This window comes from Mesorhizobium sp. GbtcB19 (genome assembly GCF_019091085.1).
Classification (GTDB): Bacteria; Pseudomonadota; Alphaproteobacteria; order Rhizobiales; family Rhizobiaceae; genus Mesorhizobium.
The window spans coordinates 1-49,860 of record NZ_JAGXJY010000017.1 but is presented as its reverse complement, the minus strand read 5'-3'; the positions used below and the strand labels follow the sequence as shown (position 1 = coordinate 49,860).

At 64.4% G+C, this 49,860-nt stretch carries 73 protein-coding genes (1 of these 73 only partly in view); 32 read left to right on the top strand and 41 right to left on the bottom strand.

Translation table 11 applies throughout. The features are described from left to right. Positions 1-232, bottom strand: partial view of a hypothetical protein gene (locus tag KVT37_RS24510; RefSeq protein ID WP_217577589.1) — the start only. The gene continues 2,129 nt to the left of window position 1, outside the view; only the first 232 of its 2,361 coding nucleotides appear in the window; the start codon lies at positions 230-232; the stop codon falls past the left edge of the window. Continuing rightward, positions 190-543 carry a terminase family protein gene (locus tag KVT37_RS24505; protein WP_254634229.1) on the bottom strand — a complete coding sequence of 118 codons (354 nt, stop codon included), beginning with the start codon at positions 541-543 and terminating at the stop codon, positions 190-192. Before KVT37_RS24505 ends, KVT37_RS24510 begins: the two co-directional genes overlap by 43 nt. Positions 544-635: 92 nt before the next feature. Here KVT37_RS24505 and KVT37_RS24500 point away from each other — a divergent pair, with 92 nt between their 5' ends. Continuing rightward, complete coding sequence (locus tag KVT37_RS24500) at positions 636-908, top strand: hypothetical protein (protein ID WP_217577588.1); 273 nt, start codon at positions 636-638, stop codon at positions 906-908. 65 nt (positions 909-973) lie between these two features. Here KVT37_RS24500 and KVT37_RS24495 read toward each other — a convergent pair whose 3' ends face one another. The 4 genes from KVT37_RS24495 to KVT37_RS24480 all read right to left on the bottom strand — a co-directional run bounded on the left by KVT37_RS24495 (position 974) and on the right by KVT37_RS24480 (position 2,959). Further along, positions 974-1,321: a hypothetical protein gene (locus KVT37_RS24495; protein ID WP_217577587.1), complete on the bottom strand. Its 348-nt coding sequence runs from the start codon at positions 1,319-1,321 to the stop codon at positions 974-976. A gap of 247 nt (positions 1,322-1,568) precedes the next feature. Continuing rightward, positions 1,569-2,123, bottom strand: coding sequence for a terminase family protein (locus KVT37_RS24490; protein WP_254634228.1), 555 nt, complete (start codon positions 2,121-2,123; stop codon positions 1,569-1,571). Positions 2,124-2,202: 79 nt separating this feature from the next. Further along, a complete protein-coding gene (locus KVT37_RS24485) occupies positions 2,203-2,604 on the bottom strand; it encodes a hypothetical protein (protein ID WP_217577585.1) in 402 nt (133 codons plus the stop codon). Next, complete coding sequence (locus KVT37_RS24480; protein WP_217577584.1) at positions 2,597-2,959, bottom strand: hypothetical protein; 363 nt, start codon at positions 2,957-2,959, stop codon at positions 2,597-2,599. The genes KVT37_RS24485 and KVT37_RS24480 overlap by 8 nt, the downstream gene beginning before the upstream one ends. 530 nt (positions 2,960-3,489) lie before the next feature. Between KVT37_RS24480 and KVT37_RS24475 the strand changes: the two genes are divergently transcribed. From KVT37_RS24475 to KVT37_RS24450, 6 genes are all read left to right on the top strand, one after another. Then, positions 3,490-3,813 carry a hypothetical protein gene (locus tag KVT37_RS24475; RefSeq protein ID WP_217577583.1) on the top strand — a complete coding sequence of 108 codons (324 nt, stop codon included), beginning with the start codon at positions 3,490-3,492 and terminating at the stop codon, positions 3,811-3,813. A 143-nt stretch (positions 3,814-3,956) separates the two neighbouring features. Next, on the top strand, positions 3,957-4,412 hold the full coding sequence (locus KVT37_RS24470; RefSeq protein WP_217577582.1) for a hypothetical protein: 456 nt from the start codon (positions 3,957-3,959) through the stop codon (positions 4,410-4,412). 198 nt (positions 4,413-4,610) lie between these two features. After that, positions 4,611-4,880: a hypothetical protein gene (locus KVT37_RS24465; protein WP_217577581.1), complete on the top strand. Its 270-nt coding sequence runs from the start codon at positions 4,611-4,613 to the stop codon at positions 4,878-4,880. 227 nt (positions 4,881-5,107) lie between these two features. After that, positions 5,108-5,464, top strand: coding sequence for a hypothetical protein (locus tag KVT37_RS24460; RefSeq protein WP_217577580.1), 357 nt, complete (start codon positions 5,108-5,110; stop codon positions 5,462-5,464). Positions 5,465-5,494: 30 nt separating this feature from the next. Then, positions 5,495-6,232, top strand: coding sequence for a hypothetical protein (locus KVT37_RS24455; RefSeq protein WP_217577579.1), 738 nt, complete (start codon positions 5,495-5,497; stop codon positions 6,230-6,232). Positions 6,233-6,315: 83 nt separating this feature from the next. Then, positions 6,316-6,621, top strand: coding sequence for a hypothetical protein (locus KVT37_RS24450; RefSeq protein ID WP_112097807.1), 306 nt, complete (start codon positions 6,316-6,318; stop codon positions 6,619-6,621). Between the two features lie 84 nt (positions 6,622-6,705). On the opposite strand, the gene KVT37_RS24445 is transcribed toward KVT37_RS24450, so the two are convergent. Continuing rightward, positions 6,706-7,128, bottom strand: coding sequence for a DoxX family protein (locus tag KVT37_RS24445; RefSeq protein WP_217577578.1), 423 nt, complete (start codon positions 7,126-7,128; stop codon positions 6,706-6,708). Positions 7,129-7,421: 293 nt separating this feature from the next. Then, positions 7,422-8,177 (bottom strand): tryptophan 2,3-dioxygenase family protein, encoded by a 756-nt coding sequence (locus KVT37_RS24440; protein ID WP_217577577.1) that lies wholly within the window; start codon positions 8,175-8,177, stop codon positions 7,422-7,424. A 142-nt stretch (positions 8,178-8,319) separates the two neighbouring features. On the opposite strand from KVT37_RS24440, the gene KVT37_RS24435 reads away from it, so the two are divergent. Together KVT37_RS24435 and KVT37_RS24430 are read left to right on the top strand one after the other, a co-directional pair. Further along, complete coding sequence (locus tag KVT37_RS24435; RefSeq protein WP_217577576.1) at positions 8,320-8,802, top strand: Lrp/AsnC family transcriptional regulator; 483 nt, start codon at positions 8,320-8,322, stop codon at positions 8,800-8,802. A gap of 117 nt (positions 8,803-8,919) precedes the next feature. Continuing rightward, entirely contained in the window at positions 8,920-9,948 is a 1,029-nt protein-coding gene (locus tag KVT37_RS24430; RefSeq protein ID WP_217577575.1) for a hypothetical protein, read from the top strand. A 90-nt stretch (positions 9,949-10,038) separates the two neighbouring features. On the opposite strand, the gene KVT37_RS24425 is transcribed toward KVT37_RS24430, so the two are convergent. From KVT37_RS24425 to KVT37_RS24415, 3 genes are read right to left on the bottom strand one after another with little or no spacing between them, the layout of a single operon-like run. After that, positions 10,039-11,205 carry an SdrD B-like domain-containing protein gene (locus KVT37_RS24425; protein ID WP_217577574.1) on the bottom strand — a complete coding sequence of 389 codons (1,167 nt, stop codon included), beginning with the start codon at positions 11,203-11,205 and terminating at the stop codon, positions 10,039-10,041. Beyond that, complete coding sequence (locus tag KVT37_RS24420; protein WP_217577573.1) at positions 11,202-12,098, bottom strand: HTTM domain-containing protein; 897 nt, start codon at positions 12,096-12,098, stop codon at positions 11,202-11,204. Before KVT37_RS24420 ends, KVT37_RS24425 begins: the two co-directional genes overlap by 4 nt. After that, positions 12,082-12,459 carry a hypothetical protein gene (locus KVT37_RS24415; protein ID WP_217577572.1) on the bottom strand — a complete coding sequence of 126 codons (378 nt, stop codon included), beginning with the start codon at positions 12,457-12,459 and terminating at the stop codon, positions 12,082-12,084. The genes KVT37_RS24420 and KVT37_RS24415 overlap by 17 nt, the downstream gene beginning before the upstream one ends. A gap of 259 nt (positions 12,460-12,718) precedes the next feature. Between KVT37_RS24415 and KVT37_RS24410 the strand changes: the two genes are divergently transcribed. Together KVT37_RS24410 and KVT37_RS24405 are read left to right on the top strand one after the other, a co-directional pair. Next, on the top strand, positions 12,719-13,018 hold the full coding sequence (locus KVT37_RS24410) for a DUF982 domain-containing protein (protein ID WP_217577571.1): 300 nt from the start codon (positions 12,719-12,721) through the stop codon (positions 13,016-13,018). A 22-nt stretch (positions 13,019-13,040) separates the two neighbouring features. Beyond that, on the top strand, positions 13,041-13,325 hold the full coding sequence (locus tag KVT37_RS24405; RefSeq protein ID WP_217577570.1) for a DUF982 domain-containing protein: 285 nt from the start codon (positions 13,041-13,043) through the stop codon (positions 13,323-13,325). Positions 13,326-13,588: 263 nt separating this feature from the next. On the opposite strand, the gene KVT37_RS24400 is transcribed toward KVT37_RS24405, so the two are convergent. Together KVT37_RS24400 and KVT37_RS24395 are read right to left on the bottom strand one after the other, a co-directional pair. Further along, positions 13,589-13,747: a hypothetical protein gene (locus KVT37_RS24400; RefSeq protein WP_217577569.1), complete on the bottom strand. Its 159-nt coding sequence runs from the start codon at positions 13,745-13,747 to the stop codon at positions 13,589-13,591. 149 nt (positions 13,748-13,896) lie between these two features. After that, positions 13,897-14,250 (bottom strand): SPW repeat protein, encoded by a 354-nt coding sequence (locus KVT37_RS24395; RefSeq protein ID WP_217577568.1) that lies wholly within the window; start codon positions 14,248-14,250, stop codon positions 13,897-13,899. 153 nt (positions 14,251-14,403) lie between these two features. Between KVT37_RS24395 and KVT37_RS24390 the strand changes: the two genes are divergently transcribed. Next, entirely contained in the window at positions 14,404-14,691 is a 288-nt protein-coding gene (locus KVT37_RS24390) for a hypothetical protein (RefSeq protein WP_217577567.1), read from the top strand. On the opposite strand, the gene KVT37_RS24385 is transcribed toward KVT37_RS24390, so the two are convergent. After that, positions 14,681-15,754, bottom strand: a complete 1,074-nt coding sequence (locus tag KVT37_RS24385) for a sensor histidine kinase (protein WP_217577566.1) — start codon at positions 15,752-15,754, stop codon at positions 14,681-14,683. The two genes, KVT37_RS24390 and KVT37_RS24385, sit on opposite strands and share 11 nt — an antisense overlap. Positions 15,755-15,811: 57 nt before the next feature. After that, positions 15,812-16,057, bottom strand: a complete 246-nt coding sequence (locus KVT37_RS24380; protein WP_217577565.1) for a hypothetical protein — start codon at positions 16,055-16,057, stop codon at positions 15,812-15,814. A 273-nt stretch (positions 16,058-16,330) separates the two neighbouring features. Here KVT37_RS24380 and KVT37_RS24375 point away from each other — a divergent pair, with 273 nt between their 5' ends. Then, a complete protein-coding gene (locus KVT37_RS24375) occupies positions 16,331-16,669 on the top strand; it encodes a hypothetical protein (protein WP_217577564.1) in 339 nt (112 codons plus the stop codon). A 42-nt stretch (positions 16,670-16,711) separates the two neighbouring features. On the opposite strand, the gene KVT37_RS24370 is transcribed toward KVT37_RS24375, so the two are convergent. Together KVT37_RS24370 and KVT37_RS24365 are read right to left on the bottom strand one after the other, a co-directional pair. Continuing rightward, a complete protein-coding gene (locus KVT37_RS24370) occupies positions 16,712-16,933 on the bottom strand; it encodes a hypothetical protein (RefSeq protein ID WP_217577563.1) in 222 nt (73 codons plus the stop codon). 158 nt (positions 16,934-17,091) lie between these two features. Then, complete coding sequence (locus tag KVT37_RS24365) at positions 17,092-17,301, bottom strand: cold-shock protein (protein ID WP_217577562.1); 210 nt, start codon at positions 17,299-17,301, stop codon at positions 17,092-17,094. A 462-nt stretch (positions 17,302-17,763) separates the two neighbouring features. Here KVT37_RS24365 and KVT37_RS24360 point away from each other — a divergent pair, with 462 nt between their 5' ends. Continuing rightward, positions 17,764-17,964 (top strand): hypothetical protein, encoded by a 201-nt coding sequence (locus tag KVT37_RS24360; protein ID WP_217577561.1) that lies wholly within the window; start codon positions 17,764-17,766, stop codon positions 17,962-17,964. A gap of 78 nt (positions 17,965-18,042) precedes the next feature. Here the strand turns inward: KVT37_RS24360 and KVT37_RS24355 are convergent, their stop codons facing one another. From KVT37_RS24355 to KVT37_RS24345, 3 genes are all read right to left on the bottom strand, one after another. After that, positions 18,043-18,249, bottom strand: coding sequence for a hypothetical protein (locus tag KVT37_RS24355; RefSeq protein WP_217577560.1), 207 nt, complete (start codon positions 18,247-18,249; stop codon positions 18,043-18,045). 118 nt (positions 18,250-18,367) lie between these two features. After that, positions 18,368-18,562, bottom strand: coding sequence for a hypothetical protein (locus tag KVT37_RS24350; protein ID WP_217577559.1), 195 nt, complete (start codon positions 18,560-18,562; stop codon positions 18,368-18,370). A gap of 106 nt (positions 18,563-18,668) precedes the next feature. After that, positions 18,669-18,878, bottom strand: coding sequence for a cold-shock protein (locus KVT37_RS24345; protein ID WP_112097787.1), 210 nt, complete (start codon positions 18,876-18,878; stop codon positions 18,669-18,671). Between the two features lie 341 nt (positions 18,879-19,219). Here KVT37_RS24345 and KVT37_RS24340 point away from each other — a divergent pair, with 341 nt between their 5' ends. After that, the gene (locus KVT37_RS24340) at positions 19,220-19,810 is read left to right on the top strand and encodes an NAD(P)H-dependent oxidoreductase (protein ID WP_217577558.1); all 591 of its coding nucleotides are present in this window, start codon (positions 19,220-19,222) and stop codon (positions 19,808-19,810) included. 134 nt (positions 19,811-19,944) lie between these two features. Then, the gene (locus KVT37_RS24335; RefSeq protein WP_217577557.1) at positions 19,945-20,127 is read left to right on the top strand and encodes a hypothetical protein; all 183 of its coding nucleotides are present in this window, start codon (positions 19,945-19,947) and stop codon (positions 20,125-20,127) included. 27 nt (positions 20,128-20,154) lie between these two features. Here KVT37_RS24335 and KVT37_RS24330 read toward each other — a convergent pair whose 3' ends face one another. Continuing rightward, positions 20,155-20,460, bottom strand: coding sequence for a hypothetical protein (locus tag KVT37_RS24330; protein WP_217577556.1), 306 nt, complete (start codon positions 20,458-20,460; stop codon positions 20,155-20,157). Between the two features lie 193 nt (positions 20,461-20,653). On the opposite strand from KVT37_RS24330, the gene KVT37_RS24325 reads away from it, so the two are divergent. The 3 genes from KVT37_RS24325 (at position 20,654) to KVT37_RS24315 (ending at position 22,326) form a co-directional block, all read left to right on the top strand. Beyond that, positions 20,654-20,830 carry a hypothetical protein gene (locus KVT37_RS24325; RefSeq protein ID WP_217577555.1) on the top strand — a complete coding sequence of 59 codons (177 nt, stop codon included), beginning with the start codon at positions 20,654-20,656 and terminating at the stop codon, positions 20,828-20,830. A 206-nt stretch (positions 20,831-21,036) separates the two neighbouring features. Continuing rightward, positions 21,037-21,333, top strand: coding sequence for a DUF982 domain-containing protein (locus KVT37_RS24320; RefSeq protein WP_217577554.1), 297 nt, complete (start codon positions 21,037-21,039; stop codon positions 21,331-21,333). A 99-nt stretch (positions 21,334-21,432) separates the two neighbouring features. Beyond that, complete coding sequence (locus tag KVT37_RS24315; protein WP_217577553.1) at positions 21,433-22,326, top strand: alpha/beta fold hydrolase; 894 nt, start codon at positions 21,433-21,435, stop codon at positions 22,324-22,326. Positions 22,327-22,481: 155 nt separating this feature from the next. On the opposite strand, the gene KVT37_RS24310 is transcribed toward KVT37_RS24315, so the two are convergent. After that, positions 22,482-22,706 (bottom strand): hypothetical protein, encoded by a 225-nt coding sequence (locus tag KVT37_RS24310; protein ID WP_217577552.1) that lies wholly within the window; start codon positions 22,704-22,706, stop codon positions 22,482-22,484. A gap of 377 nt (positions 22,707-23,083) precedes the next feature. Here KVT37_RS24310 and KVT37_RS24305 point away from each other — a divergent pair, with 377 nt between their 5' ends. The 4 genes from KVT37_RS24305 (at position 23,084) to KVT37_RS24290 (ending at position 24,551) form a co-directional block, all read left to right on the top strand. Next, a complete protein-coding gene (locus KVT37_RS24305) occupies positions 23,084-23,572 on the top strand; it encodes a hypothetical protein (protein ID WP_217577551.1) in 489 nt (162 codons plus the stop codon). Between the two features lie 18 nt (positions 23,573-23,590). After that, entirely contained in the window at positions 23,591-23,809 is a 219-nt protein-coding gene (locus KVT37_RS24300; protein WP_217577671.1) for a hypothetical protein, read from the top strand. Between the two features lie 25 nt (positions 23,810-23,834). Continuing rightward, the gene (locus KVT37_RS24295; RefSeq protein WP_217577550.1) at positions 23,835-24,152 is read left to right on the top strand and encodes a plasmid stabilization protein; all 318 of its coding nucleotides are present in this window, start codon (positions 23,835-23,837) and stop codon (positions 24,150-24,152) included. A gap of 120 nt (positions 24,153-24,272) precedes the next feature. Beyond that, on the top strand, positions 24,273-24,551 hold the full coding sequence (locus KVT37_RS24290; protein ID WP_217577549.1) for a hypothetical protein: 279 nt from the start codon (positions 24,273-24,275) through the stop codon (positions 24,549-24,551). A gap of 52 nt (positions 24,552-24,603) precedes the next feature. Here the strand turns inward: KVT37_RS24290 and KVT37_RS24285 are convergent, their stop codons facing one another. Further along, on the bottom strand, positions 24,604-25,062 hold the full coding sequence (locus KVT37_RS24285; protein ID WP_217577548.1) for an Lrp/AsnC family transcriptional regulator: 459 nt from the start codon (positions 25,060-25,062) through the stop codon (positions 24,604-24,606). 169 nt (positions 25,063-25,231) lie between these two features. Between KVT37_RS24285 and KVT37_RS24280 the strand changes: the two genes are divergently transcribed. Both KVT37_RS24280 and KVT37_RS24275 read left to right on the top strand, forming a co-directional pair. Then, positions 25,232-25,975 carry an AzlC family ABC transporter permease gene (locus KVT37_RS24280; protein WP_217577547.1) on the top strand — a complete coding sequence of 248 codons (744 nt, stop codon included), beginning with the start codon at positions 25,232-25,234 and terminating at the stop codon, positions 25,973-25,975. Continuing rightward, the gene (locus KVT37_RS24275) at positions 25,972-26,271 is read left to right on the top strand and encodes an AzlD family protein (protein WP_217577546.1); all 300 of its coding nucleotides are present in this window, start codon (positions 25,972-25,974) and stop codon (positions 26,269-26,271) included. Before KVT37_RS24280 ends, KVT37_RS24275 begins: the two co-directional genes overlap by 4 nt. A 6-nt stretch (positions 26,272-26,277) precedes the next feature. Here the strand turns inward: KVT37_RS24275 and KVT37_RS24270 are convergent, their stop codons facing one another. From KVT37_RS24270 to KVT37_RS24240, 7 genes are all read right to left on the bottom strand, one after another. Then, positions 26,278-26,763, bottom strand: coding sequence for a hypothetical protein (locus tag KVT37_RS24270; RefSeq protein ID WP_217577545.1), 486 nt, complete (start codon positions 26,761-26,763; stop codon positions 26,278-26,280). Between the two features lie 314 nt (positions 26,764-27,077). Further along, complete coding sequence (locus tag KVT37_RS24265; RefSeq protein ID WP_217577544.1) at positions 27,078-27,479, bottom strand: hypothetical protein; 402 nt, start codon at positions 27,477-27,479, stop codon at positions 27,078-27,080. A 90-nt stretch (positions 27,480-27,569) separates the two neighbouring features. Next, a complete protein-coding gene (locus KVT37_RS24260) occupies positions 27,570-29,690 on the bottom strand; it encodes an EAL domain-containing protein (RefSeq protein WP_217577543.1) in 2,121 nt (706 codons plus the stop codon). 277 nt (positions 29,691-29,967) lie between these two features. Further along, positions 29,968-31,125 (bottom strand): M20 aminoacylase family protein, encoded by a 1,158-nt coding sequence (locus KVT37_RS24255; protein ID WP_217577542.1) that lies wholly within the window; start codon positions 31,123-31,125, stop codon positions 29,968-29,970. 126 nt (positions 31,126-31,251) lie between these two features. Further along, positions 31,252-32,448: a diaminopropionate ammonia-lyase gene (locus KVT37_RS24250; protein ID WP_217577541.1), complete on the bottom strand. Its 1,197-nt coding sequence runs from the start codon at positions 32,446-32,448 to the stop codon at positions 31,252-31,254. A gap of 210 nt (positions 32,449-32,658) precedes the next feature. Next, positions 32,659-33,894, bottom strand: coding sequence for a Zn-dependent hydrolase (locus KVT37_RS24245; RefSeq protein WP_217577540.1), 1,236 nt, complete (start codon positions 33,892-33,894; stop codon positions 32,659-32,661). Then, complete coding sequence (locus KVT37_RS24240) at positions 33,891-35,093, bottom strand: diaminopropionate ammonia-lyase (protein ID WP_217577539.1); 1,203 nt, start codon at positions 35,091-35,093, stop codon at positions 33,891-33,893. The genes KVT37_RS24245 and KVT37_RS24240 overlap by 4 nt, the downstream gene beginning before the upstream one ends. 107 nt (positions 35,094-35,200) lie before the next feature. Here KVT37_RS24240 and KVT37_RS24235 point away from each other — a divergent pair, with 107 nt between their 5' ends. Further along, positions 35,201-35,674: an Lrp/AsnC family transcriptional regulator gene (locus KVT37_RS24235; protein ID WP_217577538.1), complete on the top strand. Its 474-nt coding sequence runs from the start codon at positions 35,201-35,203 to the stop codon at positions 35,672-35,674. A gap of 232 nt (positions 35,675-35,906) precedes the next feature. On the opposite strand, the gene KVT37_RS24230 is transcribed toward KVT37_RS24235, so the two are convergent. Genes KVT37_RS24230 through KVT37_RS24210 form a run of 5 tightly spaced genes read right to left on the bottom strand, consistent with a single transcriptional unit; the run spans position 35,907 to position 40,490 of the window. Further along, positions 35,907-36,875, bottom strand: coding sequence for a branched-chain amino acid ABC transporter permease (locus tag KVT37_RS24230; RefSeq protein ID WP_217577537.1), 969 nt, complete (start codon positions 36,873-36,875; stop codon positions 35,907-35,909). A gap of 1 nt (position 36,876) precedes the next feature. After that, complete coding sequence (locus KVT37_RS24225) at positions 36,877-37,764, bottom strand: branched-chain amino acid ABC transporter permease (protein ID WP_217577536.1); 888 nt, start codon at positions 37,762-37,764, stop codon at positions 36,877-36,879. A 7-nt stretch (positions 37,765-37,771) separates the two neighbouring features. Then, a complete protein-coding gene (locus KVT37_RS24220) occupies positions 37,772-38,476 on the bottom strand; it encodes an ABC transporter ATP-binding protein (protein ID WP_217577535.1) in 705 nt (234 codons plus the stop codon). Beyond that, on the bottom strand, positions 38,473-39,285 hold the full coding sequence (locus tag KVT37_RS24215; protein WP_217577534.1) for an ABC transporter ATP-binding protein: 813 nt from the start codon (positions 39,283-39,285) through the stop codon (positions 38,473-38,475). The genes KVT37_RS24220 and KVT37_RS24215 overlap by 4 nt, the downstream gene beginning before the upstream one ends. Beyond that, positions 39,282-40,490 carry an ABC transporter substrate-binding protein gene (locus KVT37_RS24210; protein WP_217577533.1) on the bottom strand — a complete coding sequence of 403 codons (1,209 nt, stop codon included), beginning with the start codon at positions 40,488-40,490 and terminating at the stop codon, positions 39,282-39,284. Before KVT37_RS24210 ends, KVT37_RS24215 begins: the two co-directional genes overlap by 4 nt. 320 nt (positions 40,491-40,810) lie before the next feature. Here KVT37_RS24210 and KVT37_RS24205 point away from each other — a divergent pair, with 320 nt between their 5' ends. Next, complete coding sequence (locus tag KVT37_RS24205) at positions 40,811-41,482, top strand: GntR family transcriptional regulator (RefSeq protein WP_217577532.1); 672 nt, start codon at positions 40,811-40,813, stop codon at positions 41,480-41,482. 21 nt (positions 41,483-41,503) lie between these two features. Here KVT37_RS24205 and KVT37_RS24200 read toward each other — a convergent pair whose 3' ends face one another. Next, the gene (locus KVT37_RS24200) at positions 41,504-42,133 is read right to left on the bottom strand and encodes an NADPH-dependent F420 reductase (protein WP_217577531.1); all 630 of its coding nucleotides are present in this window, start codon (positions 42,131-42,133) and stop codon (positions 41,504-41,506) included. 32 nt (positions 42,134-42,165) lie between these two features. Then, positions 42,166-42,873, bottom strand: a complete 708-nt coding sequence (locus KVT37_RS24195; RefSeq protein ID WP_217577530.1) for an SDR family NAD(P)-dependent oxidoreductase — start codon at positions 42,871-42,873, stop codon at positions 42,166-42,168. A gap of 295 nt (positions 42,874-43,168) precedes the next feature. Between KVT37_RS24195 and KVT37_RS24190 the strand changes: the two genes are divergently transcribed. Continuing rightward, positions 43,169-43,498, top strand: a complete 330-nt coding sequence (locus KVT37_RS24190) for a hypothetical protein (RefSeq protein ID WP_217577529.1) — start codon at positions 43,169-43,171, stop codon at positions 43,496-43,498. A 141-nt stretch (positions 43,499-43,639) separates the two neighbouring features. Here the strand turns inward: KVT37_RS24190 and KVT37_RS24185 are convergent, their stop codons facing one another. Next, a complete protein-coding gene (locus KVT37_RS24185) occupies positions 43,640-44,239 on the bottom strand; it encodes a YdeI family protein (RefSeq protein WP_217577665.1) in 600 nt (199 codons plus the stop codon). Positions 44,240-44,463: 224 nt separating this feature from the next. On the opposite strand from KVT37_RS24185, the gene KVT37_RS24180 reads away from it, so the two are divergent. The 3 genes from KVT37_RS24180 (at position 44,464) to KVT37_RS24170 (ending at position 45,939) form a co-directional block, all read left to right on the top strand. Beyond that, positions 44,464-44,652 carry a type II toxin-antitoxin system HicA family toxin gene (locus KVT37_RS24180; RefSeq protein ID WP_042642833.1) on the top strand — a complete coding sequence of 63 codons (189 nt, stop codon included), beginning with the start codon at positions 44,464-44,466 and terminating at the stop codon, positions 44,650-44,652. Positions 44,653-44,664: 12 nt separating this feature from the next. Next, on the top strand, positions 44,665-45,099 hold the full coding sequence (locus tag KVT37_RS24175; RefSeq protein ID WP_217577528.1) for a type II toxin-antitoxin system HicB family antitoxin: 435 nt from the start codon (positions 44,665-44,667) through the stop codon (positions 45,097-45,099). A gap of 102 nt (positions 45,100-45,201) precedes the next feature. Further along, positions 45,202-45,939 carry an SDR family oxidoreductase gene (locus KVT37_RS24170; RefSeq protein WP_217577527.1) on the top strand — a complete coding sequence of 246 codons (738 nt, stop codon included), beginning with the start codon at positions 45,202-45,204 and terminating at the stop codon, positions 45,937-45,939. On the opposite strand, the gene KVT37_RS24165 is transcribed toward KVT37_RS24170, so the two are convergent. Next, the gene (locus tag KVT37_RS24165) at positions 45,890-46,846 is read right to left on the bottom strand and encodes a LysR family transcriptional regulator (protein WP_217577526.1); all 957 of its coding nucleotides are present in this window, start codon (positions 46,844-46,846) and stop codon (positions 45,890-45,892) included. The genes KVT37_RS24170 and KVT37_RS24165 overlap by 50 nt on opposite strands. 13 nt (positions 46,847-46,859) lie before the next feature. Next, a complete protein-coding gene (locus KVT37_RS24160) occupies positions 46,860-47,762 on the bottom strand; it encodes a S1C family serine protease (protein WP_217577525.1) in 903 nt (300 codons plus the stop codon). A 203-nt stretch (positions 47,763-47,965) separates the two neighbouring features. On the opposite strand from KVT37_RS24160, the gene yghU reads away from it, so the two are divergent. Next, positions 47,966-48,835, top strand: coding sequence for a glutathione-dependent disulfide-bond oxidoreductase (gene yghU / locus KVT37_RS24155; RefSeq protein ID WP_217577524.1), 870 nt, complete (start codon positions 47,966-47,968; stop codon positions 48,833-48,835). A 108-nt stretch (positions 48,836-48,943) separates the two neighbouring features. Here yghU and KVT37_RS24150 read toward each other — a convergent pair whose 3' ends face one another. Next, the gene (locus KVT37_RS24150; RefSeq protein WP_217577523.1) at positions 48,944-49,489 is read right to left on the bottom strand and encodes a YbhB/YbcL family Raf kinase inhibitor-like protein; all 546 of its coding nucleotides are present in this window, start codon (positions 49,487-49,489) and stop codon (positions 48,944-48,946) included. Positions 49,490-49,860 lie beyond the last annotated feature (371 nt).

Below are 49,860 nucleotides of genomic sequence, written 5' to 3'. Positions count from 1 at the left end.
AGACCCTGCCGGCATTGATCGTGCCGGCCTGGATATGGACCGTCGTCCCCTTCTGCATGGTGCGCGAGGTGCGCGCGTCGGCTGCGCGGAACCACTGACCCTCGCTTGCGGTGTAGATGCCATTCTGGCGCGCATCGGCCTGGGCCCTTACCAGGACGCGGTCGCCAACCTCGAGTTGCACGGTGTCGATCACTTGCAAGCCGTAAAGGACCTTGTCGTAAGAGGTCGCCACGCGGCAGGGTTCGCGTTGCTCACGTAGACGACATCGGCCTCGGTATCCCAGGCGAGTTCGACGGCTGCCGAAGGATGGTCCCAGCCGAAGTCAAGCGCGCCTAGCCTGGGCCACCAGCGCGGCAGCTTGAACGGCTCGCAGGCGATCGTCTCTTCCGGCACCGGGAAGATGCGGCCGGAGCCCAGCACCGGAGTGCCCTTCGCGCGGGCTTCGCGCTCATGCTCGGGATAGGCGGCGACGATCGCAGCACGCTGCTCGGGCGAATAGTGCCCGGCATCGTCTATGGTCATGAAGGTGACGTGTCGGGACATAGTAGCGTGCCGCAATTATCTGCCGTGATTAACTATTGCCATTGATAATACTGCCTATCAATGCGAAGTTGCTGAGGAATCGGGGGAGATACATGATCCGCATTGCAATCGTCGTGGCCATTGCCGCGAGCGCCTCAGCCTGCCAGTCGAACGTGCCCTATGACACGAGCAAGCAGACCTGCAAGATGTATGAGTACAATGGGCGCCAACATAAAGTTTGCGCCCCGGACACACCGAACAAGGTGTGCAATGTCTGGGCCAGTCAGATTAGAGACGACGAAAGGATTTGGTGCCAACCGCTCACCCGTAAGGCGACCGATCCAAAAGCCCGCGCCAGACAGCTTGCGGGCCTGCATTACCCCTGATACGGCCCCCCTCCGGCCGTTGCGCGGCCACCTCTCCCGGCTTCGCGCGGGGCGAGGAAAAGGACTCAGCCCTTGTAGCCTTCTTTGACGCAGTCGTTCTGCCACGCCCAGTCGAAATCGGCCTGCGACATCGTCTGCCCGAGGCCGGGCTCGACGAAGGGTCCGGCGGTGTTGTCGATATAGACGATGAAGCGCGCTTCCTTGGTGTAGATACCCATCTTGGCAATGATGACGCCGCAGGTCTGGCCGGTGGCGCTGTCGCCGGTGAGATCGACATGCGAGAAGGTCGCCGCCGGATCGTTGATCAGGCCGCGCATCTTGGCTTCGGCCGAGGCGATCGCATCGGCGCGCCAATCGCCGCTGCAGGCAGAGAGCCGCGCGCCAAGAAGAAGCAAGTTCGGTAGACGTCGCATGTCGGCTCCGGATCTCGGCCGGACGCTACTCGACCTTCAGTTGCGGCCAAAGCGGCATCGCAAATCATGGTTTCAGCGCGGTTTCCCCTTCTCCCCTTGTGGGAGAAGGTGGATCGACGCGCAGCGCCGAGACGGTTGAGGGGTGTTCCAGGAAACGCCGGCGTCTCACTCCGCTGGAGCACCCCTCATCCGACCGAGCTTCGCTCGGCCCCCTTCTCCCACAAGGGGAGAAGGGGGAGTCAGGATTTCACCCCTTGCCAATCCTCTCCATTGCCTCCGCGCTCAAAAACCTGAGCACCACATCTGACATCCCGAGCAGCGGCGTGAAGGTGACGATGGTTATGCCGTCGGTGGCGTTGGTGCGGGTCAGCCCCTCGGAATAGATGTCGAGCGGCGGTTCCTCGTCGAACCAGACGCCGTGCAGCGTCTCGCCCTGCCATTTCTCGCGGCCTTTTTCGTAGCTCTTGAAGGAGAGCACGCTCTCGCCGGCCTGGACGCCGCCGCCGCCGCCCCAGCGCACGATGACGCTGTCCAGCGCTCCCGGCGCGCCGCGGCCCATCACCGTGCCGGCAATCGCGTCGGCGGGGATCATGCCGGTGCCCCACGCGCTTTGCTGCTGCGGCGGCCCGACCAGCACGCGCTGCGGATTGTCGCGCGTGCCTTCGCCGGTGACACCGGCGGCCCAGAGTCTGACAGGGGTGTCGAAGACCTTGCCCGCCCACCAGTCGGGATAGCGGCCGGTAAGGTGCATGGCCCATTCCGCGCCCCCTGCCCTGGTCTTGCCGAGCTGGTTGCCGGCCATGAACAGGCGCTCGCGGTGGAGCGCTCCCGCCGCGTGAAAGGCAGCCTGCCGTTCGTACGGCCTATAGGTCGCCAGGAGGTTATGACGGCGTCTCCGTTCCATCTCCTCTAGCAGAGCCAGATAGGTTCGCATCATGGAGGAAAGGCCGGAGGCTGGCTTCGAGGTCGCGAATGCGGCTGCGGATCTCCTCATCGCTCAACTGCTCGGGACTGTTTTGATTGGCATCGAGATTTTCTGAAAAATCCTTGGGCAGCAGCGTCAGCACGACCTTGAGATACTGGTCAGGCTTTTCGGCCCTGACCGCGGCGATGACGCCGGCGCCATGAGCGCGGAAATCGGCGCGAAGCGCTGCCGCGAAGTCGTCGACCAGCGTTTTTCGCGCACGCTTCGGGCGGGCGGACCTGGCAGCCGTTTCGGAGCTTGGCCCTGCTCGCTTCGCGCCGGCGGGCTTGCGGCGCGTGGGCCTGCTTGCCTCAGCCATGGGTAATTGCATCGGCTGGCTTTGCCGCCTTCGCCTTGCGAACCTTGCGCGGCGGCTTTTTTCGTGGCTTGGCGCGGACTGGCTTCGCAGGCTCGCCATCGACCGCTGGCGCGGGCATCGCCTTTAACCTCACCGTCGCGGCACGGACCGCCGACCGGTCGAGGCCCTGGCGCGGGAAGCCAAACCCGGCGACCGCATCGACGGGTCCGCCGCGCATCATCCCGATGCGCACGCCCGGCGCAACCTGCTCGACGCGGCCATGGCGGCGCGGCGGTTCCGCACCCTCGAATTCGCCGATGGCGCTGACGATCTCGGCGCCGTCATCGGCGGTGATGATGGTGGCGTAGCGTGGCATGGAGCCTCGGGCAAAATGTTGGAAACGTTGCGTTCCTTCGCGCCCCTCTCTGCCCTGCCGGGCATCTCCCCCCTCGAGGGGGGAGATTGGCAGTTCCAACGCCTTGCTCTTCCTTGCAACATTGGCGATTGGCGAAAGCCGAGGCGATATCTGATCTCCCCCCTCGTGGGGGAGATGTCCGGCAGGACAGAGGGGGCGCTGTCCCGCCAGCCTTTCAGGAATTGTGTTCACCGACGAAAAACCCGCCTTGCGGCGGGTCGTTGGCGCAAATCAGCACCATGGACAAAATAGTAGCATAGCTGCCCTCACTGGGCAACAGGTTGCAGGCATATTTTCCTATCGGCATGGAACACGCCTTTCCAGGGCATGCTGGCGAAAAATCCCGCGCGTCACAGCCATAGATTGAACCGCCAGCCAGAAGCCGCGCGAAATTTTGTCGGAACCAACCGTGGTCCGACGGGTTCCACCCTCAGTCGCGACGCGACAGACCCTGCAAGAGACGCACTGTCTCGCAACAGAGGAGAAGAATCATGCTTACGAGGATTTTAGCGGCTTCGGCCCTGACCATCGGCCTCGCCACGGCGGCGATGGCGCAGACAGCCGGCACCACCGGAAACGACGGCGCGGGCGGCAGTGGCCAGAGCATCACCGTCGATCCGAGAACGCCGGCCAACCCGCCACCCGACCAGATGACGCCGGATATGGGCACGACCGGCAGCATCAGCGGCGGCGACCTGAACTCGAACGCCGACCGGAACTGCCCGGACGTGCCGCAGGGCGCACAGGGCGATGCCAACAGCACCACGGCCGGCACGATGCAGCCGAACGTCAACGACAAGCATTGCGGCAAGTAAAGGGCATCGGCTTGAAGCATGGGCCGTGGAGAGCTCGCTCCCCACGGCCATGCTGTCTGGCACGGTCCTGATTTTGCCCGGTGCGCGCTTGCGGGAACCAAGCGCCGCGCCCGCCGTTCCAGGAGGCAAAAAGGAGAAAAACGATGGCAGACAATGACACCGGCACCGCCAATTCAGCCAATGGCAACGCGAAGACCACCGCGGCGCGCAGCAGCGCCCAGTCGCGCGGCGGCGCGCGCGCATCGAGGGCGTCCGAAGACGCGATGAAAAAGCAGATCGCGGAGTTGAAGCGCGAGGTGAGCCGGCTGAACCGCGCGCTTGCCGACCAGGCCGAGGAAGCCGCCGAGGCCGCGCAAGGCTGGTACCAGAGCGCGGCCGGCCGCGCCTCGAACCTCTACAGCGGCGCTTCCGATCGCGCGTCGCGCGCGGCAAACCAGTTGCGCAGCCAGGCGCATAGCGTTTCGGAGACCGTGCAGCAGAATCCCGGCACCTTCTCGACGGCGATGCTGATCGGCGGCCTGGTCGGATTGCTGGCCGGCATGGCGATCAGCCGCAGCTCGGAGCCCGATCCCGACTGGTTCCGGCGCTGGCACCGATAAGGGCGATCCGAGGTTCGCTGGAATGCCGCCGCCGGATGGCGGCCAGGGCAAAAGGCAAAGGCAGGGCGATCGCCCGGCCTTCCTGTCGGGCGGCTTTTTTTGGGTCGGTCGCCGCGGGGCGGAGTTCCGCATGGGGCTCGGGCTGGTCATTAGCCGGAGCTTATGGGATCATTCCCCTAGGGAATCGCGGAGAGCGGCATGGACAGACCTGCCATGGCATCCGTCTTTCGGATGCGGCATGTGCCTGCAAGCATTTCGGGCGTTCGCAGCCTTGGCCGGGGCCAGGCCGATCCGATTTTCAATTCGAGGCCGCTCGGCGAAGCGATCCGATTCATCGCCCAGGCCGAGGGCCAGTACGACCTCAGCGCCGTCGCCATCTTCTATGGCGACAGCCAGACGCCGCCGCTCGGCCAGCGCGAGATCCGGCAGCTCTGGAGCGAGTATGGCGAACAGCTGATGGAGGCGTAGGCCGCCCCCTCCCGCCGAAGCGACGTTTCGAAGATCTTGTCCTGCGCCTTGTCTCGCCGCGTTGTCGCCTCAGTGCCGTTCCCTACCCGCGTCGGAGAAGTCAGCAGTGGCCTCGATACGAAAATCGACAATGGACCAATGCCTTTTACTTGAAACTGTTCTCACCCGTCTTGTCCGCGTCACGAAATTTTGCTTGGTTCGGGCGCGATTTGATTTCAGGGGAACGAATGCGTTTCAACATGCGTTTTGGCGCGGTGCTGCTTGGCGCCGCGATGCTGGCGGGCTGCACCAGTGTCAACGAGGGCCAATGGAAGACCACGCAGGCCGTCATGCAGGGCAGTCCCGCAGTCAAGCGGCAGCTGGTCGCGGGCTGCATCAAGCGACTGGGGTCGATGGCGCCGACGGACCGGCAGGCCGTGGCGACACTGATGAATGTGAGCGCGGCCCGCGTCCCGAGCGCGTTCTGCAGCCGCTACCTGAATGCCTGGGCAAGCGGCCGTTTCACCTACAGGGACTTCCAGGGCTTGGGCTCCTCAACGGCCGACAAAAGCCGGTTCGTGCGCGTGTTGCAAGGCAGGGAGTGAGGAAGGCGGCAAGCCTTCCTTGTCGACAGAGTGACGTCCGAGCTCAGCCAGCGGATCGCGGATTGCTACGCGGCGTTCGCGTCCTATCCGCCGCCGCGCGGGTTGCATGCTTCGCCGCTGCGCGGTGCAGCCGCGATCCTGGCAACGCTGACCGCAGCGCCGTTGCGCGGCCTGACGGCCAAACAGCTCGGCCCTTATGGCGGCTGGGCGATGACGACGGTCGGCGACGTCGACAACTACAAGCATTTTCTGCCACGGATTCTGGAGCTGGCCGTCAATGCCGAGCCATGGCACGGGCTTGATCCGCCTGTCGTCGCCGGCAAGCTCAACTATGGCGGATGGCAGAGATGGCCGGCGGAAGAGCGCGCGCCCGTGAACGCGCTTTTCTCCGCCGCTTGGACGCATGGTTTCACGCAGCCCCCGGACACGCTCGACCCGAGCGGCTGGCTTTGCGGCATCGCGATCATCGACGGCGAGCTCGATGCGGCGCTGGCAGCGTGGCTTTCCTCGCCTTCGCCCAATGCCACGCTGCAGCTGGCGGAATTCTTTGCGGGAGATGCCGAGCGGCTTTTCGATGACAAGGCCAACCGCAATTTCTGGCAGGGAGCGGGAGACGAGGCGATCGAGACCATGCGGCGCTGGCTGCTCAGCGAGCCGGTAGTGGACCGGCTGCTGTCGGCGAGCGGAACGGTCGCGCCCGAGGATGAATGGCGCATCGACCATGCGCTGCTGGTGCTCAACGCTCTGAGCCCGGCCAGACCGTGCTAGCTCCCTTGCCGGCTCCATCGTTGACGCGGGATCGGAAACGCCCCTCATGCGTTCTTGAGGCGAGGTCAATGGGAGGAAGCACCATGAACGTCGCCAATCTTCAGCTCGAGGGCCTGCTGATGGCCGTCGCCGCAATCAACCATGTGTTGGTCAAGAAGGGCGTACTCAGCGTCGAGGAGATCGATATCGCGCTGCGCAAGGCCGAGGCCAGCGAAACCAATGAGGAGCGCTCGGAAGGCATGTCGGCGTCGAGCCGCGACGCCGTCAACTTCCCGATCCGGCTCTTGGAACTCGCCAACCAGTGCCAGCCCGAGGCGGACATCCCGTCCTTCTCCAAGCTGGCGCGCATGGTCGGGCAGATGAAGGAGCCTTATAACGACCAGATGTGAGGGGGTCGGTGTGGCGCTCATTTCATGGCCGGCGCCGCCCCTTCGGGGTTCCTTCTCCCCGTAAACGGGGAGAAGGAAAAAGGGTTATGCCCGGCCCGGCCAGCCCTGCTTGAGCGCGAGCACACTGCCCGGCCCGTGGACCGCGGCGTAAAGCAGGCCGGCGGCGAAGGGGAAGTGCGACATGAAGGCGCCGAACTCAGCCTGCTCGGCGGCCCAGTGCGATGGGCCGTGGAAGGCGAAGCCAAGGAAGATGACATAGACCGCGCCGATCAGCGCCAGCGGCGTGAGCAACGCGCCGGTGAGGAAGGCGATGACCAGCAGCGCTTCGAGGATCGCCGCGCACCAGGCCAGGAACAGCGGGAACGGGAAGCCGGCGGCGGCGATGTAGCCGGCGGTGGCGCCCATATCCATGAACTTGAAGACGACGGCCATGGCGAACATGGCGGCGAAGATCAGGCGGGCGATGAGAATGGCGACGGTCTGCCAGGTCGATTGGGTGTTTTCCACGATTATCCCTCCGGATTGTTGAAGCGGTTGGTGCTCCAAGGACGGACGAAGGGCGATGGTTCCGACAGGGGGTGGAGAAAATTGTTCTGCGCGGCGCGGTTTCCTCGCCCCCGCCACAGGCGGGGGAGAGGTGGCGCGGCGAAGCCGCGACGGAGAGGGGGCAGCGCCGGCGATGGCAGGATGAACGCCACGCGACGAGCCCTTCCGGCCCGGCTCGGCACTCTACGAAAGCCCCTCTCCGGCCGCTTCGCGGCCACCTCTTCCCCCGCTTCGCGCGGGGCGAGGAAGAAGGCTCAGCCCGCCTTCGCCTGCGGCGGATGGCTTATCGATTCCCGCACGGTGCCGTATTCGGCGCCCCAGCGGTCGGTCATGTCGCAGCGTATGTCCCAGAGCTCGGGGAAGAAGCGGTGGCGGGCGCCGCCTTCGAGGATCTCCACCGGCCTGCCCTTCAGCGACTTCGAGCCCAGCCCGATCGAGCGGTGGATGAGATAAAGGTGGTTGGCGCGGAATTTCTGGAACAGCTCGTCGAACTCGATCAGCGCCTCGGCCACGACATAGGAATCGCCGTGGTCGTAGTGGGCGTCATAGATGTCCTCGACGGAGAGCCCGCGGCCGTCGAGATAGGCATGCTTGAAGGCCCGCCAAAGATCCGGCGGCAGGCGCAAAAGGAACTTGAAGCCCGGCGACTCCTGGCCGCTGCCATTGCCGAGCTGCAGGCGGATCTGCTGGTACTCCTTGGGCGACATGGTCTCCAGCAGATCGAGCTGCGCCGTCATCATGCGCATCAGCCGGTGGACGCGGCCCATCAGCGTGACGATGCGGTGCGTGTCCTGTTTTTCAAGATAGTCGAGCACGTCGACCAGCGTATAGGCGATGAGCTTCATCCAGAGCTCCTCGACCTGGTGCACGATCTGGAACTGCAGCTCATCGGCGTTGACCATCTCAGCCAGCGGCTTCTGGCAGGTCAGCAGCTTGTCGCATTGGAGGTAGACACCATAGTCGCGCATCTCCGGCGTCTCGATGCGGGCGTGGTAATCCGTTTTGTCCATGGCTCTTCTCCTCGCGCGGCATGGTTTGCGACCTTGCGACAAGGATAGCGCTTTGCGCTTGAACATTGTTCCTTTCTGTTATCCAAATGGCATGGAATGAAGGACGAATCTTGGATTTTCATGCCATGTTGGAGAACGAATAATGCTGGATGCTCTCGACCGCAGAATAGTCGCCGCGCTCGAGCGCGACGCGCGCATCTCCTTCGGCGAGCTGGCCGAGGAGGTCGGCTTGAGCAAGACGCCGTGCTGGAAACGGGTCAAGGCGCTGGAAGAGGCTGGAATCATCCGTGGCTATTCCACCCGCATCGACCCGGCCAGGATCGGCTTCGGCATCGAGGCCTTCATCCAGGTGTCGATCGACTTCGAGGTGTCGGACGCCTTCGAGGCGGCGGTGCAAAAACATCCGCTGATCCGCCGCTGCTACGCCACCACCGGCGAGGCCGACTATCTGCTCCAGATCGTCACCGTCGACATGATGGCGCTCGACCGGATGCTGCGCGAGGAGCTCAGCCGCCTGCCCGGCGTGCGCCGGACCGTGACGTCGATGGCGATGCGCGAGATCAAGGGCGACATCTCGTTCGCCGAAGCGGCGGCGCGCGCGGTGAGAGGCGCGCGCGACAAATGAACCGTGGACGCGGGCCGAGCGGGCCCGGCGTCGAGCAGCTGACTATTTCTGGGATGGTCGAGAACAGAGGTTCAACCCGTCTATAATCCCGCCCGGGGTTAGCGGGTGACTGATATCATGTCGATCAAAACAGGTTCGGAGCCTGCCGGGCGAATGTCGGCGGGACGCTTCGGTTTCGCCTTTACGGCCAATGCCGGCATCGCGCGCCGATCCTTCCCCATTCTGGCGGCGGCGCTACTGGCATCGACCATGCTGCTGCCGACGACGACGACGCGCGCGGCGTCGATCCTGTCCGAGCCGCGAGACGGGCTCCACCAGTCCATAGATCGGAAAGTCCTGCTGCAGGAGGCCAAGCGCGTTCTGCTGGCGCGAGCCGCAGGCGGCAACGGTGGCAATGGCGGTTCCGCGGGCGGAAACGGCGGTAATGGTGGTAACGGCGGTTCCGCGGGCGGCAATGGCGGAAATGGCGGCAACGGTGGTTCCGCGGGCGGAAACGGCGGCAATGGCGGCAACGGTGGTTCCGCGGGCGGCAACGGCGGAAATGGTGGCTCCGCAGGCGGCAACGGTGGCAATGGCGGTTCCGCTGGTGGCAATGGCGGAGACGCTGGCGGCAACGGTGGGAATGGCGGCTCCGCTGGTGGGAATGGTGGCAACGGTGGCTCCGCAGGCGGCAATGGCGGCTCCTCCGGAAATGGCGGCAACGGCGGCGCCGGAAATGGCGGCGGCAACGGTGGTTCAGGCGGCAATGGCGGCTCCGCTGGGAACGGTGGCTCCGGCGGGAACGGTGGCTCCGGTGGCAATGGCGGCTCCGGCGGCAACGGTGGCTCCGGTGGAAACGGTGGCTCCGGTGGAAACGGTGGTTCCGGCAGCAACGGCGGCTCGGGCGGCAATGGCAGTTCCGGTGGCAACGGCAGTTCCGGCGGGAACGGTGGTTCCGGCGGCAACGGCAGTTCCGGCGGGAACGGTGGTTCCGGCGGCAATGGCAGTTCCGGTGGCAACGGCAGTTCCGGCGGCAATGGCAGTTCCGGCGGCAATGGCAGCTCGGGCGGCAATGGCGGCCATGGCGGCGGCCATCACGACACCACCGGCGGCCGTTCGGACGGCGGCTCCCGTTCCTGCGGAGCCTCCCCGAGATCGTCTTGCTGACGCGGCTTTGACTTAAGGCGCGTCCCACTTAAACGGGTTCAGGCGACGCGCTTCCAGCTCCTGCCTTGATGCATGTCGCTGTCCCAAACCCTACGGGCCGGTGCGGTAGGCGAAATCGTCGATCGCGGCCTGCCAGTAATGCTGCGTCCGGATTTCGAGCCGCGTGATGCGGCTGTAATCGGCCGCGAAATAGACCAGACCGTTGGCGGACAGCGCCAGCTGATCCTCATAGGCAGGCTCATCGCCCCGCCAGGCCTTGAGGATGAGCGTCTCGCCCTCGGCGTCGTCCCAGCCGACGCCGAAATAGGCGCCGGTGAAATCGAACGGCTTGTCGCTGAACACCTGCGCCGGGTGGCCAGAGCTGTTATAGGCGATGAACTCGCCCGACATGGTGGTGTTGATGTAGCCCGGGCCGGCGGTGAAGCTCTGGTGCATGGCGACGAGATTGTACCAGTCGAGCCCGCCATAGCCCGACGGAATTTCGAACACGCCGGGCGACGTCATCAGGTCGTCGAAGCCGACAACATGCTCCGTGGGCAGCGGCGCCTCGGCAGGTCCGCCCTTGCCCGAAAACGTGGACAGCACCACCGGCGCCGCGCCGACGACGACATGCCGACGCTCTGTCGCCCCGCCGGCCGAAAAATCGACCAGCCATTCGCCGGGTGTCACTGGTGTGCTGAAGCGCCCGTCCGGGCCGACCTTGGCGGCGGACGAGACGCCGTCCGGCCCTGTGAGCGAAACGCGCGAGCCGGCAGCGACCGCGCCGCTGATCGTCAGATCCGCCGCGAGGCCGACCGGGTGCGTGGTGCGCGTGGCGATCATGTCGCCCGGCGATCCGGGCGAAACGACATAATCGCTTTCCTGCGCGGCGTTGCCGGTGGTGACGGAAAACCCTGGCGGCGGCACGACGCGGAACGCGTAGTGGCCGGGGTCGACCACTTCGAAATCGCGCTGGCTGACCGACATGCGGAAATTCGCGAAGCCGTCGACATTGGTCAGCCGCATGATGGTGCTGCCGTTCGGCTTGTCGAGCTCCACCGCCACGCGCGACATCGGCCGGTCGCCGAGATCGTAGACGCCGTTCCGGTTGAGGTCGCGGAACACGAGCAGCGAGGTGTTCATCTGGCCACCTTCGAAGGAACCCCATACGCGCTTGGGATAATAGTCGCTCGCATCGCCGGCACGCGCCGCGCCGCTGACCATGGTCAGGCCAATGGCCGCCGCGGCGACGCCCGAAAACAACAAACCACGCTTCACGAAATTTCCTCTCTGGCAGTCTCTGCCGGGCCGATCCCCTGGAGCCGCGCGATGACCCTGTCCACCGCATCGGCGTCGAAATAGGCGAGATAGAGCAGCACCATGGTGGCGCTGAAGGTGTAGACCGGCAGCGTCACATAGATGATGGCGTGGAAGGCCAGGCCGGGCAGCAGCAGATAGCGCCTTGCGCGGGGAAACGGCAGGCCGAAGGCGAGGCTGTATTCCAGCGCGACGACGGCGACGGACACGATCGTGGCGAACCAGGCAAGGCCGGCCGGATAGTCCGAACCCGCATAATACCAGAGGAATATCGCCTCGATCCGCGCGCCGCTCAGAAAGGCGTAGCTCGACTTGTCGTAGGCGGCGAAGAAATAGAGCACCGAGAGCTGCAGCACGATCAGCCGCAGTCCCCACAGATTGCCGCGCTCCGCCGGCAGCGGCAGGCCCGTGCGCTCGGCGCGCATCACCGCCAAATAGCGGTCCAGCGAATAGGAGCGGTCGCAGGGGGTGAGCGCGATCATGAGCGCCGCGACGGCAAGCAGATAGGTATGATGGTGGGTCCACGGCTCGCGCCCGAGCTGGAAGCCGAAATAATAGTACATCGCCAGGCCGACCGCGCCCGTCCAGACCGCGGCGGCGCGGCTGTGATAGCCGACGAAGAGCAGCGTCGTGGCGACGAAGAAGTTGGCCGCCAGAAACAGGCCGGCCGGCGACTGGTCCATATAGAGCAGCAGCTCGCCCGCCCAGCGCGACCAGAACAGCATCGCCAGGCCGATGCGGATCAACGCCGACGAACGCGACGAGCCCTCGGTGCCGACCGCCCAGCGGACGAAGCGCGCGGCAACAGCCTGCATCGAACGCCAGTCAGCGGCGGCGTCAGACGGCACAGGCATTTTCGGCATCGGTATGGATGATCTGCCAGCCGCCGCGCGTGGCCAGCCGCGCGCGGACACGAATGTCGGCGCCCTGCCCGGCGGCCGAGCAGAGCCGCTTGATGACGGAAGCCAGCTGCTCGCGGTTCTGGATCCACTTCAGCTTGCCGTTGCGCGGAGCGCCGAGCATCGCGAAGCGGTCGAGCGAGACAAGCGTGCCGTCAGGCTGACGGATTTCGAAGGAAGCGTCGATGACGCCGAGCCCAATCGCGCTGAACATGGTCCAGGAGCGCAGCCATGCCGATTGCACCCCGAAAACCTGTTCCGCGACCGGGCCGGCGATCATGAAGCCGGCGATCGCCATGAATGCGACAAGCCGCAAGCGTCCCGCCGACAGCCGCCGGACAGGCTCCGCGCCTGTTTCAATCGAGATGATGTCCGCCACCCGCGCACCCCCGCCGCGACTATAGACCGGATCAAGGCTCGTTCTGCGACCATCCCAGAAAAAGTCAGGGCTGGGCGCCTTCACGAACCCTCTTGACGACAAAAATCCTCAAACCCATATCGCCGTTGAGCCAGGGACACTGCTGCAGGTCCCGGCTCTCCTGACACTCAATTGTTCGTTCGATTTGGAGGATCTTATGAACGACCGGATGTTCGACAGCCCTGTTTTCGTCAAGAGCGGAAGCAGCCTCATCCAGGAAATCGCATGCATCGAGGACGCCTTGGAATTTCTCTACGAATGGCCGAAAAATAGGCGCGGCCCGATTTACGACACGGCGCTGCGAGCCTGCCAGAGGGCATTCGACAGCGACTACCCGCGAAGCGCCGCGAGGGACGCCTTCCGCGGTTTCGCAAAATCAGCCAACATTCTGGAAGAACTGAGCGCACCGCCGCCATGGATGGCCAGCGTCGGCGGCCGCGGCGGGCTGGCCGCCTGAAGTCTCGCGACGGAGGTTCGCGATGCTTTCAAAACCGTTCGAAAAACCGATCCGAGTTTGGGTCGGCATGGGGTTTCCTCGTCAGCTCAACACCGTGGTTGACGCATACCAGTTTGCCACTGATTGGTGCGGCAACAGTCCCGAACAGAAGGCCGCTATCCGCGCATGCAAGGCGGCACTGGTCGGAGACATCGACGCGGAGACGGCCAGAGGAATCTTTGCTGCCTTTGCCCGGAAGAAGGACATCCTCATCGAGGATGGAGACATGCCGCCGCCTTATTGGAAGGCGCGGCCGTCGCACGTCTAGAACTGGTGAGGCGGCGCCCACGCCGCCTCTGCCACGCCCCAAGTCATTCGATCCAAGTCGAGCAGTTTCCATGGCAAATGAACTTGCGATTAAATCCCCGTCCCTTGAGGCAAACGCGGCTCGCTACGATAGCGACTGCCAAGATGCGTTGGCTGCTCCAATAGACAATTTGTTAGATCAAGCCGAGGCCGCAGGATGGGATAGGACACGTGCCGCTTCCGCGTTAATGTATCTTGCCGCTAAAAGACTAAATAGCGCGGCGCCTAATTCGACGAAAATCCTTCGCTCGCCGGGTTGAGGCCCTTGCGCGCCGTCTCCTGCTCTTTCTCGGCATCGGCCTTGCGCTTCGGGCATTCCTCGAAATCATGGTCGCGGCCGCCGCAATAGGAGCAGCATTTGGCGGGTGTGTCGGGGTTGAACATCGAGGCCATTCCCAAGAATGCACGAAAACGTTTCGGGTTGCAGCAAATGCGTGAAGACGCCTGCAGCCGTTCAGCCCGATGCCCCGATATGCCTCTGCGCAATACCAGGAGCTCGCCGCTTGCGCGGCGGGCTCCCGTTCAGTCACCGCTCACGCATGGGCGTGGGGATGACGGAAGTCCCAGACGGCCCAGGCCGAAGCCACGACCACCAGCACGCCGAGGACGACATGCGTGGCCATGACATGCGTGTCAGCCGCAAAGCCCAAAAGCCAGGGCGACACGATCAGCCAGAGCCCGAGGACCGCGCTTACCCATTCTTCCCACTCGGCGAACACCGAAAGCGTCGCGAGCGCCAGGGCACCGAGCGCAACGCCGATAATCCAGGCGTTCCACGCGGGCACCATCGCCGCAGTGAATCCGATGACCCAGGGTGAGATGAACAGGCAGATCGCGAGGACCAGGGTGATCCAGTCCAGGCTCTTTCTTGCTTCCATCATTGCCATGACAACCTCCATAGATGAAGCTTGACCAAAGCAACTGCATCCGCGTGGACATTGCACGCTCGTCATTGATGTAATTACGCTTTTACCGCTCTACAAGGTGGTGCCGGGAGGGGGTCCGTTGCGCGTGGCGCGTCGGGACCCTACGTGCAAAGCATGGGAAAGCTCCTCGCGCTCAGTGCTCTGGCGATCGTTGGGATCACAAGCCCGTTTTGGTTGCTCGCGATCGTCGAGATCGCGAGCTTGTTTTGGAACTACCGCGAGACGGCTTCGATGGCCCTCAACCGCGGAAGTGGCGCCCCGCCGCCGATGCTGGACGAGCCTGGCGGCGAGCCGACATATGTCGCGCCGAGCGAGATCGGGACGAACCGGGCCCTCGATAAATCGGCGCCGGCGTCGAAATCGGCTAGCTGGCAGGTCGGAAGCCGACTCCTCACACGCTAAAGTCGCTCTCCGTGTCGGCGCCGAGCTGCGGCACGACGATCGCCTCGAGCGGGGCGTCGAGCGCCCATTTCACGCTGCCGGGCGAGCGTTCGAGGGTGGAGGAACCGCTCAGCGATTGCGGCGCCACCCGCTGCAGCACCACCGTGCCAAAACCCTTGCGCTCACCGGAATCCTTGCGCTCAGTCGCCTTCGGCGCGGTTGCGACGGCTGCCGCGCTGGATGTCTCGTGCCACAGAAGATGGAAGCGGCGCCGCGCATCCGGGCCGGTCTCGACCTTCCAGGTGATTTCGACATGGCCGCCCCCGGCGGCAAGCGCGCCGTATTTGGACGAGTTGGTGCCGAGTTCATGGAAGGCCATGCCGAGATTCTGCACCGCGTTCGACTGCAGTGTGAGCAGCGGCCCGGACAGCGAGATACGCTCCTCATGGCCGAAGGGCTTCAGATGTTCCTGGACGAGGTCGAACAGGCTGGCGCCGGCCCATTCCGAGGTGACGAGCAGGTCGTGCGAACGCGACAGCGCCATGATGCGGGCGCGGATCATCTGCTCGAACTCGGCGGGGTCGGTCGAGCGCTTGCTGGTTTCCCTGACCATCGACAGGATCACCGCGAACTGGTTCTTCACGCGATGGTTGACCTCGCGCATCAGGAGCCGGATGCGACGCTCGCTTTCCTTCGCGGCGGTGATGTCGCGGGCGATCTTGGAAGCGCCGACGATCTCGCCGGCACTGTTCTTGATCGGGGATATGGTCAGCGAAACGGCGATCAGCGATCCGTCCTTGCGCCTTCGGGTGGTCTCGAAGCTCGGGATGCGCTCGCCCCTTCCGATTCGCGCGATGATGTCGATTTCCTCGTGGTGCATGTGTTCGGGGATCAACATCAGGATCGACTGGCCGACGGCTTCCTCGGCGCTGTAGCCGAACACGCGCTCGGCCGCCTGGTTCCAGTCGGTGATGATGCTGTTCAGGTCCTTGGCGACGATGGCGTCATAGGAAGAATCAACGATCGCCGCGAGGCGCGCGTCAGCGCTTGCGTCCTGTCGGATAGTGCCCCCGGCGCCAGACATGCGCATTAGCTAGGGCCGGCGGAGGTCGGGGCAATGTGTCGGATGCGGGATTGCATCTTACGGCTTCGAGCTGCCAGGGCCATCGTCGGCCTTTTTGTCCGCCGATATCACGCCGAAATCCTGCGACTTCGCGCCGGTCTCGGCTTTCAGGAAGCCCTCGGCCGCGAGCCCGCGGCGCAACAGCTCGCGCACCGCGGCCGAGCGGCTCGGCATGCGCTTCTCGAAGCGCCAGTTCTCCAGCGCCGCCAGCTCGTCTTCGGTCAACATGATCTGAAGCCTTTGCGGCCGTTCGAGCTCAGCCATCCCTGCGTCCCTTAAAGCGATTGGGTGCCGCGAATGAGTAATTGCCTCACTATGAGTGAAAGTAGGGTTCGCACCATAGGACGTCAAGAATGGGCAAGCCGTGAAAAGTGAGGTATGCCAACAATACCCATGATGCTACGAAACCACCTTTGTTTCCTTATGCTAACTTGTTGATTTATTTATGTGTTTTAACATTTGTGTATTGCCATTGGCGCGACCTGGGCGCATGGTGGCGTCCAGAGGGACAACCGTCCGCGAAAGGAGGGTTTTCCAATGCCAAGAGGATTTTCCCACCGGCTGCGCGATGATGCCCACTGCAAGGTCCAGCATGCTCTGCGGACCAAGGGCATCGTCGACATCATTGGGCTGTCGGAAGAGATCAGGCTCAAGAACCTGGCGGAGAATGTCGCCCGCGAGGACATTGAAAGCCTGGTGCTGGAGGTTTCACAGCTCTACGGGGCGCCGATCGAGTTCGACGAGCACGCCCTGACGGCGCTCGACCTGCCCGAGGTTCTGGGCCCCGACAACCGCAATGATCTCGACAAAATGCTGGACAGCCGAACGCATAACGGCGACGGCACCGGCGATCTGCTGCAGTTGGACCGGGAATAGCACGACGCCATTTCGAACTATGGCGAAATGGCGTCCTTGGCTCTACGCCTTCTTCTGACGCTTCTGGGCGGGTTTCTTCGGCACAGCCACGGGCGCGTCGGCTTCCTGCGCAAGCCTGGCGGCGCGCAAGCGTTCGGTCTTGGCGACCCTGGCCTTTGCCTCAAGGTCCAGAATCTGCCGCGCGACACGGGACGTCATGTCGGTCTTGGCTTCCGTGCGGGATGCGACCGGCTTGAACAGGCCGGTATCCGGTAGAGACTTCATCGTTTTCTCCTTGTTTGACGCAATTCCGGACGGAAAACCGCGTCGCACTTTTCCTGATACGTCGAACAAAAAAGGCCGGGCTAAGCCCGACCTTCTCCAACGCGCCTGTGCGGCCGATGCCAGTACATCCGTGGTCAAAGGACCCCGAGGCGCTGTGATCAGGCGGCTTGCAGATTGTCTGCCGAGCTCTTGCCGTTGCGGGCGTCCTTCACGACGTCGAAGCTGACCTTCTGGCCCTCGACGAGAGAACGCATTCCCGCGCGCTCGACGGCCGAGATATGAACGAACACGTCCGGCTGGCCGCCGCCCTGCTCGATAAAGCCGAAACCCTTGGTGGCATTGAAGAACTTAACTGTTCCACTAGTCATTGCGATCTCCTTACAAATCGACGCAAAATTATACGCGCCCGGCAACTGCCAAGCGACGTACTTTTCGAAATTGAGATGGAAGATCGTAAGGGCGCAAATTCGCGCGGAAACAACGTTCGTTCAGCAAGATCGATTTTGAACATATAGCGCTTAATTTCAGAATCGGCAAGGGTTCCTCGGATAATACTTCCGAAACCGCGGATCGAGGCAGCGGTAACCAGCCACTGGGAACGAGCGACCGTACCCGCCTGGTGCGCCCGCCAGAGACGGCGCTCGACCTGCCCGAGGTACTGCGGTCCGACAACCGCAACGACATCGGCAAGGCGCCGCGGGAATGTTCCGCCGCTCGCGGATTTTTGAGGATGCGAGGGCCCGAAAGGCCTCCCGCTGCGTCAGACCTCAGCCCGCTTGAATATGACGCCGGCTTCCGGCAAGTGTCGTGTCCGCCAACATAGTTGAACGATGAAGCGTAAGGACAAGGCGGCGCCTTTCGTACCGACCGAAATCCATGTCGTGACGGTCGATGACGAGAAGGGTGCGCTCGGCATCCTCTCGATCAAGACGACCGAAGGCATTCTGGAAATCGCGCTGGACAGTCACGCCGCCTACGCCGTCGTGGACGCTATCGGCGCCATCCGCGTGAAGCTGGACCCCGGTATCTAAAAAGAAGCCCGGACCAGGAGCCGGGCAGAGAGAGGTCTTGGGAACATGCCGACCGGAGGAGCGCTCGTTCAGCGCTTGCTAATTTGCCGGATCATTATGACGGCCGGATGAAGCCTCGCTGGGCCGTATCTGTCTATCGCCAAGCATCAGCCTGTAGCCGTCGTCCAAAGTGGGGATGACCGTCAAAGCCTTTTTCGAGGAGTAAAAGGTCGCGATGGTTGCGGCAGCGCCGTCGTCGACGCGCTGCAATCGATAAGCCTCACGATAAGGCTTGTCTTCATCCACCAACGAAATCCCCCGAGGGATATAGGTTAGCCGTCTTTGATGACGCTTCGTGAGACGCCGGCCGATGCCCGCTCCGACGTCTCCACGAACCTGACCTAAGGGCGGTGGAAGGCCAGGCTTACTTGCCTGCCACCTTTTTCTTCACTTTCTTTGGCGCCTCTTCGATTGATCCTTGCGCCAGCCGGGCCTCGCGAAGACGCGCGGTCTTTGCAATTCTAGCTGCCGCCTCGCCGTCGATGATGGCGCGCGCGGTTTTCGTGGTGGCCTCGTTCTTGGCATCGCCTTTCGGCTTGAACACATTCAGCTCAGCCATGTGCTACCTCGCTATCGAAATAAAAAAGGCCGGGCGAACCCGACCTTCCCTCAAAACCTCGGCGCCGACGTCAGTACATCCGTGATCACGGGCGCCGACGCATGTTTTAGGCCGCCTGGAGGTTTTCCGCCGCGCTCTTGCCGCTGCGGTTATCCTTGACGACATCGAAGCTCACCTTCTGGCCCTCGACCAGCGAACGCATGCCAGCGCGCTCCACTGCCGAAATATGGACGAACACGTCAGGTTGTCCATTGCCCTGCTCGATGAAGCCGAAGCCTTTGGTTGCGTTGAAGAACTTTACTGTTCCAGTAGTCATGCGATTTCCTTTCAAATCGACGCCAAATCTTTCGCCCGGCTGACCCGCCGGACGTCACAATCTTCGAAATTGAGAGGAAAAATCGTTAGGGCGCACGCCCAAAAAACAACGTTCATTCAACAAGATCGATGCCACATATATAGCGCTCAATTTCATTCGCGGCAAGGTAAGGCCGCGCAATATTTCCAAGCGGCTCTCTTTGCACCAGGTCCGGCTGACGCGGCCCGCTGAGCACAACCCGGTGCCCGCGCGATGGTTCCGGCCGCCTGTCGATGCCCAAAGCAGAGCAACGGCGTTGAACTAGCCTCAAGACAGGATCAGAGGCGCGTGGGGGGCATGCGATGAAGGTCAATGTCGTCTACGCGCACCCGTCGCAAGACAGCTACCAGGCGTCGCTGCACCGGCGTGTCGTGGCAGTCCTGAAGGCCAGGGGCGACGAGGTCGTCGACTTCGATCTCCATGCCATGAAATTCGATCCGGTCATGCCGTCCGCGGAGTTGAAGGGCCACGCCGGTCCGTCTGCCGCGCCGGCGGAGCTGCAGGTCTATATCGATGCGCTGCAATGGGCCGAAGCATGCGTGTTCTGCTTCCCGGCCTGGTGGTCGGGCATGCCCGCCATGCTCAAGGGATATTTCGACCGCGTGTGGCGACCGGGCGTTGCCTTCGAGCTGCCGACCGACGGCGGCACGATCAAACCGGCGCTTTTGAACATCCGCCGGATGGGCGTAGTCACCACCTTCGGCTCGCCATGGTGGTACACCAGGCTCTACATGCAGGACCCGGGCAGAAAGGTGCTTTTGCGCGGCTTGAAGTCGATGTGCGGGCGCACGGAGAAACACCTGTATCTGGCGAAATATTCGGTGGAGAGCATTTCCAACGAGGAGCGGGAAAAATTCGCCCGCAAGGTGGAGCGGCGGTTCGAACGATTTTGACGAGTCCCGCCGCCAAGATTGCTCGCCAGGCGCAACTTCGCCGGGTGACGAGGCGAATCCAGTCGGCCGTAATTTGCAATGGCAAACAATGGATATATATTAGCTGACTAATTGATTCATGGCGCGGTGAACCGATGGCCAAGAAGAAGAGCAGACAGACCGCTTCCGGCATTGCGGCAGCCTCCCGTGCCGAGATCCAGGAGGCGGCTTATTTTGCCCGCAAATGCGGACTCACCCGCGACGAGGCTTTGCAGTTGATCCGCGAGGCCCATGCCCCGGCCGCCAAGCCGGCCGAGAGCGGGAAGCGCAGGCACTGACCACTATCGTCGAACATGAGGACCGCCTCATTGACCCGTCTGCGGCGGCACTTCGCCCGGCTTGATCACCGGCATGTCGCTGCCGATCGGCGGTGGCGTGGTTGCGTTCTGGTCGCCGGTCGGCGGCGGCTTCAGCACGCCGCCGCAATTGCCGAGCTGCTTCGACAATTCGTCCGCGGCGGCCTCCTGCTTCGGCTTTTGCTGCTGGTCGTTGGCGTCGGGCTTGACCTGGCAGTCCTGCGCCTGCACGTCTTTCAGCTGGGCGGCAGTCTGGGCCGCCGCCGGCAGCGCCGATAGCAGGACGACGGCAAACCCAAAGAGCGTTCTCCTCATCGGATTCTCCTCGTGTCTCCAATGCTGTCACCCGGTACAACGCATGCCGGCAAAAAAGGTTGGCTCCGCAAAAAGGTCGAGGCCGGTTTGTCGCATCTCGGCACGACGCCCGGGCATACATCAAAGTTAAATGCGGTCGCCGCCCCGCGGTGCTAACCGTTCACCCTTGGGGGGACTCTTCGGGAGGAGTCCCATGGACGTTCGAAGCTTTATCGGCAGCCTGTCCGCCGCATTGCTGCGCCGGCGTGCCGCCATGCCGCCGGTCCCTGTCAGGGTGATCCGCGCTTCGCTGGCCGAGGTGCCGCTCAGGCCGCGTCCCAGGCCGCCGCATCGGCCGACGCCGCCGATCCGGCCCGCGAGCAATATGTAGCCTCGCAATTTTAGTCCGGACTTGCCCGCCGGATGCAACCGACCGGGCAAGTCATCGTTTACGGCCATCCCCAAGCTTGTGGTGCATCATGAAATCATTGCGTTTGAACAGCCCGCTTTTCGTCCTCGCCGCCGCCATGATCACGGCCGCGCCCTTTGTCGGCCTTGCCTGGCGCACGCACCAATGGCTCGGATGGTGAACGACCGATGAGCCGATTTTTGCCCCTCACCATCCGCTTCATCAGCGGCGGCACGATGATGGTCACGACGGTCGCCGAGGCCAGGAAGGCGCTCGACGGCACATGGAAGAACAAGGAGGCGCCGGCCTATCTCGATGCGGTCCGGCTGGTCGATGACGCGATCGCGGGCACCTGCCGGCCGGCGGTTGCCTTCGCCGCCTTCAAGAAGGTCGCCAGAGAGCAGGGCCTGCTGAAGTCGGCGCAGCCAAGCGCCGCGCTCACCATGCTCGACGAGCTGTGGTCGCGCTCCAAGGCGCCGCCGTGAAGCTGCGCAACGCGGAGAAGGTGCAGATATTCGAGGCTTCGCTGACGCTGGACTCGGCCTGGAGCTGAGGCGCCAGCGTTGCATCCGCCGGAGGCGAGCATGTTCGCAGATTTCGAGGCATTGGAGATCGACACCGGCGCGGCAAGGATCTTCGCCCGTCGCGCCGGCAGCGGGCCTGGCCTGCTCCTGCTGCACGGCTTTCCCCAAACGCATCTGATGTGGCGCGACGTGGCGCCCGGCCTGGCGCGCGATTTCACCGTCGTCTGCGCCGATTTGCGCGGCTACGGGCAAAGCTCGTGCCCGCCATCGGCCGCCGACCATGCGCCCTACGCCAAGCGCGCCATGGCCGCCGATATGGTGGCGCTGATGGAGACGCTCGGTTTTCAGCGCTTCATGGTCGCCGGCCACGACCGCGGCGGGCGCGTCGCCTACCGGCTGGCGCTCGATCATCCCGACCGCGTCGGGAAGCTCGCCGTGCTCGACATCATCCCCACAGCCGATGCCTGGGACCGGGCGGATGCAAGGCTGGCGCTCGGCTATTGGCCGTGGTCGGTGCTGGCGCAGCCCGAGCCGCTGCCGGAGGCGATCCTGGCGACCGCCGCCGAGGCTGTTGTCGACAATGCGCTGTCCGGTTGGGGATCGGCACCCGACGCGTTCCCGCCCGGCGTGCGGCAGGCCTATGTCGACGCTTTGAGCGACCCGGCGCACATCCATGCGATCTGCGAGGAATATCGCGCCGCGGCATCGCTCGACCGCGAGCACGACCGTGCCGACCGGGAGGCCGGCCGGCGCATCGCCTGCCCGGTGCTGGCGTTGTGGAGCGAGCATGGGGCGCTGGCCGAATGGTACGGCCAGGAAGGCGGACCCTTGGCGCTGTGGCGAAACTGGGCGGACGACGTCAGCAGCGGCGCCCTGCCCGGCGGCCACTTCTTTCCGGAGGAGTCGCCGATCGAGACTGCGGCCACGCTCGACGCCTTCTTTTCCGGACGCTAAAGCGCGTCGCGTCTGAACGGCCTGATGCGACGCGCTTTAGGTTTGTTGCTTTTATGCATGTCGTTATCCCAAAACCGCCGCGCACTTTTGGGCGACATGCATTAGGATTCAACCATGCCGGGAGATTGGCGCGTGCCGACGCCGCCAGGCCCGAATCACACAAGCATCAGGCAAAGCACCGGCAGGGCCGCCAGACCGATCGCCATGGCGATCAGCGTGACGTGGCCGAGACGCTCGGCGCGCCTGGCAATGGCGGCGACCTCGTACTCATCGTTGATGGCATCGAGGAAGGAAAGGTCGGCACGGGTGGCATGGTTGTTGTCGTTGGCAGGCAGGCTTTCGCCCTCCTGCCGGGCGGGCTTTGCAGAGATGTAGGTCAAAACGTCGTCTCGCTCCGAAGCCGACTCTAGCGGCCTTCTTGTTCGTGGATATTGGTGCCCGCCGGATTTGCGCGGTGGGCGATCGGCGGGCACCAGCATGACCGGCGATGGAGGGGGCTTTTCTCGTCGGCCGCTCACCAATTCGCAGAAATCACATTGGTTGCACAAGCCAGCCCAATGCGTTGTCCCGGTCGGACTTCAGTCTGACCCCAAGTCACGAAATATTTCGGCCGGAACATCTGTTGCCAATACCCGCTTGACAAACGCCTTTCCTTTGCCCGGGCTGCATCCGCAATGGAACATCTTGCGCCTCCTCCAGTTCCCTTAGGACCGGCGCCTCAAGGGCCGCCACCGCAGGATGTTTCATGGAGGCACCAATGTCCCTGCATACGCTTCATCCCGAACGTGTCGACGAGACCCGCATCCAGGCCTATTCGACCTTCGGCCCGCTGCTGATCCATGCCCTGGCTGAGAAACTGGCGCGGCGCGAGGGCATGCGCGCGTTGGACAAGCTCGAACAGTCGCTGGTGCGCCTGGTCGACGAGGCCGAAATTGCCGCGCCGGATGCCGAGGCGATGAAGGAATTCGCGGTCGAGCTTGTCGTCTCGACGTTGCGCAACGTGCGTGAGCATCCCGACGCCAAGCACGATCTGGAAGAGATCGACGGCCGTCGCACCGAAGGCCGGTCGGAGAACCCGGACACGCTGGAAGAGCAGTTGCAATCCGGCCTCGAAGACAGTTTCCCCGCCAGCGATCCGCCGGCCGTGGTCTCGACCGCGATCACCGGCGGCGCGAAGGACATTGTCGGCACCGATGAGGTGCTGCGCCGCAAGAAGGCGGCGCGCCACGGGCGGCCGGCAGACTGAAAGCAAAGGAGGCCTGCGATGACCCGCGCAAACGACAATATCCCGCACCGCCCTGGCGCCGCCCACGCGCCGGCGACCGGCAACCTGCCGACCAAGGGCGGCGACGATCCCGATGTCCGCTTCCTGGCGGAGAACACCGATCTGTCGCCGAACCAGGCGCGCGAGCTGATCCGCGAGCATGGGCATGACCGCGACAAGCTGCTCGAGATTGCACGAACCATGAAGGCCGAGGGCTGAGCGCCCCAATCGCCGGAGAAGAAAAATGCCACGTGGCGACAAATCGAAATACACCGACAAGCAGGAACGCAAGGCCGACCATATAGCCGAGGGCTATGAACATCGCGGCGTATCGGAAAAGGAAGCCGAGCGGCGCGCCTGGGCGACCGTCAACAAGGACGATGGCGGCGGCAAGAAGGAAGGCGGATCGGGGCGCGGCCAGCACACCGGCAATCCGGCCGCGCACAAGGGCGGCAGGATGGGCGGCAAGGCCTCGGGCGAGCGCTCGGCTGCGGACCGCTCGGCTTCGGCCAAGAAGGCGGCCGCGACGCGCAAGAGGAATGAGAGCCACGCCCAGCATTGATGCAAGCCGCATAGCTCTGCCCGCTGATGCATAAGCTTTTCCCAGCATTGCATGCTAGAGCCATGAAGGGGTGCAAGGGCGCGCCCCTAAGTCTCTTTACTTCGACGAGGGCGGCAACGGATGAGGTTCGCCACGATGGTTTCAACGGCGGTGTTCATCACCGCCGTCTGGCTATTTCTTTACATGAAAGTACATATTGTCCAAAAGCATGATGGATTTGGAAAGTTTGCGCGATTTGGATTTAAGAACCAAACCTATATCGATTGGGATATTGCGAGAAGAAATCCTGAATTCGTTCGTGAATGGAATATGAAAATACCGAAATACCAGGCGGTATTTATATTTGGCGTGATTCAGTTCGTTGCGACCTGGTTTGCAGCCATCATCTCATCAATCTGAGGGTGGCAAGAACAAAAGCCGATCATCTCCCCACGCGGGCAGATCAGCCCCGCTACAGCGGCATCTCCGAGGTCTGCTTGATCGTCTGGCTGGGCACGTCCGTCTTGACGTTCTGCACGCCCTTGATGCGGCTCAGGTGTTCCGACTGGAAGCGGCGGTAGTCGTCGATGCCGGCGGCCACGATCCGCACCATGGCGTCGCAGTCGCCGAGCATCAGATAGCACTCCATCACTTCGGGGAATTTCGCCACCTCGGCGGCGAAGTGCTCGATCGTGTCCTCGTCCTGCTGTTTCAGCCAGATGCGGGTGAAGAAGGTCTGGCCGCGGCCGATCTTGGCCGGGTTGAGCACCGCGACATAACGGTCGATGACGCCGGCCTCCTCCAGCAGTTTCACGCGGCGCAGGCATGGCGACGGCGACAGGCCGACCTCCTTCGCCAGATCGTTGTTGGCCATGCGCCCGTCGCGCTGCAGGGAGCGCAGGATGCGTCTGTCGATGTCATCCAGCTTCATGGTTCAAGATTCCAATCTTCTGCCTTAGTGCGCTATTCAATGCCAAATCGTGGCAGAAATGGCGCATCTTCGCAACCCGATTGCCGGGCATTTCGGCTATGGTGCGGCCACCGATAACCCACAACCGAACGAGAGAACGGCGACCGCAAGGCCCGCCGAAGGCAGAGCCATGAGCGTTTCCGAGATCGCCCTTGCCGAGGGCCAGACCAACAGCGGGCGCGGCGGAGAGTTCCGGCGCGGGCTTGCCGCCTCGACACCGGTGCTGCTCGGCATCATCCCCTATGCGCTGGTGCTCGGCGCCCAAGCCGCGCAGAAGGGCCTTTCCGTCGTCGAGGTGCCGCTGATGACCGGCCTCAACTTCGCCGGCGGCTCGGAATTCGCCGCGATCCAGCTCTGGACCTCGCCGCCGCATATCCTTCTGATCGCGGCCATCACGCTGTTGGTCAACAGCCGGCATTTCCTGATGGGCGCGGCACTCGCGCCGTTCATCAGGCATTTGCCGAAGCGACAGGTTTTTCCGGCGCTGTTTTTGATGTGCGACGAGAGCTGGGCGGTGGGCCTGGCGGACGCGCAGCGCCGCGCCGCCGCCGGCATGCGGCCGGGCTTCAGCCTGCCTTTCTACCTGGGCGCCGGCCTGCCCTTCTACCTCGCCTGGGTGGCGTTCACGACCTGCGGCGCGGCGCTCGGCCCGGTGCTCGGCGATGTCGAGAGATATGGTTTCGCGATGGCCTTCCCGGCCGTCTTCCTGGTGTTGCTGCGGGGCATGTGGAAGGGCTTCGCGGCGGCGCGGCCCTGGCTGGTCAGCCTCACGGTGGCGGCGCTCACCTATCTCGTCGTGCCCGGCGCCTGGTATGTGGCGGCCGGCGCGCTGTCCGGCCTGGTGGCCGCGTGGTTCCTGGCAGGTGACAAATGATCGACCCGATGACCGTGTTCGCCATCCTGGCGATGGCTGGCGTGACCTATCTGACCCGCATCGGCGGCTATGTAATGCTCAAGAACCGCACGCTCAGCCCGCGCGCCACGGCGGTGATGGAAGCCGCGCCCGGCTGCGTGCTGATCTCGGTGATCGCGCCGGACTTCGTTTCCAAGAACCCGGCCGACCTCGCGGCCCTGGTCATCACGCTGCTTGCCGCGACCAGGCTGTCGATGCTGCCGACAGTGGTGGTCGGGGTGGCCTCGGCGGGCGTGTTACGATGGCTGATGGGGTAAACGGTCTCAGCCGACGTAGAGGCCGAGATCGTCCGGGTGGCCGCCCTGCCCGCCGGCGTGCTGCTTCAAGGCGGAATCCAGCCGGTCACTGTGTTGCGGATCGACGATCGCATTGACGAGCGTATCGAGTGGGACGCCGAGTTGATCCAGGCCAAGCTGCCTTTCGATCTCAGCGATCGCTGACGGAGACTGCCGTTTGAATGCTTCTACGGCGTTCTTGATCGCCGAACCGTAGGAAGACACGGAATCATACTCCGTCAGATCGACCCCGAACTCCTTGCCCGCGCGTTCCATCAGCCGGACCTTCGTCGCCGTGATGTTGAGGCTGTCGACGCTGAACTTGGATGCCGAGTCCGCAGGCTCCGCCTGCGTGATCGGCAAAGCCGCCGGGCCGGAGACGCTCGCAACAAAGCTGTCCACGGCCGGCCTGGCCGCTGGCGGCAGGCGCTGCGGCTGCAGGATCACAAGCGCGGTGTTGAGCGTCGAGGACATCGCCGGGTCTCGCGGGCGCCCGTCCGTCATGGATCGGACGCCGGACAATCGAGCCAAGACGTCATGTCCGAGCAGAGCGTTTCACAGGCAATAAGCCCGATTGTCCTAAGAGTTCGATAGAACGATGGTTCACCTTTTAACGATGGCCTGCGCCATCTCTTTGTTTCGGCTCAATCCCTGACGAAGAACCAGGACAAGATCTCCGGGCCTGACCCTTTTTCCTGAAATCGCTCTAAACGAGGCCGGCAGGCAGAGCCTGTCCCCTGCCTGCCGGTCTTGTCCATCCGGGATTGCCGCCCTCAGCCTCGATGGGTTCAGTCGTCGCCCCCGCCATCATGGCCACCGCTGTCCCCACCGCCATCGTGGCCGCCGCTGTCGCCGCCGCCGTCGTGGCCGCCGCTGTCGCCGCCCCCGTCATGGCTGCCACTGTCCCCGCCTTCGTGGTCGCCATCGTGATCCTCGCCCTGATCGTCGCCGTCCTGGTCGCCTTCATGCGAGCCGGAGGCGGCGTTGTCCCCGCTATGCCCGGCCTCGTCATTCTCGGCAGCCTCGTGGTCGCCGCCGACGCTGGATGTGTTGACCTGATCGTCATCATCGCCGGCCGTGGACGCCGCCGTCACCCCGCCGCCATTGTCCGAGCTCGCATGGGATGGCTGGGTGGCGAAGATGCCCAGCAGGCCGATTGCGGTTGCCGCAAGCAAGGGAAGGGTTTTCATCCAGGCGCTCCGATTCGCTTTGTGATCTCGGATCATCATCGTAGCGGATTACGGCGTCCTTAAATGAGTAATTGCAATTTTAGCAACTACTTATTTTACAGCACCCAGCCTGGCATGCGGCCGTTCCGGTGACATCGTGCCGCTGACAGCTCTCGCCACGATGGCCTCCAGCGGCTCCGGCCGATGCAGGAAATAGCCTTGGCCATAGGCGACGCCCATGCCCATGAGGATCTCCAGCGCGTTCTTCTCCTCGACCTTCTCGGCCACCACCGCAGCGCCCATCGAACGGGCGATGCCGGTGATCGCCGAGACGATCTCGCGGTCGAAGCGGCTGTCGGCGATGTGCTCGACGAAGGAGCCGTCGATCTTGATGGCGTCGATGGGGAAGCGCCTGAGATATTCGAACGAGCTCATGCCGGCGCCAAAATCGTCGAGGCTGACGCGGCAGTGGCGCTCACGCGCCCGGCGCACGAATGCCTCGGCCGCGTCGAAATTGGTCACGGCGGCGGTCTCGGTGATCTCGAAGCCGACGGCGGAAGGCGGCGCGCCGCTTTCTGCGATGGCCTGGTCGACGAAACTCCAGAGCTGCGGGTCGGAAAGCGTCTGCGCCGACAGGTTGAAGTCGAGCGAGATTGCGCCGGCGCGCATTGCCTCGCCATGGCGCAGCATCGCGGTGTGGATGATCCAGCGGTCGAGCCGGGCGGCAAGCCCGAAGCGTTCGGCCACCGGCACGAAATCGATGGGCGGGATCATCTTGCCGTTGCGGCCTTCGAGCCTGGCCAGAACCTCGACATGGCGGCTGTCTTGCCATGGCAGGCCGAGCTGGTGGATTTCCTGGCCGTAAAGCTTCAGCCGGCCGTCCTCCATCGCATCGACCAGGTCGGCGGCGAGCCGCGCGGCGTTGAGACCGCCGGAGCCGGCAACCGAGTCCGGCGAGAACACGGCGAAACGGTCACGGCCGCCGGCCTTGGCCGCGTAGCAGGCGTCGTCGGCGCAGGCGAGTGCGTCGGCCACGCTCATGTTGCGGTCGCGCACGAAGGCGATGCCGATGCTGGCGGCAAGCCGGCGCGAGCTGACGGCCGAGCCGAGATCGGCGTCTCGCACGGCCGCGAGCACGGCGCGGGCAATGCGCTCGGCACAGGCGTCGTTGCAGTTTGGCACCATCAGCGCGAACTCATCGCCGCCGAGACGCGCCGCATGCGCCGGCGCTGGCAGGCTGGCGACGATCCCGGCAGCCACGCTCTTCAGCGCCATGTCGCCGGCGGCATGGCCGGCATAGTCGTTGAGCGCCTTGAAGTAATCGAGGTCGACATAGAAGACCGCGAGCGGCAGGCGCTCGGCCAGGGCGATGTTTTCGGCGAGCAGCCGGTCGAAGGCCGAGCGGTTGAGCAGCCCTGTCAGGGCGTCGTGACGCGCGGCGAAGGCAAGCCCCTCGGCGCGCGTCTTCTCCTCGGTGATGTCGCGCACCGTGCCCAGCACCTGGCCGGCCGAGCCGACATCGGCGACGAAGCGCACCAGCGATTCGAGGTGGCGGACCTGGCCGTCACGCCGGATGATGCGGTATTGCGAGGCCACGACTTCGTTGGAACCGGTCGGCAGCAGGTGCGCCCGCTCGGTGGCTTCCTTGTCGTCGGGATGCAGGAAGGTATGCCAGAGGCCGGCGTCGACCTCGTCCTTGTCGGCAACGAGGCCGAAGATCTCGCGGCTGCGCGCGTCCCAGTAGCTCTTCCTGGTGCCGATGTCGTGGTGCCAGATGCCGGTGCCGCTGGCGGCGAGCGCGAGACGAAAGCGGATGTTGACCTGCTCGAGCGCCGCTTCGGCCTCTTTCTGGCGGGTGATGTCGGTCTGCACGCCCATCAGCTTGAGCGGCTTGCCGTCGGCGTCCCATTCGACAATGCCACCGCGGTCGAGCACCCAGACCCAGTGGCCGTCCTTGTGGCGCAGGCGCAGTTCGGTCTCGATGGAATCGACAAGGCCGACAATATGGCGGTCGCCGCTTTCCTGCGCGCGCTGGCGGTCGTCGGGGTGGGTGAGCCTCAGCCAGAGATCGGAGGTGTTGGCGAGCTCGCCCTCCTCATAGCCCAGCATCTTCGACCAGGTCGGCGAATAGTAGCAATCGCCGGTCGACAGATTCCAGTCCCATAGGCCGAGATGAGCGCGGTCGAGCGCCAGCGCCCAGAACTTGCCGTTGCGTTTGTTGTCGTCCGCCATTCTTTGTTCTTGCCATCCAGTCCCGGCAATACTGCATGAAAGCAGAGAAAAAAGAGTTACCGGGGGTGGCTCGCTGGACAGGTCGCACTCCGTCCCACCCCCCTCTGCGCTGCCGGGCATCTCCCCCGCAAGGGGGGAGATTGGCAGCGTCGTCCGCTCCGCTTCTCCTGCAGCGTTGGAAATTGGCGAAGCCGGCGAAGAGATTGATCTCCCCCCTTGCGGGGGAGATGTCCGGCAGGACAGAGGGGGGTGCCTCGCGCCAGCGCGTTTGACCTTCCTAGCCCACCGCCAGCCGCCGCCTCACCACCGCCGCATGAAACCGCGCGCCGTGCAGCAGGCCTTCGTCGTTGAAATCATAGGCCGGGTTGTGCAGCGGCGCGGTGTCGCCATTGCCCATGAAGATGAAGCATCCCGGCACATGATCGAGGAAGCGGGCGAAATCCTCCGAAGCGGTCATCGGCTCAGCCGCGACGCGAACGGCGTCGTCGGCCAGCACCGTCCTAGCCGCCGCAAGTGCCTCATCGACAAGCGCCGCGTCGTTGATCAACGGCACGAACTCGCGCGTGTAAGTGACTTGAGCCCCGACATTATAGGCCTGCGCAGTGCCTTCGGCGATGCGGCGCATCTCGTTTTCGATCGCGGCGCTCACCTCAGGCCGGAAACTGCGGCAGTCGCCGAGGATGCGCGCCATGCCCGGCAGCGCATTGCGGGTGCCGTCGGTGATCAGTTCGGTCACCGAGACGACGCCGATATCGGCCGGGCTCAGGCGCCGCGAGACGATGGTCTGCAGATTGACGACCAGTGCGCAGGCCGCGACCAGCGTCTCCTGTGCGGCATGCGGCCGCGCCGCGTGGCCGCCGAGGCCCTTGAGCACGATCTCGAAATTGTCCTCGGCCGACATCACCGGGCCGCTCCGCGTCTCGAAATGGCCGACGGCCAGGCCGGGCATGTTGTGCAGCCCAAAAATCTCCTCGAAGGGGAAGCGCTCCAGCAGGCCGTCATCGAGCATCGCCAGCGCGCCCTTGCCCCATTCCTCGGCCGGCTGGAAGATGAAGCGCACCGTGCCGTCGAAGCCGCCTTCGCCGGCGAGCAGCTTGGCGGCGCCGAGCAGCATCGATGTGTGGCCGTCATGGCCGCAGGCATGCATGGTGCCGGGCGCCTGTGAGCGCCAGGCTTGCGTGCCCTGTTCGGCGATGCGCAGCGCATCCATGTCGGCGCGCAGCGCAATGGCTCGATTGCCGCTGCCACGGGTCAGCGTACCGACGACGCCGGTGCCGCCGATGCCTTCGGCCACTTCCAGCCCGAAGTCGCGCAGCTTCTGCGCCACGAAGGCGGCGGTGCGCTTTTCCTCGAAACCGAATTCGGGATGGGCGTGGAGGTCGTGCCGCCACGCCGTCATTTCGCGATGCAGCGCCTGCTGGTCGAGTTCAGCCATCGTCGCCCTCAAGCCTCCCTAAAGCACTTCCGGACGGAAAACCGCTTCGCACTTTTCCTGGAATTGCTCTCTATTCTTGACGCAATTCCGGACGGAAAACCGCTTCGCACTTTTCCTGGAATTGCTTCAGGCAGTCTGCAAAAACACCTCTTCCGGCGCCATGCCGACCAGCTCGGCAAAGCGGCCATGGTCGGTCGCGCCCTCGGAGTTGATGACGAGCACGCGCGAATGGGTGTCGAGACCGAGCGCCGTGCGCATTTGCCTGTCGCCGGCGGCGCGGACCAGCCCGGCGAGCCCTGCCCCGCCGCTCTCGCCGGAGACGATGGCCGGATCATTGCCCAGGGGCCGCGCCAGCCGCTTCATCACCGCGACCGCGTCCTCTTCGTCCACCGTCATGAAGGCATCGCCGACACGCATCAGCACGCGCCAGGCGACGAGCGAAGGCTCGGCGCATTCGAGCATCGTCATGACGGTCGACTGCTGATTTGCGATCGATACCGGACGTCCGGCCTCAGCCGAGGCGAAGACGCAGGCCGAGCGCTTCGGCTCGACCACGATCGCCTTCGGCCGCCTGTCGCCCAGCATGACCGCCATATGGCCGGCAATCGCCGCCGCGAAACCGCCGACGCCGGCCTGGAGGAAGACATGCGTGGGCGGCTCGGCCATGCGCCGAAGCGTCTCGCGCACGATCACCGTATAGCCCTGCATGACCAGGCCGGGCACGCGCTCATAGCCCAGCCATGAGGTGTTGGAGACGATCTTCCAGCCGCGCTCGGCGCCGACGCGTGCGACCTCGCGCACCGCATGGTCGTAGCCGCCCTCGACCTCGACGATCTCGGCGCCGAAGCGGGCGATGGCCGCGACACGCTCGGCGCTGACGCCAGCGTGGACGAAGATCACCGAGCGTGCGCCGACCAGGCCGGCGCCCTGCGCGACCGAGCGGCCATGGTTGCCGTCGGTGGCGCAGACGAAGATCATGCCGGAGGCGATCTGGCGCACTTTAGCGTCGTTTATCTCGCTGATATCGACATCGCGCCCGAGCCACTTGCCCGCCTCCTCCAGCACCAGGCGGATGACGGCATAGGCGCCGCCCAGCGCCTTGAAGGAGCCAAGGCCAAGACGCTGGCCCTCGTCCTTGACGTGAAGCGCGGCGACGCCGAGCTTGTCGGCCAGTGTCGGCAAGGCGAGCAGCGGTGTTTCGGCATGGTTATCGCGCGCCTTGAGGTAACGCTCGGCCCGCGCGCCGCCGGCCATGCCGAGGGACTCTGCATCGGCGGCAACCAACGGCTGGTTGTGTTCTGGACGTTGGTTGAGAAGCAGCATGCTAGTTTCCTGCAAGGCACTGAAACTCTGTCGGCGGGCGCGAATCCGGCGGGATTGTGGCGCTTTAATTGGCTAAGTGATTGAAGTTTGTTTCGATTGGATGTCGCCGAATGTGCGCTTCGCAGCAACTCGATACCGCCAACTTGACTATTTTTGGTGGTATTTGGCCTGGCGGCATGCTGTCGACGCCCAAATGCGTTCCTCCCACGATCATTCGGCCGCCAACCGGGCGGCGACGCCCAGCAGGATGTTGGCGCCGGCAACCAGCTCGCCGGCGGCGGTGAACTCGGCCGGGTTGTGGCTGATCCCGCCCCGGCTCGGCACGAAGATCATCGCCGACGGCGCGATGCGAGCGATCATCTGGGCGTCGTGGCCGGCGCCAGAGGTCATGCGCCGGTAGGACAGGCCGGCGGCCCTGGCGCCCTCCTCGATCAGCGAGACGATGCCGGCATCGAAGCTCACCGGCTCGAAACGCGCCAGGCTTTCGGCATGGATGGTGACGCCGGCGCTTGCGGCAAGGTTGTCCAGGAAGGCGGCGAGTGCTGCCTCCTCCTCGCGAAGGTGCGTTTCGTTCGGATCGCGCAGATCGATGGTGAGGGTCGCCCGCGACGGGATGACGTTGATGGCGTTGGGCTCGAGGGCGATGGTGCCGACGGTGGCGACCGTCGGCGTCGGCGAGGCGCCGGCGCGGTCCGCCAGGAAGCCGATCACCCGTGCCGCGGCGACACCGGCATCGCGGCGCATCGACATCGGCGTGGTGCCGGCATGGTTGGCCTCGCCGTCGATGGTGATGCGCTGCCAGGAAATGCCCTGCAGGTTTTCGACCGCGCCGATGGCGATGCCTTCGCGTTCGAGCACCGGCCCCTGCTCGACATGCAGCTCCACGTAGACGTGGGGCTTGAGGAAACCGGGCTCGTGCTCGCCGGCATAGCCGATCCGCGCCAGTTCCTTGCCCAGCACCGTGCCGTCGGTGCCGACCGATGCCAGAGCCTCCTCGAGGTCGCGGCCGCCGGCAAAGACCAGCGAGCCCATCATATCGGGCGAAAAGCGCACGCCCTCCTCATTGGTGAAGGCGGCGACGACAAGCGGGCGCGCCGGCGCGAAGCCGGCCTCCTTCAGGCTTTCGATCGCTTCGAGACCGGCGAGCACGCCGTAGCAGCCGTCATAGATGCCGGCGTCGATCACCGTGTCGATATGCGAGCCGAGCATGACCGGCGCCTGGCTTTCGTTGGCGCCGGCCTTCCAGATGCCGAAGATGTTGCCGATGCGGTCGACGGCGATTTCGAGCCCTGCCTCCTCCAGCCAGCCGACGAGGCGGTCGCGGCCGAGCTTGTCCATGTCGGATGCGGCGACGCGGACCAGCCGGCCCTGCGCATCGCGGCCCATTCTGCCGAGTTCCTCGATGCGGCGAAGCAGACGGTCGGCGTTGACAGTCAGATTGCTCATGCCGGCTGCTTCTCCCGCATCACCTCGTCCGGCGCCATCCCGACCAGCTCGGCATAGCGGCCAGGATCGGTCGCGCCTTCGGAGTTGATGATGAGCACGCGCGAATGGGCGTCGAGGCCGAGCGCGGCCCGCATCTTCCTGTCGCCGGCAACGCGGATCAGCCCGGCGAGCCCCGCCCCGCCGCTTTCGCCGGAGACGATCGCCGGGTCGTTGCCCGCAGGCCGCGCCAGGCGGTTCATCACCGCGACAGCATCTTCCTCGTCCACGGCCATGAAAGCATCGCCGAGCCGCGACAGCACGCGCCAGGCGACCAGAGACGGCTCGTAGCATTCGAGCATCGCCATCACCGTGGGCTTGCTGTGCGCGATCGCGATTGGACGCCCGGCCTTCGCGGTTTCAAAGAGGCAGGCCGCCCGCGCGGGCTCGACCACGATTGCCTTGGGGCGGTCCTCGCCGAGCATGACGGCGAGATGGCCAGCCACCGCCGCGGCGAAGCCGCCGACGCCGGCCTGCAGGAAGACGTGAGTGGGCGGCTGAGGCAAGCGCTTCAGCGCTTCGCGCACGATCACCGTGTAACCCTGCATCACCAATCCCGGAATGCGCTCATAGCCAGGCCAGGAGGTGTCTGAGACGACGGCCCAGCCGCGCTCGGCTGAAAGGCGGGCGGCTTCCCTGACCGACTGGTCGTAGTCGCCGGCGATGCGCATGATCTCGGCGCCGAGGCGGGCGATGGCCGCCACGCGTTCGTCGCTGACGCCCGAATGGACGAAGATGACGGAACGCGCGCCGACCAGGCCGGCGCCCTGCGCCACCGAGCGTCCGTGATTGCCGTCGGTCGCGCAAGCGAAGGTCATGTCGGCGGCAATCGCCTTGACGTCGGGCTCATGCAGTTCCGCGACATCGACGGAGCGGCCAAGCCGCCTGCCGGCCTCCTCCAGCACCAGATGCATGACGGCATAGGCGCCGCCCAGCGCCTTGAAACTGCCAAGGCCGAGGCGCTTGCCTTCGTCCTTTACGTTGAGCGCGCCGATGCCGAGTTCGCGGGCCAGCGCCGGCAAGGCGTGCAGCGGCGTCTCGGCACGGTTGTCGCGGTGGCCGAGGAAGCGTTCCGCCTCAGTGGCCCCGGCGAGCCCAAGCGTCGCTGCATCTTCCTGGGTCAGCGGCTGACGATGGTCGGGGTGGCGATTGAGCAGGAACATGGGTCGGCTTTCTCCGTCTCGATGCCTGAAATTTATTGCACCGCACGCGAGAAAGGCGCTCTGTTTTGCCAGTTGAAATGCAAGTTTGTTTCGTTTGGAACCTCGTCATGCCCGTTTCGCCTGAGCTGGACGCCTTCGACCGCGCGATCCTCGCCATCCTGCAGCACGACAACACGACACCGCAGCGCGTGATCGGCGAGAGGGTCAATTTGTCGGCGCCGGCCGTGCAGCGGCGCATCAAGCGCATGGAGGAGACTGGCGTCATTCGCGCCAATGTGGCGCTGGTCGATCCGGCCAGGGTCGGCCACCCGATCACCATCTTCGTCGAGGTCGAGGTGGAGAGCGAACGCGCCGAGCTGATCGACGCCGCCAAGCGCGGCTTCGCGCAAGTTCCCGAGGTGCAGCAATGCTATTACGTCACCGGCGAGGCCGATTTCATCCTCGTCGTCACCGTCGCCTCGATGGCCGACTACGAGGCGCTGACCAGGCGGCTGTTCTTCGCGAACAACAATGTGAAGCGGTTTCGAACGTTCGTGGCGATGGACCGGGTGAAGGTGGGGCTGGAAGTGCCGGTGGGGTAGACTAGGCGCGGCGCCGAAGCTGCTGATCTCCCCCCTCGTGGGGGAGATGGCCGGCAGGCCAGAGGGGGGCGCTGTCCCGCCAGCCTATCAGCTAGTGGCAGTCGGCCTAACCTGCTTAAGGATCATCTCGCTATTGGCAAATCAGTGAGGCAGGCGATCCTTCGCGCCCCCCTCTGCCCTGCCGGGCATCTCCCCCACGAGGGGGGAGATTAGCTGTAACCGCCGCCTTCGCTCATTCCCCTGCTCGCCCCAGCCACCGCGCATACACCTCCCCCACAATCCCACGCCTGAAAATCAGCACGCAGACCATGAAGATCAGCCCGGTGGCGATGGTCACCGGGAAGCCGGAGGTGGCCAGCGTATTCTCCAGGCCGACAACCAGGCCGGCACCGACAACCGGGCCGACCATGGTGCCGATGCCGCCGAGCAGCGTCATCAGGATAACCTCGCCCGACATTTGCCAGGTGACGTCGGTGAGCGTCGCGAACTGGAAGACGATCGCCTTGGTCGCGCCGGCCAAACCGGCAAGTGCTGCCGACATGACGAAGGCGGCGAGCTTGTAGCGGCCGACGGAATAGCCCAGCGAGATGGCGCGGTTCTCGTTTTCTCTTATCGAGCGCAGGATCATGCCGAAGGGCGAGTTGACGATGCGCCAGATGGCGAAGACGCCGATCAGGAAGACGGCGAGCACGAAGAAATACATGTTCATGGTGACGTTGAGGTCGACGACGCCGAACAGATGGCCGCGCGGCACGCCCTGGATGCCGTCCTCGCCCTCGGTGAAAGGCGCCTGGACGCAGAAGAAATAGAACATCTGCGCCAGCGCCAGCGTGATCATCGAGAAATAGATGCCCTGCCGGCGGATGGCGAGGAAGCCCATAACGAGGCCCATCCCGGCCGCCCCCACGGTGCCGAGCAGGATGCCGGCCTCCGGCGGCAAACCCCAGGCTTTCACCGCATAGGCGCAGAAATAGGCCGCACCGCCGAAGAAGGCGGCGTGGCCGAAGGACAGCAGGCCGGTGTAGCCGAGCAACAGATTGAAGGCGCAGGCGAACAGCGCGAAGCACAGCATCTTCATGACGAAGATCGGATAGATGACGAAAGGCGCCGCGATCAGCGCCACGATGCCCAGCGCCACCAGCGCCCGTTCCAGCCTGACGGAGGCGGCGCTGCGTTCCGCGTGAAGGGCTGCCTCGCTCATCTCAGGCGTCCCTTCCGAACAGGCCGGCCGGCCGAAGCAGCAGCACGATCGCCATGATGACGAAGACGACGAGATTCGAGGCCTCCGGGTAAAAGACCTTGGTCAGGCCCTCGGCGAGGCCGAGCATGTAGCCGGTGACGATGGCGCCGAGGATCGAGCCCATGCCGCCGACCACGACGACGGCGAAGACGACGATGATCAGGTCGGAGCCCATCAGCGGGCTGACCTGGTAGACGGGCGCGGCGAGGATGCCGGCAAGACCAGCGAGCGCTGCGCCCAACCCATAGGTGAGCGTCAACAGCAGCGGCACGTTGACGCCGAAGGCCTGGACAAGCTCGGGGTTTTCGGTGGCGGCGCGCAGGTATGAGCCGAGCCTGGTCTTCTCGATCAGGAGCCAGGTGCCGATGCAGACGATGAGCGAGGCCACCACCACCCAGCCGCGATAATTGGGCAGGAACATAAAGCCGAGATTGGTGCCGCCGGCGAGCAGCGCCGGCACGGCATAGGGATTGCCCGACACGCCATAGTAGTAGCGGAACACGCCTTCGATGACCAAGGCGAGGCCAAAGGTGAAGAGCAGGCCGTAGAGCGGATCGAGGCGGTAGAGATGCGACAGGGCCAGGCGTTCGACCAGCATGCCGAACAGGCCGACGATGAGCGGCACCAGGACCAGCGCCGGCCAGTAGCCGATGCCGAGATGCACCAGCAGCAGATAGCCGATGAAGGCGCCCAGCATATAGAGCGCGCCATGGGCGAAATTGATGATGCGCAGCAGGCCGAAGATGACGGCCAGCCCAAGGCTGAGCATGGCGTAGAAGGAGCCGTTGATCAGGCCGACAAGCAACTGGCCAAGAAGCGCCTGGATGGGGATGCCGAAGATCATGGTCATTTGGCCATCATACCCCCAGCACCTCATGCAGCTTTTCGGTATGCGCCGGAAGCTGCCCGACCGGGAACCCCTCCACCACCTTGCCGTGGTCCATCAGATAAAAACGGTCGGCGATACGGGCGGCGAAGCGGAAGTTCTGCTCGACCAGCAGGATGGTCATGCCGCGCTTTTTCAGCGTCGCCAGCAGTTCACCGATGCGCTGCACGATGACCGGCGCGAGGCCCTCGGTCGGCTCGTCGAGCAGCAGCATCTCGACGCCGGTGCGCAGGATGCGGGCGATCGCCAGCATCTGCTGCTCGCCGCCGGACAGTTTCGTGCCCTGGCTGCTGCGGCGTTCCTTCAAATTGGGGAAGAGCTCGAAGATCTCCTCGACGCTCATGCCGCCCTTGGCCACGACAGGCGGCAGGATCAGGTTCTCGTCGACAGTGAGGGTCGCGAAGATGCCGCGCTCCTCGGGCACGAAGCCGATACCCTGATGCGCGACGCGGTGCAGCGGCAGGCGCAGAAGATCCTTGCCGTTGAAGGTGACGCTTCCCGTTCGCTTGCGGATCAGCCCCATGATGGCGCGCAAAGTCGTCGTCTTGCCGACGCCGTTGCGGCCAAGCAAGGTAACGGTCTCGCCGCGCATGACATCGAGGTTGACGCCGTGCAAGGCGTGGCCTTCGCCATACCAGGCGTGGAGATCGCGCACGGCAAGCAGCGGCTCACTCATGCCCGGCCATCTTCATGCTCGGTCCCCATGTATGCGACGCGCACGCGCTCATCCTTGCTGACGGTGGCATAGTCGCCGGCGGCGAGCACCTGGCCGCGCTGCATGACGGTGATCCAGTCACAGAGATCGGCGACGACGGTGAGGTTGTGCTCGACCATCAATATGGCGCGGTCCTTGGCCAGCGAGCGGATGATGCCGGAGATCATGCCGACATCCTCATGCCCCATGCCGGCCATGGGCTCGTCGAGCAGAAGCACTTTCGGGTCGAGCGCCAGCGTGGTGGCGATCTCCAGCACGCGCTTGCGGCCATAGGAAAGATCGCCGGCGAGACGATGCGCCGCATCGTCGAGGCCGACAATGGCGAGCAATTCGCGCGCCCTTGGCGTCAATGCGTCGAGCGCGGAGACCGGGCGCCAGAACTGATAGCCCAGCCCGCCCGGACGCTGCAGCGCGACCCGCACATTATCGAGTACGGAGAGGTGCGGAAAGATCGCCGATATCTGGAAGGAGCGCACGAGGCCCATGCGCGCCACACGCGCCGGCGGCGTGCGGGTGATGTCGCTGCCGAGCAATTCGATCCTGCCGCTGGTCGGCTGCAGGAATTTGGTCAGCAGATTGAAGATCGTGGTCTTGCCGGCCCCGTTCGGGCCGATCAGCGCATGGATTTTGGCGTGATGGACGTCGAGGTCGACATCCTTCACCGCGACGAAGCCGGCGAAGTCGCGCCTGAGACCGCGGGCGGAAAGCACCACCCGCGGCGTCCGATCGATGCCGTCCGGGCGGACGGCAGTGGCGGTGGCGAGCGTCACTTGGTGACGAGCGGGCAGCCGCTGTCTTCGGCCTTCATGAAGGCCTTGTCGCCCGGAATCGTCGCCAGGTAATTGTAGTAATCCCAGTCCTTCTTCGACTCTTCCGGCCTCTTGACCTGGTAGAGATACATGTCGTGCACCATCGAGCCGTCGGCCTGCACCTTGCCATTGGCAGTGAAGACGTCGTTGACCGGCATTTCATGCAGTTGCTTGGCCACCGCCTCGGTCTCGTCGGTGCCGGCCTTGTCGATGGCCTTCAGATATTGCGTCACCGCCGAATAGGTGCCGGCCTGGATCATGTTGGGCATGCGGTTGGTGCGCTTGAAGAATTTTTGGGCGAAATCGCGGCTCTTGTCGTCGCGGTCCCAGTAATAGCCTTCGGTCAGCACCACGCCCTGCGCCGCCTGCAGGCCGAGGCCATGCACTTCGGCGAGCGTGAAGAGGAGTGCCGCCAAACGCTGGCCGCCGGCGACGATGCCGAACTCGGCTGCCTGCTTGATCGAATTCGAGGTGTCGAGGCCGGCATTGGCGAGGCCGACGATCTTGGCGCCGGAGGACTGTGCCTGCAGAAGGAAGGAGGAATAGTCGGTGGAGCCCAGCGGATAGCGCACCTCGCCCACCACCTTGCCGCCGCTTGCTTCGACCAGCTTGGCGGTCTGGTCCTTCAGCGAATAGCCGAAGGCGTAGTCGACGGTGATGAAATACCAGCTGTCGCCGCCCTGCTTGACCAGCTCGCCGCCGGTGCCGACGGCCTGGGAGTGGGTGTCGTAGGCCCAGTGGAAACCATAGGGAGAGCATTGCTTGCCGGTAAGATCGGTGGAGGCGGCGCCGGTGACGATGTCGATCTTCTTCTTTTCCTTGGAAATGCCTTGCACGGCCAGTGCCACCGACGAGGTGGTGAGCTCCATGATCGCATCGACCTGCTCGGTATCGTACCATTGGCGGGCGATGTTGGAAGCAATGTCTGCCTTGTTCTGATGGTCGGCGCTGACGATCTCGATCGGCGCCCCTCCCACCTTGCCGCCGAAATCCTCGACCGCCATCTTGGCTGCCTCGACCGACCACTTGCCGCCGAAATCGGCATAGACGCCCGACTGGTCGTTCAAGATGCCGATCTTGACCTTGCCATCGGAGATTTCGCCGGCCGCCGCCGGCATCGCGGATGCCGCGAGAAGCGCGGCCGAGACGAGATAGGATGCTTTCACTGGTAATTTCCTCCCTTGTGGCCAACCACGTCAAACGCGCCGGCCTCGCGATGGTTCAACTGTCCCGCCCCGATTTTCATTGAGAAACAAGCGCCCCGCGCGCCATCTCCATCCTGCGGGCCGCTGCCCGCCTGGAAGGCAAGCGCGGCGACCGTAGCATCCAGTTTCGCGATGGGAGAATGCTATTTTCGTAGCATGCCGGCCCCTGCCCGCGCCCATAGGGTCACGACCGCGTGAGATTGCGGCCCGACAGGCACGATCACGCGATTGCCGGAGCGTGACGAACGCGGCAAACTCGCTTTGCCGATAAGCAATTATGGATGCTCACCGTGACGGATTATGGCGGCAAGGAAGCCGATGTGGTTAGGGCGCTGGAGGAAGATATCATCTTCGGCCGGCTGGCACCGGGCACGCGGCTGGTCGAGGACGTGCTGCTTGCCCGCTTCCCGGTCTCGCGCCATACCATCCGTCAGGCGCTCTATCAGCTCGAAAAACTCGGCGTCGCCACGCGCGAGCGCAACAAGGGCGCGATGGTGAGAAGGCTGTCGCCCGAGGAGGTCCGGCAGATCTACGAGGTGCGCGAGCTCTTGCAGCGGCAGGCTGCGCTGATGATCCCGCTGCCGGCGAGCGAGGCGCTGATCGAGGAGTTGACGGAGATTCATGGCGCCCATAGTCGTGAAGTCGAGGCGCACAATTTGCGCGGCATCCATGAAGCGAACGATCGTTTCCACCTCGCCATGTTTTCGGCTTGCCGCAACGACTACCTGGTGTCGTCGATCGAGCAGTATATGCGGCTGAGCTTGCCGGTGCGTGCCAATTCACTGGCCGATCCGGAACAGCTCAAGGTGTCGCGCCGGCAGCACGAACTCATGATCGAGGCGATGAAACAACCCGACAATCAGGTTCTGGCGCAGCTGTGCGTCGACCATCTGCAGCCGAGCAAGAAGGTCTATCTCGAAGAGATCGGGAAGGCGCCCGGCGAAACGCCGTGAAAGCCAAAATGCGTCGGATGTCTAGCCAAGTCCAAGCGCCGCCCTCACCTCGCGGCCGCTCATGTCGCTGTTGAACACGCTTTCGCCAGGGTCGAAACGCTTCGCTTCGGACAGGGCGCCGACCACGACCGGATCGAAGCCGGCGTCGGTCACCAGCCGCACGGCGAGCGCCAGCGCTTCGGTATCGTCGCCGGCGAGCGGGATACCGATGCGGTCGCCTGCACGATGCGCCTCCGCTCCCAGCGTCGTCCACATCACTGTCGAGAAGGCGCGCACCAGTTTGGCGCGCGGCAAGAGCGGCGCGACGGCGAAGGCGACGCCATCGGGCCGGGCGAGCGCTGCATCGCCGAAGGCGCCGTCGCGCGGTGGATCGGGGACGGTGGCGTCGAGCACAATCTTGTCGCCGAGCGCCCCGGAGATCTCGCCGGCGACGCCGGGCCAGGCTCGGAAGGGAATGGCGGCGAGCACCGCATCGGCGCCGCTGACGGCCTCCAGCGCCGAACCGGCCCTTGCCTTGCCGCCGGTCTCGGCGATCAGCTGGGACAGCCGTGCGGGATGACGCACGCCGAACGTCACGTCATGTCCGGCCTCGGTCCACAGGCGTCCGACCGTGCCGCCGATCATGCCGGCACCCAGGATGCCGATCTTCATCTTCGCCTCCTTCGCATTCGTTGAAAGGCCGCTCACCAGGGCAGCTTCCTGCCATCGCGGAAAAAGCCGCCGGTCGGGCCGTCGTCGGGCAAGGTCGCGGCCCAGACGATGCCGGCGGCACCCTGCGCGACCGGGCGACCGCCCGGTCCGCCCATGTCGGTCGCGACCCAACCGGGGCAGATCGAATTGACCAGCACGCCCGCCCCGCGCAGCTCGCCCGCAAGGATGCGGGTCAGCGCGTTGAGGGTCGCCTTGCTGGTCGAATAGGCCGGTGCGCCGGCACCCATCGAGGTGAGCGAGCCGCCTTCCGACGAGACATTGACCAGCCGGCCATGGCCGGAGGCGCTGAGCAACGGCGCAAAGGCGGCGGCGACGCGCCAGGCGCCGAAGACATTGGTCTCGAATGCCTCGCGGATCACCGTCCAGTCGGGCTTGAGCGCCCGCGCCGAAGGGTCGTAGTGAATCGCGGCGTTGTTGACCAGAACGTCGAGCCGGCCGAAGCGGCGCTCGACCTCGGCCGCGGCGTGCGCGGCTGCATCGGGTGCTGCGACATCAAGCGCGATGGCCTCGACCTTGCCGCCGAGCCTGCTCGCCGCCGCCTCGCCCCTGGCAAGGTCGCGCACGCCGATCAGCACGGTGAAGCCGAGCTCGGCCAACTGCCTTGCCGTTTCCAGGCCGATGCCGCGATTGCCGCCGGTGACGAGCGCCGCCTTGCCGGAGTAATTTGCCTGAGCGGCCATTGCTTCTGCTCCTTCAGTTCCTCGTGTCGACAGCAAGATCGCATCGATCGTGCCGATTTATTAGAGCGAAGAGTTCGCAATCATTGTGCGACAGAATGCATGAATACCTAGCTTCGCGCAGAGCTGCCGGCTGACACAACCCTAGCCAGGCCCTCCGCGCCAGACACAATCCAGAAACCAGATTCAACAGTTTGGAAAAACTCGCGAAAAGACCGGCTGTCATAAGTGCACCCGGAGCAGCCGACGAATGCGGCGAGCGACAACCCGATATCGATCTTCGAAAAGGAATGCCGATATGAAAAAGACCATTCTTTCCGCACTCGGCCTGGCCGTCGCGCTCGCTTTCGCGGTGCCGGCCGCCAATGCCCAGACCAGCACGACGACGACGACCGCTCCGGCGACGACGACCACTGCTCCGGCCACGACCACCGCTGCTCCGGCGGCTGCCGAAACGGCCAAGCCCGCCAAGGTCGCGCATCACAAGAAGCACAAGAGGCATCACCGCCGCCATCACGCCCGCAAGCATCACCTGCGCAAGGACCACAGGCATCATGTGCGGAAGCATCACGTGAAGCGCGCTCACAAGCACGCCCACAAGAAGCACACCAAGAAGCAGGCCGCATAAGGCTCGCTCCCGCCTGATTTTTTTTAAGCTATTGCGCAAGACTTCATGACCGGATGATCCCGCGCCGCTTCAACGGGGTTCGGGATCATCGCTTCCCGGAAACGCCGTCCTCCAAGGACGGCGTTTTTGTTTCATGGCGACTTACTTTTTCTTCTGCGGGTAGATCGTCTCGCCGCGCTTCAGCATGGCCACCAGATCGGCGATCTTCTTCTTGCGCCCCGCCTCTGTCTTCATGTTGTGGGTGCGGAAGGCGAGCGAGAAACGGTTCTGGGCGGAAAGCGTTTCCAGCATCTTCTTCGCCTTCGGTTCGGCATCGATCGCCGCCTGCAGGTCTGGCGGAATGGTCATCTCCTTCGAGCCGCCATAGGCGCGATCCCAGCGGCCGTCGGCCTTGGCAGCCTCGACCTCGCGCAGGCCATGCTCGGTCATGCGGCCCTCCTCGACCAGGCGCGCGACATTGTCGATGTTGATCTTGCTCCAGATGCTCTTCCTGCCGCGCGGCGTGTAGCGCTGCAGGTAACTCGTGTCGTCGAGCGACTTGCGCACCGCGTCGATCCAGCCGAAGCAAAGCACGACGTCGATGGCTTGCTTCGGCGTTATCGAAGCGAGCCCCGAGCCGACCTTGTGGATCTTGATCCAGACCTCGCTTTCAGAGGCGTGGTTGTCGGCCAGCCAGGCATGGAAGCTCCCGGCATCGGGGAATTCCCGGACTTTGTCGGGATCGACCTTGATCGGGGCCATCATCACCTCGTTTTTCGTCGTCACCAGTGTGGACGATTCCACGGCGTTTGTAGCGGGGGTTGGTGCTAGTTTGTGTCAGCAAAGCGTTAGATAGCCTGGTCCGACGGGTTCCTCGTTTACAAATTGAAGCGTCAACCAAGATAAATTTCTCTCGTTTTTCCAATGGTCCAAAAGAACTCCACACTTCTGTTGACTTCCACAGATGTGTGGGATACGCTATCTTTATGAACGCAAGCGAATTCCGGCGCTGGCTCGCCAAGCAGGGATGTACCTTTGAAACCCACCGCGGTGGGAGCGGTCACCTGACTGTCCGTCTCAAAGACAAGGTCTCGCAACTGCCGATGCATGGCGGCGGCAAAGAGCTTGGAACGCGTCTGGTCGAGAAGATCAAGAAGGATCTGGGCCTGAAATAGAGGAGACTATGCATGTGGTATGAACTCGCTCTCACGCCCGACGACAACGATACCTGGCTGGTTACGGCACCTCAATTCGACGAGGTGGTCTCATATGGCGGCACAAAAGACGAAGCCTGCAGCAATGGACGAAATGCGATCGAGGAAGCCATTGCCGCCCGAATTGCGCACGGGGATGATATCCCCTTCCCGCTCAAGGAAACCAAGGGCAAGGGATGGTTTGTGGAAGTCCCAGCGCTCGTCTTCCTGAAATCGGCTCTCTACATGGCTCTGAGGGAAAAGGGCTGGAGTAGGGCTGATCTGATGCGCGAGCTGAAATGCCAACGAGAGCATGTCGATCGGCTGTTCCGGCTCGACCACAATTCACGGCTCGACTCGCTCGAGGAGGCGTTCAAGGCGCTCGGCCATCCGCTGCGCTTTGACATGGAGTTCCACAAGGCCGCCTGACTTTCCCGGCGAAAGCTGGGCGGCGGTAACATCGGACCCTCCGATAGCACTATCGGTTTCTTCCGTTTCCGCTTCGCGCGACGGCCTGCCACATGAGCGTCCATGCAAAGGAAAGGCATGGACATGGAAAAGATCCTGATCGTCGGCGGCAGTTCGGGGATGGGGCTGGCGCTTGCCGGGCGCTGTCTCGAGGAAGGCACGCACGTCATCATCGCCGGGCGGGGCGAAGCGAAGTTGAGCGCGGCGCGGGAAGCGCTTGGGTACCCGGGAATGCTCGAAACGGCGGTGGTCGACATCGGCCGCGAGAACGAGGTCGCGGCACTGTTCGCGCGCATCGGCCGGCTCGACCATATCGTCAGCACCGCCGCCGCGATCGAGGGCGCCTACCGGCTGCTGCCCGAGATCGAGCTTTCGGCTGCTCAGCTTGTGGTGGAGAGCAAGTTCTATGGGCCGCTGTTGCTTGCCAAGCATGGCGCGCCCAAGCTGCCGTCGACAGGTTCGCTGACGTTCGTCTCCGGTATTGCCGCCTACCGGCCGGCGGCGCGCGGTTCGGTGGTCGCGGCCGTCAACGCAGCACTTGAGGGGCTGGTGCGGGCCTTGGCCGTCGAACTGGCGCCGATCCGCGTCAACGCCGTCTCGCCCGGCTGGGTCGACACGCCGATCTGGGAATTCGTCGCTGGGGACAAAAAGGACGAGACGCTGGCCGCGATGGCGAAGCGCCTGCCGGCGGGACGCGTCGGAAGGCCTGAGGACATTGCCGGCGCAATAAGCTTCCTGATCGGCAACGGCTTTACGACGGGGACGACGCTGCATGTCGAGGGCGGGCACCGGCTGGTTTGACCGGAGCAAAGCCCTCACTCATCGCTGCGAGAAACTGCTTCAGCGCCGGCGGCTGAACGCGACGGCGGCGCCAGATCATGACGATGTCGGCCGAGCGGACCGGGCCGGGCCAGGCAAACTCGGCCACCTCTGCGCGATCGATCGCGGCGGCGACCGCGAGCCGCGGCACCAGGCCAAAGCCGGCGCCGGCGGCCACCAGTCCGGCGATGGCGTCGATGCTGCCGGCTTCGGCGGCGAGGCTGGGCTTGCCCAGCCCTGCCTCGGCGAATGCCTTTTCGACCATGGCGCGGTAGACGCAGCCGGTCTCGGTGGCGACGAAATGCTTTTCGGCCAGCGTCGCCAGATCGACATCCGCACGGTTGTCGCCGGGTGGCGCGATCAGCGCCAATGGCTCGTGTGCCACGACACGCCTGGCAAGGCGCTGGCCCGAGGCGCCGGCATCGACATCAAGCCCAGGCGGCCGCTCGAAGCAGAAGGCGACGTCGAGCTCGCCCTCGCCCAGCCGGCGCAGCAAGTCGCCGCTGCCGGCGATCCTGAGCTTGATGTCGATGCTGGCCTGATCCGCGCGGAAACCCGCGAGCCATGGAGCCAGCCTTGCCGAGGCGATCGTCTCCAGCGCGCCGATAGACAGGCTGCCGGCCGTCCCGGCTTTGGTGGCATCGATGGCGGCGCGCGCATCGTCGGCGAGCGCCAGCAGATCTTCGGCATAGGGTTTCAGCGCCTCGCCCGCCGACGTCAGGTCGAGCCCCTGCCGCGAGCGGGTGAAAAGCACAGCGCCAAGCTCGGCCTCCAGTGCCTGGATCTGATCGCTGACGCTGGACTGGGCGAGATTGACCTCTCGCGCCGCGCGCGTGACGTTGCGCGTTCGCTCGACCGCGAGAAACGTCTTCAGCAGCCTGGGATGCATCGGCACCTCAAGGCTATTGCAGCTGCGGCTTCTTTAGGAAGGAATTGCGGTCGGCGGATTTGACGCGCAGCCAGGTCTCGCGACCGTCGCGCACGACGCGCAGCGGAATTTCCGCACCAGCCGGGTTCTCCCAGAGTTTTCTGTAGAAATCGGCCAGACCGTCGACCTCGCCGTCGCGCACATCAGAGATGATGTCGCCCTGGCGCAGGCCCGCCTTTGCCGCCGGGCCGCCCTCGGCTACGCTCATCACCACCACCATGCCGTTCGACTCGGCCGAGAAGGCGCCGAGCCAGGGACGCGGCGCCTTGGCCGCCTGGCCGCGCTTGACGAGATCGTCGAGGATCGGCGTCAAAAGATCGATCGGTACGACCATATTGATGTCGGCAACCTCGCCGGCGCGGCTCATCTGCAGGCGCAGCGACCCGACGCCGAGCAGCTTGCCGTCGCGGTCGAACAGCGCCGCTCCGCCCCAGGACGGATGCGCGGGCGCGATGAAGATCGCCTCGTCGATCAGATATTCCCAGTAGCCGGCGAATTCCTGCTTGGTGACGATGTGGGCGTCGACCTGCTGGCCGACGCCGTCGGCGAGCGTCACCGCGTCGCCGATATCGGCCTTCCTGGCATTGCCGAACTGGACAGCCGGCAGATTGAGCGGCGACAGCGCCTGCACGAGGCCGAAGCCGGTCTCCTGGTCATAGGCCAGCGCGTGCGCGGCGACCACGCGGCCGTCCTGGTCGGTCAGCCACACTTCTTCAGCCTCGGTGATAAGGTAGCCGATGGTGAGCACCAGCCCGTTGTCGCGGATCACCACGCCGCTGCCTTCACGGCGCGTGCCGAGCGCATTGGCGGTGAAAGCGTCATCCGGAACCGTGGCGCGCACGGCAACGACGGAGCGCGAAATTTTCTCGATGGTCATCGATCCATCCTGCATTGCATGTGTTTTTCTATAAGTATGGCCAAAGGAGCGCGGTGCAAGGGTGGATTTCCTCCTTGTCGGGCTGGCACAAGCGCTAGTTCAACGAAGATTGAACTTTTTTCTTTGACGCGGGCAAACCCGCACCTAAATCTATCGCCATCAGCAGACGTCGCTGCCTTCCCAAACCCGCAAGGCCTTTGCCCATGAACCAATACATCCCGCCGAAAGTCTGGACCTGGAACAAGCCGAATGGCGGCGAGTTCGCTTCGATCAACCGGCCGATCGCCGGCCCCACGCATGAGAAGGAACTGCCGGTCGGCAAGCATCCGCTGCAGCTCTATTCGCTGGCCACCCCCAATGGCCAGAAAGTGACGATCATGCTGGAGGAACTTCTGGCCCTCGGCCACAAGGGCGCCGAATACGACGCCTGGCTGATCAAGATCGGCGACGGCGACCAGTTCGGCTCGGGCTTCGTCGGGGTCAACCCGAACTCGAAGATCCCGGCGCTGATGGACCGCAGCGAGCCGAAGCCGGTGCGGGTGTTCGAATCCGGCTCGATCCTCACCTATCTCGCCGAGAAATTCGGCGAGTTCCTCCCAACCGAGCGCGCCGCGCGTGCCGAAACCTTCTCATGGCTGTTCTGGCAGATGGGTTCGGCCCCCTATCTCGGCGGCGGCTTCGGCCATTTCTACGCCTATGCGCCGGAAAAGATCGAATATGCCATCGACCGCTTCGCCATGGAGACCAAGCGGCAGATGGACGTGCTCGACCGCCGTCTGGCGGAGAGCGAATATCTCGCCGGCCCCGACTACACGATCGCCGACATGGCGGTGTGGCCCTGGTACGGCGGGCTCGCCAAGGGCCGCAGCTACAACGACGCCCATCAGTTCCTCTCGGTGCATGAGTACAAGAACGTGCAGCGCTGGGCCGACGCGATCGACGCGCGGCCGGCGGTGAAGCGCGGCCGCATGGTCAACCGCATGTCCGGCGATCCCGCCTTCCAGCTGCGCGAGCGCCACGACGCCAGCGACTTCGAGACGAAGACACAGGACAAGCTGCAAGCGGCGGAGTGAGGCTCCCACCCTCCCCTTGTGGGGAGGGTCGCTGCACAGCAGCGCGGTGCGGCGCCCCCCACCCGGACCTTCGGTCCGACCTCCCCGGGGGGGAGGTAGGGCGTCCCGCTACCTCCCGTAAGTATACGTCGCGCTCGCCTCTCCCAGCGCGGAACTCTTGGCGGCGACCGACACCATTTCCGGCAACGGGTTCTCCGGAATGCGCAGCGTCTTTTCGCCAAGCGCATAGAGCGTGAAGACATAGTGATGCTCGCCGCTGCCCGGCGGCGGGCATGGACCGAAATAGCCGGCGCGGCCGACGCCGCCCTTGCCCAGCACCGAGCCCCTGGGCATGCGCTTGCCGCCCGGCGCGCCGGCACCCTCACCCAGACCCTTGGCGCTTGCCGGGATGTTCCAGGCCAGCCAGTGCCAGAAACCCTTGCCGCCATTGGCATCGGTATCGAACATGGTCAATGCGTAGCTCTTGGTGCCGGCCGGCGGATCCTTCCAGGCAAGGGCGATCGAGATGCTCTTGCCGCCGCAGCCGGCCTTGTCGCCGAGATATTTCGCATCCCATTTGCCGTCAGATACCGAGGGGCTGGAAATCTCGAACGCCTGCGCCTGCGCGGCGAAAGCGACGAGGGCAAGCGTGGTGAAGCCGAGGCGCAAACTCATCCTATCCTCCCTGAGATAACGCAGCGTAGCGCAAAAGCGGCCCGAAAGAGGGCAGCCGACGCGCTGGCCTGCTCAGATAACGAAAAAGCCCCGCCGGTGGAGGCCGTCGGGGCTCTTTCGTACGGACCATGGAGGTGGGACCCCACGGCCGGGTCGATCCAGGGGGTGTTGGATCGGCCGCGACCCTAGCCGAGGAATGGTCCGCGCGGACAATCACGCCTGCGCACTACCCATCACGCCTGCGCGAGAACGGGGTGATAGCCGGCGAAGAATAGCTGATCTCCCCCCCCTTGTGCAGGGGAATCGCATATGGGTTTTTTGGGACTTGAAGTTGGCCTGAGAAGGGATTCTTTGGGCAGGCAGTCGAACTG

Bases quoted from the DNA above. Each gene is read 5' to 3' on its own strand.
- KVT37_RS24350 (WP_217577559.1), bottom strand. From the start codon at position 18,562: ATGGCTGAGCTGAATGTGTTCAAGCCGAAAGGCGATGCCAAGAACGAG.
- KVT37_RS24290 (WP_217577549.1), top strand. From the start codon at position 24,273: ATGAGGTTCGCCACGATGGTTTCAACGGCGGTGTTCATCACCGCCGTC.
- KVT37_RS24400 (WP_217577569.1), bottom strand. From the start codon at position 13,747: ATGTTCAACCCCGACACACCCGCCAAATGCTGCTCCTATTGCGGCGGC.
- KVT37_RS24265 (WP_217577544.1), bottom strand. From the start codon at position 27,479: ATGAAAACCCTTCCCTTGCTTGCGGCAACCGCAATCGGCCTGCTGGGC.
- KVT37_RS24190 (WP_217577529.1), top strand. From the start codon at position 43,169: ATGAAAAAGACCATTCTTTCCGCACTCGGCCTGGCCGTCGCGCTCGCT.
- KVT37_RS24165 (WP_217577526.1), bottom strand. From the start codon at position 46,846: ATGCATCCCAGGCTGCTGAAGACGTTTCTCGCGGTCGAGCGAACGCGC.
- KVT37_RS24480 (WP_217577584.1), bottom strand. From the start codon at position 2,959: ATGCCACGCTACGCCACCATCATCACCGCCGATGACGGCGCCGAGATC.
- KVT37_RS24435 (WP_217577576.1), top strand. From the start codon at position 8,320: ATGCTGGATGCTCTCGACCGCAGAATAGTCGCCGCGCTCGAGCGCGAC.
- KVT37_RS24205 (WP_217577532.1), top strand. From the start codon at position 40,811: ATGCTCACCGTGACGGATTATGGCGGCAAGGAAGCCGATGTGGTTAGG.
- KVT37_RS24160 (WP_217577525.1), bottom strand. From the start codon at position 47,762: ATGACCATCGAGAAAATTTCGCGCTCCGTCGTTGCCGTGCGCGCCACG.
- KVT37_RS24390 (WP_217577567.1), top strand. From the start codon at position 14,404: ATGGGAAAGCTCCTCGCGCTCAGTGCTCTGGCGATCGTTGGGATCACA.
- KVT37_RS24220 (WP_217577535.1), bottom strand. From the start codon at position 38,476: ATGAGTGAGCCGCTGCTTGCCGTGCGCGATCTCCACGCCTGGTATGGC.
- KVT37_RS24195 (WP_217577530.1), bottom strand. From the start codon at position 42,873: ATGGCCGCTCAGGCAAATTACTCCGGCAAGGCGGCGCTCGTCACCGGC.
- KVT37_RS24420 (WP_217577573.1), bottom strand. From the start codon at position 12,098: ATGCCTGTGCCGTCTGACGCCGCCGCTGACTGGCGTTCGATGCAGGCT.
- KVT37_RS24150 (WP_217577523.1), bottom strand. From the start codon at position 49,489: ATGAGTTTGCGCCTCGGCTTCACCACGCTTGCCCTCGTCGCTTTCGCC.
- KVT37_RS24200 (WP_217577531.1), bottom strand. From the start codon at position 42,133: ATGAAGATCGGCATCCTGGGTGCCGGCATGATCGGCGGCACGGTCGGA.
- KVT37_RS24330 (WP_217577556.1), bottom strand. From the start codon at position 20,460: ATGAGGAGAACGCTCTTTGGGTTTGCCGTCGTCCTGCTATCGGCGCTG.
- KVT37_RS24255 (WP_217577542.1), bottom strand. From the start codon at position 31,125: ATGGCTGAACTCGACCAGCAGGCGCTGCATCGCGAAATGACGGCGTGG.
- KVT37_RS24450 (WP_112097807.1), top strand. From the start codon at position 6,316: ATGAACGTCGCCAATCTTCAGCTCGAGGGCCTGCTGATGGCCGTCGCC.
- KVT37_RS24495 (WP_217577587.1), bottom strand. From the start codon at position 1,321: ATGCGACGTCTACCGAACTTGCTTCTTCTTGGCGCGCGGCTCTCTGCC.
- yghU (WP_217577524.1), top strand. From the start codon at position 47,966: ATGAACCAATACATCCCGCCGAAAGTCTGGACCTGGAACAAGCCGAAT.
- KVT37_RS24460 (WP_217577580.1), top strand. From the start codon at position 5,108: ATGCGTTTCAACATGCGTTTTGGCGCGGTGCTGCTTGGCGCCGCGATG.
- KVT37_RS24225 (WP_217577536.1), bottom strand. From the start codon at position 37,764: ATGACCATGATCTTCGGCATCCCCATCCAGGCGCTTCTTGGCCAGTTG.
- KVT37_RS24180 (WP_042642833.1), top strand. From the start codon at position 44,464: ATGAACGCAAGCGAATTCCGGCGCTGGCTCGCCAAGCAGGGATGTACC.
- KVT37_RS24280 (WP_217577547.1), top strand. From the start codon at position 25,232: ATGAGCGTTTCCGAGATCGCCCTTGCCGAGGGCCAGACCAACAGCGGG.
- KVT37_RS24185 (WP_217577665.1), bottom strand. From the start codon at position 44,239: ATGGCCCCGATCAAGGTCGATCCCGACAAAGTCCGGGAATTCCCCGAT.
- KVT37_RS24410 (WP_217577571.1), top strand. From the start codon at position 12,719: ATGAACGACCGGATGTTCGACAGCCCTGTTTTCGTCAAGAGCGGAAGC.
- KVT37_RS24300 (WP_217577671.1), top strand. From the start codon at position 23,591: ATGACCCGCGCAAACGACAATATCCCGCACCGCCCTGGCGCCGCCCAC.
- KVT37_RS24170 (WP_217577527.1), top strand. From the start codon at position 45,202: ATGCAAAGGAAAGGCATGGACATGGAAAAGATCCTGATCGTCGGCGGC.
- KVT37_RS24430 (WP_217577575.1), top strand. From the start codon at position 8,920: ATGTCGATCAAAACAGGTTCGGAGCCTGCCGGGCGAATGTCGGCGGGA.
- KVT37_RS24475 (WP_217577583.1), top strand. From the start codon at position 3,490: ATGCTTACGAGGATTTTAGCGGCTTCGGCCCTGACCATCGGCCTCGCC.
- KVT37_RS24505 (WP_254634229.1), bottom strand. From the start codon at position 543: ATGTCCCGACACGTCACCTTCATGACCATAGACGATGCCGGGCACTAT.
- KVT37_RS24285 (WP_217577548.1), bottom strand. From the start codon at position 25,062: ATGAAGCTGGATGACATCGACAGACGCATCCTGCGCTCCCTGCAGCGC.
- KVT37_RS24485 (WP_217577585.1), bottom strand. From the start codon at position 2,604: ATGGCTGAGGCAAGCAGGCCCACGCGCCGCAAGCCCGCCGGCGCGAAG.
- KVT37_RS24315 (WP_217577553.1), top strand. From the start codon at position 21,433: ATGTTCGCAGATTTCGAGGCATTGGAGATCGACACCGGCGCGGCAAGG.
- KVT37_RS24240 (WP_217577539.1), bottom strand. From the start codon at position 35,093: ATGTTCCTGCTCAATCGCCACCCCGACCATCGTCAGCCGCTGACCCAG.
- KVT37_RS24260 (WP_217577543.1), bottom strand. From the start codon at position 29,690: ATGGCGGACGACAACAAACGCAACGGCAAGTTCTGGGCGCTGGCGCTC.
- KVT37_RS24230 (WP_217577537.1), bottom strand. From the start codon at position 36,875: ATGAGCGAGGCAGCCCTTCACGCGGAACGCAGCGCCGCCTCCGTCAGG.
- KVT37_RS24385 (WP_217577566.1), bottom strand. From the start codon at position 15,754: ATGTCTGGCGCCGGGGGCACTATCCGACAGGACGCAAGCGCTGACGCG.
- KVT37_RS24500 (WP_217577588.1), top strand. From the start codon at position 636: ATGATCCGCATTGCAATCGTCGTGGCCATTGCCGCGAGCGCCTCAGCC.
- KVT37_RS24245 (WP_217577540.1), bottom strand. From the start codon at position 33,894: ATGAGCAATCTGACTGTCAACGCCGACCGTCTGCTTCGCCGCATCGAG.
- KVT37_RS24340 (WP_217577558.1), top strand. From the start codon at position 19,220: ATGAAGGTCAATGTCGTCTACGCGCACCCGTCGCAAGACAGCTACCAG.
- KVT37_RS24365 (WP_217577562.1), bottom strand. From the start codon at position 17,301: ATGACTAGTGGAACAGTTAAGTTCTTCAATGCCACCAAGGGTTTCGGC.
- KVT37_RS24490 (WP_254634228.1), bottom strand. From the start codon at position 2,123: ATGGCCGGCAACCAGCTCGGCAAGACCAGGGCAGGGGGCGCGGAATGG.
- KVT37_RS24405 (WP_217577570.1), top strand. From the start codon at position 13,041: ATGCTTTCAAAACCGTTCGAAAAACCGATCCGAGTTTGGGTCGGCATG.
- KVT37_RS24375 (WP_217577564.1), top strand. From the start codon at position 16,331: ATGCCAAGAGGATTTTCCCACCGGCTGCGCGATGATGCCCACTGCAAG.
- KVT37_RS24305 (WP_217577551.1), top strand. From the start codon at position 23,084: ATGTCCCTGCATACGCTTCATCCCGAACGTGTCGACGAGACCCGCATC.
- KVT37_RS24470 (WP_217577582.1), top strand. From the start codon at position 3,957: ATGGCAGACAATGACACCGGCACCGCCAATTCAGCCAATGGCAACGCG.
- KVT37_RS24380 (WP_217577565.1), bottom strand. From the start codon at position 16,057: ATGGCTGAGCTCGAACGGCCGCAAAGGCTTCAGATCATGTTGACCGAA.
- KVT37_RS24360 (WP_217577561.1), top strand. From the start codon at position 17,764: ATGAAGCGTAAGGACAAGGCGGCGCCTTTCGTACCGACCGAAATCCAT.
- KVT37_RS24295 (WP_217577550.1), top strand. From the start codon at position 23,835: ATGCCACGTGGCGACAAATCGAAATACACCGACAAGCAGGAACGCAAG.
- KVT37_RS24395 (WP_217577568.1), bottom strand. From the start codon at position 14,250: ATGGCAATGATGGAAGCAAGAAAGAGCCTGGACTGGATCACCCTGGTC.
- KVT37_RS24250 (WP_217577541.1), bottom strand. From the start codon at position 32,448: ATGCTGCTTCTCAACCAACGTCCAGAACACAACCAGCCGTTGGTTGCC.
- KVT37_RS24325 (WP_217577555.1), top strand. From the start codon at position 20,654: ATGGACGTTCGAAGCTTTATCGGCAGCCTGTCCGCCGCATTGCTGCGC.
- KVT37_RS24175 (WP_217577528.1), top strand. From the start codon at position 44,665: ATGTGGTATGAACTCGCTCTCACGCCCGACGACAACGATACCTGGCTG.
- KVT37_RS24440 (WP_217577577.1), bottom strand. From the start codon at position 8,177: ATGGACAAAACGGATTACCACGCCCGCATCGAGACGCCGGAGATGCGC.
- KVT37_RS24345 (WP_112097787.1), bottom strand. From the start codon at position 18,878: ATGACTACTGGAACAGTAAAGTTCTTCAACGCAACCAAAGGCTTCGGC.
- KVT37_RS24335 (WP_217577557.1), top strand. From the start codon at position 19,945: ATGGCCAAGAAGAAGAGCAGACAGACCGCTTCCGGCATTGCGGCAGCC.
- KVT37_RS24370 (WP_217577563.1), bottom strand. From the start codon at position 16,933: ATGAAGTCTCTACCGGATACCGGCCTGTTCAAGCCGGTCGCATCCCGC.
- KVT37_RS24320 (WP_217577554.1), top strand. From the start codon at position 21,037: ATGAGCCGATTTTTGCCCCTCACCATCCGCTTCATCAGCGGCGGCACG.
- KVT37_RS24275 (WP_217577546.1), top strand. From the start codon at position 25,972: ATGATCGACCCGATGACCGTGTTCGCCATCCTGGCGATGGCTGGCGTG.
- KVT37_RS24465 (WP_217577581.1), top strand. From the start codon at position 4,611: ATGGACAGACCTGCCATGGCATCCGTCTTTCGGATGCGGCATGTGCCT.
- KVT37_RS24270 (WP_217577545.1), bottom strand. From the start codon at position 26,763: ATGTCCTCGACGCTCAACACCGCGCTTGTGATCCTGCAGCCGCAGCGC.
- KVT37_RS24235 (WP_217577538.1), top strand. From the start codon at position 35,201: ATGCCCGTTTCGCCTGAGCTGGACGCCTTCGACCGCGCGATCCTCGCC.